Origin of the sequence: Rothia sp. HMSC068E02 (assembly GCF_001813565.1) — a bacterium.
GTDB lineage: Bacteria > Actinomycetota > Actinomycetes > Actinomycetales > Micrococcaceae > Rothia.
The window spans coordinates 4,813-62,483 of sequence record NZ_KV812866.1 but is presented as its reverse complement, the minus strand read 5'-3'; the positions used below and the strand labels follow the sequence as shown (position 1 = coordinate 62,483).

Genomic DNA, 57,671 nt, shown 5'->3' with positions numbered 1-57,671 from the left:
ACGCTTAAGTATCCTACCCCGAACCTAGATCTTCGAGGTAAGAACACAACCTAGGCTAATTAAGCCTTGGGAGCCGAGGTGTCCTCGGGCAGGTTGTTCTTAGCAATCTCAACCAGTGCGTTGAAGGCAGCGGGCTCGTTAACAGCCAGCTCAGCCAGCATACGGCGGTCAACCTCAACACCAGCAGCCTTCAGGCCCTGGATGAAGCGGTTGTAGGTCAGGCCCTGTGCGCGGGAAGCAGCGTTGATACGCTGAATCCACAGGCGACGGAAGTCACCCTTCTTCTTACGACGGTGGTCGTAGCTGTAAACCAGCGAGTGAGTGACCTGCTCCTTAGCCTTACGGTACAGGCGAGAACGCTGACCGCGGTAGCCGGATGCACGATCGAGAATAGTACGGCGCTTCTTGTGCGCGTTAACCGCGCGCTTCACACGTGCCACGTGTGTCTCCTTCGTCTTATGTCCTGAACAGCTCACATATCACGCTGAACAGGAGCGAGTCTTTAATCAGTGCGCACCACTATCGGTGCGCCAGGTGCAGAGAGTAAGCGTTGCTTACTTACCCAGCATCTTCTTGACAACCTTTGCCTGGCCGCCGGTAACGATCTGGTCAGAAGCCAGACGACGGGTCAGACGAGAGGACTTGTGCTCCAGGTAGTGGCGACGGTTCGCCTGCTGGCGCTTAACCTTGCCGCTACCGGTGAGCTTGAAGCGCTTCTTAGCACCAGAGTGGGTCTTCTGCTTCGGCATAGCTGCCGTTCTCCTTACATTCATCCCCCGCCACAACGGCGGGGGAGCTTAGTGGGGTTGAGCGATACACGCATCAGCCCCAAGGACCAAAGGTGAGGCACCCCCAACGAGGTGCCTCGGAACCGGCACCGGGTGAACCCGCAACACCCACCCAACGGTGGAGGCGCGTGCCCATCCTAAAGTGACGACCCGGTTCCCTACTCGGCGGAAGCCTGTGCCTTCAACTCGGCAGGCATAGCGTCTGCCAGAGAATTAGTTACGGGCTTCGCCTTGGTCGTGTCAATACGCTCGCGACCCTTGCGACCGCCGGCGCCCTGCTCACGGCGAGCCTCTGCCTTACCGCGAAGCGGAGCCAGAACCATCACCATGTTGCGGCCATCCTGACGGGGGCGAGACTCGACGGTGCTCACCTCAGCCAGCTCAGCCGCCAGACGCTCCAGCAGACGCACACCCATCTCGGGGCGCTGCTGCTCACGACCACGGAACTGAATCATTGCCTTGACCTTGTCACCACCGGAAAGGAAACGACGAGCGTGTCCAACCTTGGTTTCGTAGTCGTGGGTATCAATCTTCAGGCGGAAACGGATCTCCTTCAGAACGGCATTAGCCTGCTTCTTGCGGGATTCACGAGCCTTGATTGCGGCTTCGTACTTGTACTTACCGTAATCCATGAGCTTGCACACGGGCGGCTTCGCGTTCGGGGCAACCTCGACCAGGTCGAGTTCGGCGTCCTCAGCCAGACGCAGAGCGTCCTTCAGAGGGACAACGCCTACCTGCTCGCCACCGGGACCGACAAGACGGACCTCGGGAACGCGGATACGATCGTTAATGCGTGGTTCGCTAATGACTAGCTCCTGTGCTCTGTGGGTTTCCCCGTGAATACTATCCGTTGCGGGCACTAAAAAAGCCCCCGCAGTTACACAAGCGGAGGCACAAACCAGCGTACGCCGAAAGTAGCGTACGAACCCGTTCACCTCAAAACTCGCAAACTAACGCCTGCGGCGGTCAACCGGGTGGGAGGCATGCTCCACTTGCAAACTGCCTACAACCATACCGCAGAATCCCCGATAGACGCAAGGAAATAGACGCAAAACACCATAAAAATTGCGGGGACTCCCCCAGAAAGTCCACAGAAGCGCCCACTCTTAAGGACGCATTTACCGAAACAAACGAAATATGAGATTCTAGGACTATGAGCACTGAAAACACGAGTTTCCGCTTCACCGCGGAAGAAGAAACCCCCGTACACGGCCACACCGAACTCACCGAAGAGCAGGTCGAAGCCGTCAACGAACAGCTGCGCGACATCGCAGACGTACCCGCCATCGAAATCATCAGCTCCGCAGCCATCCACATGATGAGCGCCGCAGCCGTCAAGTGCGGCCTCGCAGCCGAAGAAAACGCCGACGACCTCAAGGACCTCGACGAAGCACGCAAGCTCATCACCGCACTGGCAGGCCTCGTCACCGCCGCAGCACCCGAAATCGGCTCCCAGCACGCAGCACCCCTGCGCGACGGCCTGCGCACCCTGCAGCTCGCATTCCGCGAAGCATCCCCCTTCCCGGACGAACCCGGCAAGGGCCCCGGCGAAAAGCTCACCGGCCCGGTGTACTAAACCAACTGGTGTACTAAGCCAGGACGTGCGCTAAACCAGCAGGCCTACTAAGCCATATCTGGTGTATGCCATCACGAAGCCCCGCATCCCTCGTATTGAGGAAGACGGGGCTTCGTCACATATAAAGCCTGTGCGGATAAGAAATCTACGCGGGCTAAAGCAGAGCGGTAGCTTTAGCGGGAGCCAGCGACCTCAAGAGCCTGTTCAAAACTAAAGTTACCCACATACAGCGCCTTGCCAAGCACCACGCCCTCCAAACCATAAGGCACCATAGAACGCAGCTTCACAAGATCAGCCAGCGACGCCACACCACCGGACGCCACCACCCGACAGGCAGTCTGAGCCAGCACCTCATCCAGCAGCTCCGCACCCGGGCCCGCCAGAGAACCGTCCTTACTCACATCCGTGACGATATAGCGGCGCACACCCGCGCTCTCCAGCCACGCCAGCGCCTCCGCCAAATCAGGCCCCGACCAATCGGTACCGCGAGCCACCGTCACCCAGCCCCGCTCGGGGTTATAACGGGCATCGAGGCCAAGAGCCAGAAGATCAGAATCGGCATAATGAGCCAGAACACCTTCAAGCCAGGAAGAATCCGCCAGAGCCGCACTAGTCACGTTCACGCGGTCCGGATTCAGGCTCAGGGCGCGCTCCAGACTCTCAGCATTACGCACACCGCCACTGACCTGAACACGAACCGGAGCGGAGCCGGTCATCCAGGCATTCTCGGCGCGGACAGCGGCAACCACCTCAGCCAGAACCTCAGTATTCGTGCCACGACCAAACGCCAAATCAAGGTCAACCAGGTGAATCCAGCGAGCACCAGCCTTCACCCAGGTCAGAGCCGCCTCAACGGGGTCGAGGCGCTGCTCACCACCGGACAGGGTGCCACCCACCGGGCGCACCGCGTAGCCTTCAGAAATATCAACGGCGGGCAGAAGTTCAAGAACGGGTGCAGACATTAGTTACCTCCCGCAGCAGTAGCGGAGTCACCAGAAGACAGGCGACCGGTCGCCGCCAGGGATGCAACCCAGCGGCGCATAAACTCCGCACCCAGCTCACCAGATCCCACCGGGCAGAACTGCACCGCCGTCAGCGGACCGTTCTCAACCGCCGCGATATAGGCGGGCTCGGTGACAGTCCACGTCACCGCCGGAGGGGCAATATATTCAATGCTCTGATCAAAAGCCCACTCAAAAACGCCGTGCTCAGATTTGAAGTGAGCCTCACCCTCAAGATCCTTGAGCAACGTACTATCGGAGGAAGAACGCAGGGCAGAAGCACCGGGCGCCAGGTCTCGGGCAGAAAGCTCCACGCTCTCACCGGGCCACTCCCCCATGCACTGCACCTGAACCTGCCCCATCTGCGGATGCTCCACCGTCACCGAGTCGAAGAGGCAGCTCAACGCCGCACCGGCAACCAGCACCGGACGACCGCCAGCAACACGGCGACCAATCACGCGCTCAGCGTCCTTAGCTTTCAGGTCTTCGTACGCCTCGAGAGAGCTCACACCGCCGGTCACCACCATGCCGTCAGCTTCACGCAACTGGTCGGGCACAGCGGTCACGATAACGTCCGCCCCCGCATCCTGAAGAAGCTTCACCAGAGGACCACGAGTTCCGGGTTCCCCCAAAACGGCAACCACGGGACGAGCGGGCTGAGTGGTCTGTACAGATTCAGTTTCGACGGGTGTGGTTGCAGCGGGTGTGGGTTCAGCGGGAACAGGCATCGGTGCGCTCCTATTTCATAGGCTCAAGAATTCGACTCAAGCGCTCAGCTTGAGAGATAGCGGGTTCGGAGTCAAGACATCAACCTCATGCAGAAGCCAACCACGTACGTGTCCATGCTTAGCGCTGAGTCTGAGGAATTTCCAGACGCTGACCGGCATCAACAGAGGTGCTGGTCAACGAGTTCAACTCCATAATACGAACCACAGTATCACGGGTGTCACCCTGCGGATCCACCGCCTGAGCAATATCCCACAGGGTCTCGCCATGCTTGACCACAACGACGGTTCGAGTCACCGAAGCGTTCTCCACAGAAGCAGAAGCCGCCGGGCCAAAGAAGCTAATAGCACCGAGCACAATCAGCGCCGCCAAAGTCAGCAGAGGCAGCCCCTTCAGGAAACCGCGCACAGTACCAAGACGACGAATAGAAGCGGGAACCGCGCGCAGAAACTCGCCGCCCTTAGCCAGAAGAACACTCTTCACGCTAGGGGTCTGCGCATCAGAAGCAGTCTGCGCGCCAGAAGCTACAGAGCGAACCGGTGCCTGAATAGAGCCAGCAGGGGCAGAAGCGGCGGGAACACGAGTAGGCTGACCCACCTGAGCGGGGCGAGGCGCATGAGCCGCACGAGAAGAGCGAACAGACTGCGAAGACGCAGGCACACGAGAACGCCCCTGCATGGTGCGGGCCGACACGGTGCTGGCGGACGCAGTGCGGGCGGGGTGAAGTACCACCAAACCTGCCGGAAGGTGTGCAGAAGTGCCACGAGAAGCAATAGGTGCTGCAGTAGTCATTGTGGTTCCTTTCTCTCAGCTCGCCCCGGGGTTGCCCCGCGGGTCTAGCAATGCCGAGCGATACCCGCTCGGAGGTCCTAGTTGAGTGATAACTATGGAGTGGTGATTGTTAGGCGATAACTATTGGGTAGCTAGTCCCTAGTTAGGTCAGAGCGTCGGATGCACCGGGCTGCGCTGGGTCGCACTGGGTGACCCCGGAACCCCATCCCCTGCGCTCTCTCTTCGCCAGATGCTCCCTAGAGCATCCAAGGTAGATCATGCGAAGAGAGAGGCAGAGGATTCGAATACATTCGAACACCCATTCACTCTCCTCTCCCGAAAGACTCCGGGTTGAATCTTCGAATATTTTTCGAACATTCACCCGTAAATCCTGAATTCCAGGAGAGATTCAAGAGTATATACGAACTCTTGTTCTAAAGTCTAGCAGAGATGTACTAAAAATTTCTTCGAGTTTCGAAGAAAAAATCTAGAATATTTGTTTGAGTTTTTCGGTGTAGTGTTCTACACTGGTGTCAAGAGACGTTCCACACGCTCCTGATGAGTCCTACTCACAGCAGGTTTCTGTACCCGTTACAGCTTGGTTCTGTATCTAAATGCAGGTGCTGCTGACTGAGTTTTATAGGGCGGAGGCGCATACTCGTTGCCCGCGTATCGCTCCGGCACGGATAGAATTCCTCCACCCCCTGACGAGATAAGACCAATTTCAGCAGAACCAAAAAATTTTTAGGACACCATCGGAAAACGTGTGAAGCACCCATCCGTGCCCCGACCGGACTGTGTCTCAAACAGACTGCAGAGACCGGAATACAGAAATCGGGGCACAGACCGAAGGAAAAGAAATGGCAACAGCACCCCGTCCGGCGCTGACCGCGCGCCAGCAGAAGATTCTTGACGCGATCCGCACCGAGATTGAACAAAAGGGTTACCCGCCGTCCATGCGCCAGATTGGTGACATGGTGGGTCTTGCGTCCCTGTCTTCGGTCACTCACCAGCTCGGCCGTCTCGAGACCATGGGCTACATTCGCCGCGACCCCAAGCTCCCCCGCGCCATTGAGGTGCTGGATGAGAACGGCGTCGGCATCCACGGTAGCGCTTCCTCTTCCCTGCCCGAGCTGCCGAACTTCGAAGTCGGCGATGAGGACCTCGTACCCGTTCCCCTGGTTGGACGAATTGCAGCGGGCGGCCCCATTACCGCCGAGCAGTCCGTGGAGGATGTGCTTGCCCTGCCCCGCCAGCTGGTCGGTAACGGCAAGCTTTTCATGCTCAAGGTCAAGGGCGATTCCATGATTGACGCCGCAATCTGCGACGGCGACTGGGTGGTTGTCCGCGAGCAGCACACCGCAGACAACGGCGATATCGTTGCTGCTCTGCTCGACGATGAAGCAACCGTAAAGGTGTTCCGTCAGGTTGACGGCCACACCTGGCTCATGCCGCGCAACTCCAACTACGAGCCGATTATGGGTGACCGCGCAACCGTCATGGGTAAGGTCGTCTCCGTGCTGCGTAGTCTCTAGAAAACCACAGCCTCTAGAAGATGCAGTCTCTGAAAGACGCGGGCTCTAAACAGCCACAGCATCTCAAAGAAGCTGTTTTAAACAACACAGCCTCTAAAAGACATAGCTACGAGGCTTTTAGCTCTCTATAGAAATCACCCCGGTGATACGTAAACGTTCACGTATCACCGGGGTGATTTCTATATGTCTAAATTTATATGCCCAAAACGGGGCGGCGGCGCGGCAAGGAATGGATCTCGCCCGAGCTAACGCTCAATACTCGCCGAAAGACGAGCCAGCGCACCAATCACGGCTGCCTTATTCTGCGTCGACCACATCGGCGGCATCGCCTTCATCAAGAAACCGCCGTAACGTTTAGTCGCCACACGAGAATCCAGTACAGCCACCACGCCGCGGTCAGACACCGAACGAATCAGGCGGCCCGCGCCCTGCGCCATACGAATCGCCGCATGGTGAGCAGAAACCGCCATAAAGCCGTTACCGCGGTGACGGTTCACCGCCTCCGTACGAGCCTGCGCAATCGGGTCGTCCGGGCGGGGGAACGGAATGCGGTCCATCACCACCAGGCGGCAAGAGTCACCCGGAACATCCACGCCCTGCCATAGGCTCATCGTTCCGAACAGGCATGAGTCAACGTCCTCGCTGAACTCCTCCACCAGAGCCTTGAGCGAAGACTCACCCTGCAGAAGAATGTTCAGGTCGCTATGCTCACGCATGTACTCGGCGGCACGCTCAGCGGCACGCTTCGAGGAGAACAGGCCCAGGGCGCCGCCCTCCGACGCCTCGCACAGCTCACGCAGACGCTCCAGCTGACCCTCGTGCACACCAAATCCCGGAGGCTTCAAATCTCCGGCAACGTACATGATGCCCTGCTTGCGGTAGTCGAAAGGTGAACCCACATCGATACTCGTCCAGCGCGGCGCACCCTCCCCTTGCAGTCCCAGGGCAGCGGCTGCAACATCAAAAGAGTCACCCACCGTCAGGGTCGCACTCGTCAAAATCACGGTGCGGTCAGCGAACAGGCCGTCACGCAACTGCAGGCCAACGCTCAACGGAGCGATATTCAGGGTCGCCGGGTCGGTATCGGAAGCAGCCACGTAGCGGCCGTTCTCCCAACCACCCTGACGAGAAATCCACAGAACGTCCTGCTCGCCCGAAGCCTCCAGAATGCGGCTGCTCATATCGTGCACCTCAGAGACACGCGAGCGCGCCATCTGCAGGCCGGCGTCAACGTCCTGACCGTCCGGTTTGGTATCGGACAGGGCGGTGCGGGCGGCATCATTTACCGCAGAAATAGCGGTCAAAAGGCGACCGTCCAGGCCCTTCAGAAGGCCCTCGGCAAGACCCTCGAAAGCGGTCTCCAGGGTGCCAGCAGCCATTTCCAGCGCGCCGGAATCAGCCTTCGAATGCTTCTTCACGCTACGTGCCGCACGGCGAACCATCGCAACCGTCAAAGAACCAGACACGGCACCGGTCACACGGTCCACCAGTTCATGAGCCTCATCAATAATGACCGTCTCATGTTCGGGCAGAACCTTCATGCCTTCAAAAGCGTTAATCGCCAGCAGGGCGTGGTTCGTGATGACAATGTCAGCCTCAGCGGCACGGCTACGCGCCATCTCGCTAAAGCACTCTTCCACCAGCGGGCAGCGGCGACCCAGACACTCGGCGGCGCTGACCGATACCTGAGCCCAGGCGCGGTCAGAGACGCCGGGCTTCAGCTCGTCGCGGTCGCCGGTCTCAGTGCGGTCGGCCCACTCGCGCAGGCGCACCACTTCCTCACCCACGCGGGAGGTCGAAGAAGGCATGTCAAAGAGAGCATCCGGCTCGTCTTCCGGGTAGCCGCCCTCCAGCTTGTGCAGGCAGAGGTAGTTATTGCGGCCCTTGAGCAGAGCCACCTGCGCCTGCGATTCAGGGCGCGGCTCCAGCGCTTGTAGAAGACGCGGAATATCGCGGTTCACGATCTGCGCCTGCAGGGCAAGAGTCGCCGTCGCAACAACAATCGGCTGGTCCGACTCCCCCACCCGCGCCAGGGCAGGAACCAGGTAGCCCAGAGACTTACCGGTACCGGTACCCGCCTGGACCAGCAGGTGACGCTGCAGTTCAAGAGCCTGCGCCACATGCGCCACCATGGTGCGCTGACCGGCACGGTTCTGACCGCCAGTGGCGGCAACCGCCTCGTCCAGCAGGGTCAGGGCATCCTTCGCACCGGGCAGGGTCTCAAGCTCCTGCCCGGTGAATCGGGTGCCGTCGGTCGCCGATCCGGGTACAGTTCCCGGGGTGTTTTTGGGCGCGTTGATGCTCTCGGTCACGCTCATCCGCCTCTAGAGAGCCTCGGGGGTAGAGGACTGTTCGGATTCAGAAGCGGTCGCTTCAGCCAGGGCGTGTGCCTCCGCAAGTTCCTCTTCCAGAACCTCCAGCAGGTCGCCCTCCAGCACATACTCGGACAGTTCGGAGGCGACATCCTCACGGACCAGAGCCACCACGAAGGTGCCGTCCGATACGAAATCGGTGCTCTTAATTTCGGCATCCCACTCGTGCAGGCGCGAAATAATCTCACCGTGCGAGTACGGAATCAGCAGCTTCACCTCAATGGAGGGGCGCGGAATGGTGTCCGCAATCTTCTGCTTCAGCTCCTCAATACCCTCACCGGTACGCGCCGAAACAATCACGTGCTCCGGCTCGCGCTGACGCATACGCTCCAGCACGAACGGGTCGGCGGCATCCGCCTTATTCAGCACAATGATCTCGGGGATATGGCGGGCGTCGACCTCCGCGATGACCTCGCGGACAGCACGAATCTGACCCTCCGGGTCCGGGTGCGAAGCATCCACCACGTGCAGGATGACGTCAGCGTCAGCGACCTCTTCCAGGGTGGAGCGGAACGCCTCGACCAGCTGGGTCGGCAGCGAACGCACGAACCCCACCGTGTCAGAAAGGGTGTAGCCGATACCGTCCGGGGTCTGAGCCTTACGGACGGTCGGATCCAGGGTCGCAAACAGGGCGTTCTCCACGAGCACGCCCGCGTCGGTCAGACGGTTCAGCAGGGAGGACTTACCCGCGTTCGTGTACCCGGCAATAGCAACCGAAGGCACACGGTTACGGCGACGGTTCAGACGCTTCGTCTCACGCGCCGGCGCCATCGCAGCAATCTCACGCTTAAGCTTCGCCATGCGAGCGCGCAGGCGGCGGCGGTCCATCTCAATCTTGGTTTCACCGGGACCACGCGAACCGATACCCTCACCGGCTGCGGCACGGCCACCCGCCTGGCGGGACAGGGACGCACCCCAACCACGCAGACGCGGCAGCATGTACTCCAGCTGAGCCAGCTCAACCTGCGCCTTACCCTCGCGAGACTTAGCGTGCTGAGCGAAAATGTCGAGAATCAGGGCGGTGCGGTCAATGACCTTGACCTTCACGATGTCTTCGAGGGCACGACGCTGCGAGGGAGCCAGTTCGGAGTCGACAATGACGGTATCGGCACCGGTCGCCTCGACAATGTCCTTGAGCTCCAGTGCCTTACCGGAGCCGAGGAAGGTGCCGGGGTCCGGCTTGAGGCGGCGCTGAACCAGGCCGTCCAGAACCTCGGAACCTGCGGTTTCAGCCAGCGCTGCGAGCTCACGCAGGGAGTTCTCTGCGTCCTCGACGGTGCCCTCGGTCCACAGGCCGGCAAGCACCACGCGCTCGAGGCGCAGCTGGCGGTACTCGACCTCGGTGACGTCTTCAAGTTCGGTGGAGAGGTTCGCGATACGGCGCAGTGCGCGGCGCTCAGCGAGGTCTTCCTGGTCACCGTCATATTCGGAATGCTCGCGCTGAACGTCAGAAATTTCACGCGCGCGAGTATCCAGCACACGGCGGCTATTGTTGCCGTGAGTGCTGGAGGAGTTATCGCTGTGGTGCGCGGTACCGGCGGCGTCATAAGTAGTGACGGAGGCGGCGGCCTGGGATCGGCCCAGAACGCGGTCTACGGTGCGGCGCAGCTGCTCATCGCTGGGCAGCTTTTCGGTATCAGATACGGGGGTGTTCTTAGAATTCATACGACTCTAATTCTACCGCCGTTGCCCGCATCAGGTAGGGGGTTCGGTCGCCTGTGCGCTCAGGGCGTGTAAGCTGTTGACCCGCCCCGTGCATTCTCTGCCCGTGTGCGGCGGGTTCTTGCCCTACCGGTACACTGGATAGCATGAGCGAGCAGCATTATTTCTCTGAAACCCCCGAGACCGAATTCAAGCCCCGCCCGGTGCAGGTGGAGCTTGCCGGCCGCAAGGTCACCGTCACCACAGCTAACGGCATTTTCAGCCCCTCCGGCATTGATAAGGGCACCGCTATTTTGCTGCAGGAAGCACCCGACCCGCAGGGTACACGCATGCTCGACATCGGCTGCGGTTGGGGCCCCATCACCCTGACTTTGGCGATGCTCGCCCCGCAGGCGCAGGTGCACGCGGTGGACGTGAACTCCCGCTCCATCAGCCTGACCGAACGCAACGCTGCCGCTCTCGGCCTGTCAAACGTCACCGTGGGAACCCCCGACTCTGTTGACCCCGAACTGCGTTTCGATACAATCTGGTCGAACCCGCCGATTCGCGTGGGTAAGGAGGTTCTGCACGAGATCCTGCTGACCTGGCTGCCGCGCCTGGCGCCCGGCGGTGACGCCTACCTGGTGGTTCAGAAGAACCTCGGCTCCGATTCACTACAGAAGTGGATGGACGCGCAGCTTGAGGAGCTGCACCCCGGCGAGTTTGAGGTGTCCCGCTATGCGACGTCGAAGGGTTTCCGTATTCTGCAGGTGCACCGCTACGAAGACTAAAACCCCCTGACGCTGACCGCTAGGGGACGTAAAAGCGGCGGGTGTTTTCTGAACGTGTTATCAGAAAACATCCGCCGCTTTTCTCTATAAAATCTCTGTTCTAAAACAGCACGTTATCGCAGTACGACGATCGCAACCATCTGCGCCGGACCAGCCAGAACAACATGCTCCAGGTCATCCGGACCCAGCACGAAAGTCACCGCAAGGGTACCGCCGGGCACATGCACCAGCCACTCATCCGGTGCTTCCTCGCCGCCCCAGAAACGGGTCGCCGCAGCCGCCGCACACGCACCGGTACCGCAGGAGAGGGTCTCACCCACGCCGCGTTCGTGCACGCGCATGCGGATAGCGCCCACCTGCGCGCCGCTCTCAACATCCAGGTCAACCGGCACCACAAACTCAACGTTCGTGCCGTTGACCGGGGCGGGGTTCACCTGCGGCAGGCTGTGTAGGTCCAGGCCGTCCAGCTTACCGTCGGAGCCGAGCATCACCACGGTGTGCGGGTTACCCATCGAAATGGACAGGCCAGCACGCGGAGTCTTCAGGCCGCGAGCAGATACCAGGCAGTCCTCGCCACCCTCGCGGGCAGCCTCACCGTGAATGAAGCTCCACGGACCCATATCAATCGCGTAGCCCTCTTCGGTGCGCGCCACAGTCTTCACGCCGGCACGGGTACCGATCTTGACGGTCTCGCCCACCTCAAGCTCAATCAGGCCCTCAGTGCGCAGGTACTCCACGAACGCGCGCACACCGTTGCCGCACATTTCAGCGATAGAGCCGTCACCGTTGCGGTAGTCCATGAACCAGACAGCGTCCGGGTGCTCTTCGAGCAGCTTCTGACCCGCGCGGGAGGCGGTGCTGCGGGCAGCACGAATGAAGCCGTCCGCGCCAATTCCGAAGTGTCGGTCGCAGGCGCGGGCTACCAGCTCGGGGGTGAGGGCAATTTCTGCGTTCTCGTCCGTCAGAAAGATGAAGTCGTTACCGGTGCCGTGACCCTTGGTGAGGGTCAGGCCTGCCAGCTCGCCCCAGGTGGAAGGGTTCTCGCTCATATGCTGTCCTTAAGGTTGGTGACCTGTCCGTTTATGATTTTACCGCGCCGACCGACTCGACGAGGTATCGGTTCGGCGACGGCTCGTTATTGTGGCTTATCGGGTGCTTTCGCAGATGATGGCTTCCGCCTCATCGGCAAGGGTGGGTGAGAGCGCATCCAGCCAGTGCACACGCGGGTCCGCACGGAACCAGGTCAGCTGGCGGCGCGCAAACTGGCGGGTCGCAATGGTCGTATCCTCAATCGCCTGCTCCACGCTATAGTCTTCATCTTCAAGTACGCGAGCAAACTGCGCGTAACCAATCGCGCGGGAGGCGGTCTTACCCTCCTGCAAACCCTGCTCGTTCAGGGTGCGCACCTCGTCCAGCAGGCCGCGCTCGTGCATCAGCTCCACGCGGCGGTGCAGACGCTCGTGCAGCAGGGCACGATCCATATCCAGACCAATCTGAATACTCTCGGTCACGTACTCGCGCACCGGCATGAACGCCGAGAACGGGCGACCCGTCACCTCGAACACCTCCAGGGCGCGAATGATGCGGCGCTCATCCTTCACACGCGCAGCCGACTCCGGGTCGACCTCCGCCAGGCGGGCATGCAAAACACCAATACCCTCGGTACGTGCCTGCTCCTCCAGGCGCTCGCGCACCCGCGCATCCGTGCCGGGGAACTCCAACTTATCCAGGGCGGCACGCACATACAGGCCGGAACCACCCACCAGAATCGGGTAGCGGCCACGGCCACGAATCTGCTCAATCAGCTCACGGCTACGCTCCTGAAACTCCGCCACGGACGCCTCATCCCGCACATCCATAATGTCCAGCAGGTGGTGCGGAACGCCGCGCATCTCCTCCGCAGTAACCTTCGCGGTACCAATATCCATGCCATGGTAGAACTGCATAGAATCAGCGTTAATGCACTCACCGTTCAGGCGCAGAGCCAGCTCAATGGCGAGCGCGCTCTTACCGGTGCCGGTCGGGCCCACAATAGCGATAACGGGCAGAGTTTCGGAGATAGTCATGCGCCCCATTCTACCGGTTCCCTCACCCCCACTCGCGGTGAGGATGAGGGCCCGAAGAACAGGGCGCATGATTCGAATCTAGGTTTTAGGGGCGCAGACCGATGGTCGGCATGCCCAGACCCACCGGCGCACCGGGCACCTGGGTGGTGCCGGTACCGCAGGAATCAGCCTGGGAGCGGTCCCACGCGTCGCCGGCGCGGGTGCGGCGCAGGTGGTACTGCTCGGCGGTCGGGTCAGAAATCAGGTGGAAGGAACCAGCCTCGGTAATCGGCACGGTGACCATGTCGCCGGGGCGGGGAGTCTCGCAGCCCTCGGGCACGGAGAAGTGCACGAGGCGCTGGTCCGGGCCGCGGCCCGAGAGGCGGTGAGTCTGGTCAGCCTTACGACCGGCCTCCGCAACGACCATCAGCTCAACGGTCTTGCCGAGCTGCTTGCGGTTCTCTTCACCGGCGATGCGGTCCTGCAGGGCAATCAGACGCTCGTAGCGTTCCTGCACGACCTCCTTCGGGATCTGGTTCTCCATGGTCGCCGCCGGGGTGCCGGGGCGGATCGAATACTGGAAGGTGAACGCGGAGGAGAAACGAGCCTGCTCCACAACCTTCAGGGTGTCCTGGAAGTCCTCTTCAGTCTCGCCGGGGAAGCCCACAATGATGTCGGTGGTAATCACGGCGTTCGGGATGCGCTCGCGCACCTTGTCCAGAATGTTCAGGAACTTCTTGGAACGGTAGGAGCGGCGCATATCCTTGAGCACCTTATCGGAGCCGGACTGCAGCGGCATGTGCAGTACGGGCATGACGTTCGGGGTCTCCGCCATCGCGTCAATCACGTCATCGGTGAACATTGCCGGGTGCGGGGAGGTGAAGCGTACACGCTCCAGGCCCTCAATCTCGCCGCAGGCACGCAGCAGCTTGGAGAATGCCTGGCGGTCGCCGAACTCCACACCGTAGGAGTTCACGTTCTGGCCCAGCAGGGTCACCTCGATAGCGCCGTCATCGACCAGCGCCTGAACCTCAGCGAGAATGTCGCCGGGGCGGCGGTCTTTCTCCTTACCGCGCAGAGACGGCACAATGCAGAAGGTGCAGGTGTTGTTACAGCCAACCGAGATGGACACCCAGCCGGAGTACACGTGGTCGCGCTTAGTCGGCAGGGTGGAGGGGAAAACTTCGAGGGATTCGAGCAGTTCTGCCTGCGCCTCGTGGTTGTGGCGGGCACGCTCCAGCAGAGCCGGCAGGGAGCCAATATTGTGGGTACCGAACACGACGTCAACCCAGGGCGCCTTCTCAATGATGGCGTCCTGGTCCTTCTGCGCCAGGCAGCCGCCCACGGCGATCTGCATACCCTTGTGGGCGCGCTTGACCGGTGCCAGCTGGCCGAGGTTGCCGTACAGGCGGTTGGAAGCGTTTTCGCGGACCGCGCAGGTGTTGAAAACCACCAGGTCGGGCTGGGTGCCTTCCTCAGCGCGAACGTAGCCGCTAGCCTCCAGCAGGCCGGACATTCGTTCGGAGTCGTGCACGTTCATCTGGCAGCCGAAAGTGCGCACTTCGTAGGTGCGGGGGCTGGTTTCGGGGGTCTGGGCGGAATCGCTGAGGGTCGAAGTCATGCCCTATAGGGTATCCGATGGGGGATAATGGCTCTATGCAGGTTTCCCTTAGTAGCAACTTTCCGGCTCTGTCACCGAACGATTCTTCCGCCCCCACCCCTGACGGGGAGCGTCTGAACACCCTCATTGAGGAGGCGATTGCCGCCTACTCCCCCGTGCCGCCTCAAGCGAGCGCTGATTCTGCCTCGATGCGTCAGACCCTGATGCAGCTGCTCAGCTGGGCGCATTCTTTGGAGCAGGTGGCGGCCCGCACGGTTGAGCGCGTGCAGATTCTGGGTACCGGCATGCGTTCCGTTGTGGTGCGTGTAGCGTATGAGCCTGCAGCCGAGTCTGCGGAGTTTTTGCCGACCTCGATTATTGTGAAGCGTTACCGCCGCAAGGATTCGACGGTGAACGCGGGCGGTTTCGGGTACCTGCGCGAGCGCTACGGTCTGGAGGCGCTGAACCAGCAGGTTCCGGGTCTGTTCCCACAGCTCTACGGCGCGGATCCTGAGCTGCGTGTGCTGGCTCTGGAGGATGTGAGCGCCGGAACCGTGGAGGGCGAGCAGTATTCGGTCGCGCACGCCCTGCTGGAGGGCACCGAGCAGCAGGCGCTGGATGCGCTGAACTACTACATTGAGGCGTACCGTTCCCTTGCCGCCAGCGGCATTATGGGCGAGGCGGTGGAGGATTACCGCCTGAACCTGGCGCGCGCCGACCGCAAGGCACAGTTCCCGGGCGCTATTGCCTCGCCGGGTTTGGCCGAGCGCGGTTTGAAGAAGCTGTACGGTGTGGCTGATGAGGCGCGCACCCCCGAGCACGATACTGACAGCCCGGCTTCCAGCTCTGCCGCGCATGAGGACGCCCCCGTTCTTCCCGCCGCGGTTGAGGAGCTGTCCTTCCGATTCCGCCGCGTCCTGCAGCCCTTCTTCACCAAGCGCCCGCCGGTACCCGAGCAGTTCAAGCTCAACCGTGGACGTGTCTATATGCTCTCGTCGGGCGATTTTTCGCCGCAGAACGTGCTGATTGGTTCGGCGGACGGCGCGCAGGTGCGCATGGTCGATGCGGAAGGCACCTGCCTGCACCACCGCGGCTTCCCCTTCGTTGAGGCGATGCTGGGCTTCCCCTCCTCGCCGGAGTACCCGCGCTACCGAGTGGACCGCAAGAAGGCGCTACCGGCGCTGTACTCTGCACTCTTTGAGGACGCCCCGCTGGATGAGCACCTGGCGGAGGACCTTGCCGTGTGCGCGGCAGTGACCGTGTGCGCCCTGCTGGAGCTCTACTCTTCCTCGGCGCGTTCTAACTTGTTGCCGCGTATCCGCCGCGAAGGTGCGCAGCTGATGCGCCTGCTCCTGGAAATCGCCGGCTCTCAGGATTCAACCCTCGCCGAGTTCGCGGACCGTCTGGGAGCCGTCGATTAGGCAGCGAATATAGCCTTCGACAAGGCGGTTTGCACAGCTCAAAAGAATAAAGGGTGGGCTCGCTACAGAGTATTTCTGTGGCGGGCTCACCCTTTGTTGTGCCTATTTTATGGTCACCCCAGCATGGGTCTATCTGTGCGTGCGGACCGTCTTTATTCGCCCTCTACCAGAGCTCGTCCTCTGCACCGTAGGCGGCGAGTTCCTCACGAATCACCGACATCGACACCGAGGAGGAGTACCCGCGCCGAGCCAGCATCCCCAGCAGTCGGCGGGTCACCCTATCCTTTTCGGCACGGTCGCTCAGATCCATGCCGGGGCGCAGCTTCTTACGCACCAGCTCGGCGGCGTCCTCACGTTCCTGCTCGTCGGTGCGCTGAGCCAGTGCATTCTCCGCCTCTTCACCGCGCACCCCGCGTTCAGCGAGCTCACGGCGCAGCGCGGCGCGGGAGAGCTTCTTGGTGCGGCTCTTCTGCGCCACAAAGCTTTGGGCGTATTCGGCATCGTCAATGAGTTTTGCAGCCTCGAACTTATCGAGCAGCGGCTCAATAAGCTCCGCGTCAAAGCCTTCTGCCTGCAGCTTCTTACGCAGCTGACCTCGGGTTTTTGCCGAGTACGCCAGTTGGTTGTACACGATGGTTTTAGCGCGTGTGTAGGGGTCTGTTTCTTCCGCGGATCGGGCGGCACGCACCTTCTGCTTCCAGGAGGTCACAGCGCCTTCCGCCTGTGAGGAAGCATATACCATCTGAGTACTGCCCGGTTGGGAACCCCGAGCTCGAGAACCGCTCTTTGGAGAACCGACCGAAGCGACACGGCGCTTTCCGGTACCGACGCCCTGCGCCTCTTCCTCAGCGATACCGTGGATGAGTGCTTCTTCGGCGGGGGTTAGTTCTTCGTTCAAGCTACTTCCCTCCCTGAATAGGTTGCTCCCCGAGCCGCGGCCCATGGGACTCTTGCGGGTTTCCTCATCGTCACTGCGAGCCCCGAAGGCGGGCGCGTAGGGCGAACGACTCCGCATTTTCTCTTCCTGAGCCGCACTCATGCGACGGAACCCACGCTTGTAGTCGGTACTCTTGGAGGCACGCGAAGACTTGCGTTTCTTCTGTTTATCCCGCTGAGCGGCTTGCCTCTCGATCTCTTCCTTCTCTTCGGCGGTGAGCCCCGATCCGATGGAAGCGGCACCGGCTCGACTCATACGGCCAGCCGCCATGGGGCGCGGCTCGGCACCGCCGGGAGTAAAGGCACGAACAGGCGCTTCGTCAATGGAGACGGCGGGCAGGTTCGGGTCAACGAGCAGGCTACGGCGCGGCGGCTCACTACCTTCTTCGGAACTGCCATCTTCAAAGCTGGCGGGCGCAGCTTGCAGGGGTAGCTCGGGTACGCGGAACTCACCCGCGTAGTCGCCTCCGTTATCGCGGGCGATGCTTTCTTCAACAAAGCCGTGCGCGGCGGGGTGCCAGTCCGGGAACTCCTCAGCGGCTACCGAATCCGTGGCCCTGTTCCGTGCCCACTTTTTGGGTGCGTTTTCTGTGGCCGTGGGCTTCTTCTTAGGCGCAGGATTTTCAGCCTGCCGCGCTTTCGGCTTGGATTTTTGGGGTGCGGTTTCTTGGCCCCCACGCTGCTCCGCTATCGCTTCTGCGGGTGCTGCTTCTGCGGGTGCCACTTCGTCCGAGGGGACCCAATATTCCCCTGCATACTCGGGCTCTGCCGGATACGGAGGTTCGTCCTCATAAGGAGGCTCCTCAGGGTACGGGGGCTCATCCTGATACGGGGGCTCTTCAGCAGCAGGAAGCGTAACAACAGGAGGTGCCTCCCATGTGAGGGTGGGCTCCGCCAGGGCGGCGGGCGCCTCAAAATTGAGCGCCTCAAAGCCGCCTACCTCAACAGGCGGGGTTGCCGGTTCAAAGGAAATAGCGGTCTCAAAGGGAACAGGCGCAGAGAATGCAGAGTCTTGGAGGGCTGAACCATCCAGAGCCGAGAAACCGAAGTGCGGTTCGGTCGCGTCCAGCGCCGCAAAACCGGCGTCACCGTCACGCGCGCTGTTTTGCTCGTGCTCTTCATGACCGTTCTGTTCCGTCATGCTCAGTTCCTCCTCTCCCCTGTATTGGATCGCCTGATGACGGGTCGCTTGATGACCCGTGCGCCGGGCTATACGGCGCTCCCCCATTGTAACGAGGCGCTGTCCCAGCACCCGCTGGCGCTCCATATAAAGCGCTCCCGTTAACGACAGATTGCCGTGCACCGTGCGGAATGCACAGCACACGGCAATCAGTCGTGGCGTTAGCAAGAAGCTACGCGGGCCGGTTTAGAACTCCTCAGCCAGCTCGTCCAGCGGGTCGTTACCCTCAGACTCAGCAGCTGCCTGCTCGTCAGCTTCTTCCTCAATGATGCCCAGCTTCACCAGAACCTTGTACTGCAGTTCCTCGGTGAGCTCGGGGTTGTCCTTGAGCAGCTTACGAACGTTCTCGCGGCCCTGGCCCAGCTGCTCACCGTCGTAGGTGAACCATGCGCCGGACTTCTTGACGATGTCGTTCTCCACCGCCAGGTCCAGGATGCCACCCTCAACGGAGATACCCTCACCGTAGAGGATGTCGAACTCAGCCTGCTTGAAGGGCGGAGCCATCTTGTTCTTCACAATCTTGGCGCGGGTGCGGTTACCGATCGGGTTAGCGCCGTCCTTGAGGGTCTCAATGCGGCGGATGTCGATACGGACCGAAGCGTAGAACTTCAGCGCCTTACCACCGGTGGTGGTTTCGGGAGAGCCGAAGAAGACACCAATCTTCTCACGCAGCTGGTTGATGAAGATTGCGGTGGTGCCGGTTGCGGAGAGGCGACCGGTAATCTTACGCAGAGCCTGGCTCATGAGGCGAGCCTGCAGACCCACGTGGGAGTCACCCATGTCGCCTTCAATTTCGGCGCGGGGTACCAGTGCTGCAACGGAGTCGACAACCACGATATCAACGGCACCGGAACCAACCAGCATGTCCATGATTTCCAGTGCCTGCTCGCCGGTGTCGGGCTGAGAGACCAGCAGCTGGTCGATGTCCACGCCCAGCTTAGCCGCGTAAATCGGGTCCAGTGCGTGCTCGGCGTCGATGAACGCTGCCACGCCGCCTGCCTTCTGAACGTTCGCTACAGCGTGCAGTGCAACGGTGGTCTTACCGGAGGACTCGGGACCGTAAATCTCGATGACGCGGCCGCGGGGCAGACCACCAATACCCAGAGCGGCATCCAGAGCGATAGCGCCGGTGGAGATAACCTCGGTCTTGGTGATTTCCTTATCACCCAGGCGCATGACTGCACCCTTGCCGTAGTTCTTGTCGATCTGTGCCATCACGGCTTCAAGTGCCTTGGCGCGACCCTCTTCGGGAACGCGAGCTACGCTCTGAGACTTGGTGTTCTTAGCCACGGTAGTACCTCGTTCTTTGTGTTGTCAGTGGTTGACGGGAGTAATGTTTCTTCGGAATCGGTGGGACTCGTAATCGAGACCTTGAAGGTTTTGGCCTACCGGTTCCTTCTGAGACTACTCTAGGGTCACAGCCTGACAGGATAAGGCCATTTTTTAAAATCTGTGGAAAACTTTGAAGATTTTTCCGAAAAATTCCTGATGTGGAAAAGTCTAGCATGAGTCGAACAAAATTACGACCCGGTTTCGAATAAATCGGATAGGGTTTCGGCATATATTTTCGAAAAACCCCGGATTCTCGGCTAATTATTCGAAAATACCTCCCGCACAGGCGCCAGCACTCGAACAAACGCTAGGGAACAGACGGTGGGCACCGCCCATACGCTAGAACACGCCAGGCTCACTACCTAGCGCAGCGGTTCCTTATCCGGACCCAGGCGGCGCTCCTGCGGAATCTCCTGCTCATCACAGATCGCCAGCCACACATCCCTCGGGTTAACGCCCTGGTCCAGCGCCTCCGCAGCGGTCACATGACCCAGCGAGCCCAGCACCAGGTCCCGCGCAAGTACCGGAGCATACCCGGCACCGAACTCATACTCCATGCACGCCCAAAATTCGCTCAGCTTCACAAGCGCTCCTTCCGCTTCACCGCTAGTTTGCTTCATAATTCGTCACATCGCTCGGTAATAAACCGAGAATAAGCGATGCCGCACACCCACCTTACGGGGATGCACGGCATCGCTTCACGTTTAGTGCGGCATGTGCCGCCTCGCGTTACTTCGAGAGAATGTAGTAATCGCTCTTGTACTGCTCAGACATCTCAGCCGGAACAGTATCCGGGATCTGAACGCCCTCGAGAACCGCCATACGGTCGGCAACCTCACGCAGCATCTGGGACATCGGAATGTCCAGAGCCTGGCAAATCCATGCCAGCAGTTCGGAGGAAGCTTCCTTCTGACCGCGCTCAACTTCGCTCAGGTAACCGAGGGAAACACGGGCACGCTGGGAAACCTCACGCAGGGTGCGGCCCTGACGCTGGCGAACGTCGCGAAGGACCTCACCGATTGCCTGTCGCAGGGGAACAACCTTGGCTTCCTCAACGACCGGGGCGGCCTGTCGGGGGGTCTCCTCGATTTCCTTCCACTTAGTAATGCCATTAATCGATACGCGCTGCTTAGCCATGAGCTTCTATATCACTTTCCTGAGTAGGTATTCCCGACGCGCGGGACTGTACAGAGTTAAGCCTAACTGATTTTTGAGGCATGAGCTAGGAGCCTCGCCATTTTCGTCCTCTTCTTATGGCTTGTATCTATTCAAACAGGCGAACCTATGCCTTTATTCCCTCGGAGCTGAAAGAACCCTGTGAATATATTTGAACCGTAAAATTTTTTCTCAGGTAGGCGCTGCACAGACGACTACACAGCCGTTCCAGGCGCCGCACAGCCCGGCACGCTACGCCAGCTCGTCCTTCAGAACCCCACCGGCGCCGCCGCGCACCGCACGCGCCAGCAAAGCAATCGCATCCGCGCTCGCCGCCGCACGAATCTGCGCCCGGTCCCCCGAATAGTGCCGCTCAAACACCTCAGAACCGGACGGGGAACACACACCAATATAGACCGTACCCACCGGCTGACCATCCGCAGAATCAGGACCGGCAACACCCGTGGTCGACACCGCATAATCGGCACCGCACACACGCGCCGCACCGACCGCCATCTGCACCGCCACCGCAGGATGCACCGCTCCCTCACGTGCCAGCAGCTGAGCGTCCACGCCCAGCACCTGAGACTTCACCTCGTAGGCGTACGAAATCACGCCGCCGCGGTAATACGCGGATGCGCCCGGCACCGTACAAATCGCACCGCCCACATCCCCGCCGGTCAGCGACTCAGCCGTCGCCACCTGCACCGGCCCCTCCTGGGCGGCGCGCAACTGCACCGCATCACGTAGCAGCAGCGCCGCCGCCTCCGGGGTGCCGGAGAAAACCTCAGCGGAGGAAAGCTCAAGGGACAGAGCGTCTTCAAGTACGAGGGGAACCATCATTCTCTCCTTTCAGCGGCGCACCGCCGCCCAAAACCTCACGCGGCACGCAACGCACCGCAGGTACAGCGAAGGGGAGCAGCACATGCCACTCCCCTCGCCTCTACTTACCGCCGCTCTGGGAGGCCTGAGCCTGCAACCAGTTACGACGCAAAATATACGCATCACGCACATACACCAAGCCGGTCCACACGGTAATCGCGGTGACCGCGCCCATCAGAACCCAACCCGGAAGCAGCCAGCCAATACCCAGCTGGCCCAGCGGCAGAAGCATCAGCACCAGCGCCACCGTCTGCAGAACGGTCTTAATCTTGCCGCCCTTACTAGCGGCCATCACACCGTACTTAATGACGAACAGACGCATGATCGTAATGCCCCACTCGCGCAGCAGAATCACAATCGTGACCCACCACCACAGCTCGCCCAGCGCCGACAGCACAATGAACGCCGCGCCAGTGAGGAACTTATCGGCAATCGGGTCAGCAATCTTACCGAAGCTCGTAATCAGGTTACGCGAGCGCGCCAGGTAGCCATCCGCCCAGTCCGTGAGCATAGCAAGAATAAAAATAATCCACGCCAGCCAGCGGTGCGTCGGATCAGCGGCACCAAAAGTACCGCCCGCAACCAGGGCAACAATGAAGAAAGGAACCGCAATAATACGCAGAACCGTCAACACATTCGGCACATTCCAGTTCGAAGGCTTCGCTGTGCTGACCGCACCGGCGGGTGCGGAATTGCGAGCTTCACTCATAACGGCTCCTTACGGGTAGATGGCTTTCGACGGTGAGAGACCGCGTACGCACCGACACCTAAACGTATCGGGGATACGCAAACACCCCGTACCGTCCATTATACGTGTGCCGTAGCAGACATCACAGGGATGATACGGGGTGCATGTCGCACGCTCACTCAGCTGAGTGGACTCAGCCGAATGGATAGGGCGCTGAGGGGCTAGCGGCCGGTCAGCTGCCAGGCGTCCTCCGAGCCCTCATCATCGGGCTCATCGAAATAGTCGGTGACCGGCTCGCCCGGGTCCACGGCATTCGCGTAAGGGTCAGCAGCCGGAGGCTCCTCACCGCGAATACGCGCCAGGGTCGCCTGCAAGTCATCCGGGCGGATGAGCACCTCACGTGCCTTCGAGCCCTCCGAGGGGCCCACCACGCCCTGCGACTCCAGCAGGTCCATGATGCGGCCAGCCTTCGCGAAGCCCATGCGTAGCTTACGCTGCAGCATCGAGGTCGAACCGAACTGGGTCGTAATCACAATCTCCGCCGCCTGCAGCAGATCGTCGAGGTCATCGCCGATTTCCTCATCAATCTGTTTCTTCGCGGCAGAGACCATCACGTCCTCACGGTAGATGGTCGGCGCCTGCTTCTTCACGTGCTCAACCACGGCGTGAATCTCAGACTCAGACACCCACGCACCCTGAACACGCATCGGCTTCGAAGCACCCATCGGCAGGAAGAGCGCATCACCCTGACCGATCAGCTTCTCCGCGCCGGGCTGATCCAGCACCACGCGAGAGTCAGTGACCGAGGAGGTCGCAAACGCCATACGAGACGGAACGTTCGCCTTAATCAGACCGGTCACCACATCCACCGACGGACGCTGGGTCGCCAGCACCAGGTGAATACCCGCCGCACGCGCCAGCTGCGTAATACGAACAATCGCCTCTTCCACGTCACGCGGGGCGACCATCATCAGGTCGGCGAGCTCGTCAACAATCACCAGCAGGTACGGGTACTCGTGCACCGTGCGCTTGCTACCGGGATCGGGCTGAACTTTACCCTCACGCACCGCCTTGTTGAAGTCGTCCACGTGCTTGTAGCCGTAGTGGGCGAGGTCGTCGTAGCGGGCATCCATCTCACGAACCACCCACTGAAGAGCCTCAGCAGCCTTCTTCGGGTTCGTAATGATGGGCGTAATCAGGTGCGGAATACCCTCATAGGCAGTCAGCTCCACACGCTTCGGGTCAACCATCACCAGGCGCACTTGGTCCGGGGTTGCACGCATCAGAATCGAGGTAATCATCGAGTTCACGAACGAGGACTTACCGGCACCGGTCGCACCGGCGACCAGCATATGCGGCATCTTCGCGAGGTTCGCCAGCACGAAGCCGCCCTCAACGTCCTTACCCACACCCATGACCATCGGGTGCTGGTTCGCGTGAGCCTGCGGGGAACGCAACACGTCGCCCAGGGCCACGGTCTCGCGGTCCGTATTCGGAATCTCAATACCGATTGCGGACTTACCCGGAATCGGGGACAGAATACGAACATCCGGGCTCGCCACAGCGTACGCAATGTTCTTGCTCAGCGCGGTCACGCGCTCCACCTTCGTGGCGGGACCCAGCTCAATCTCGTAGCGGGTCACGGTCGGGCCGCGCGAGAAGCCGGTGACCTGCGCATCCACCTTGAACTGCTCCAGCACGTTCGTCAAAGCTTCAACCACGTGCTCGTTGACTTCGGAGGATTCCTTAGCGGGCGGGCCAGAAACCAGCATCTCCTCAGAAGGCAGCACGTACGCGCCGCGGGAGGACTGCACAACCTGCTCGCCGCGCGCCCGCTCGGTGGTCGCCACCTGAGTATTGTTCTGCAGCGGGCGGGATGCGCCAGCCTCGGGCGCTCGCGAAGCCGCGGGAGCCGCGTTCTTCGGGTGAGCACCCGGCGAGTGCATGCGGGTCGGAATCGGAGGCTGAGCCGCGGGTGCGGCAGGAGCCTGGGACGCGGAAGCCGAGGCGGCAGACTGCGCAGGGTTCACCACCTGGTGCGGCTTAGTCTGCGGTGCAGCTTCCTCAGAAGCGCCGAAGCCGTCATATGCCTCAACATCAAAGAGAGGCTCCTCGCCAGGAATACGGTTCACGCGGCCGTTCGCCACAGCGGCGCGCTGCACCTGATCCAGGCGGGCTGCGGGCGCATCCGACGCCTCAACGTCGAAGAGGTCAGGGCTGCTCGAATAAGCACCGTTCTGTGCAGAAGTACCCTGGGCGGACGTACCCTGCGCGGCCGGTGCCTGGTTGAGGCGACCGGGCAGACGGGACAGACGGTTCGGCTTAGCCGCCGGGCGCGTCTGCTGAGCGGATCCCTGCGCAGAATCCTGTGCAGAGTCCGCCGGCTGTACCGGCATCTGCGTGGTCTCCGGGTGAGTCTCATCCACCACGGCACTCACGAATGCTTCATCACCGGCGTACTCGTCCAGGGAAGAATCGGTCGAGGCAGCGGGAGCAATGCCCAACCAACCGCGCAGACGAGAGAACAGGCCGCCAGACTTCGGAGCCGTACGCGCCGGCTTCTCATCCTCGTACAGGTAGCTACGGTCGTGCTCCTCAGCGTTCAGATCCACGGTCTGAGTCGCATCCGAAGGGCTATCCTTCGCGGAGGTTCGAGTCGTGCCGTTAGGCTTCTCACCCAGAGCCAGACCGACCAGGTGCAAAGTACGCGGCACCACCTGACGAATCGGGGTATTCGTCAGAACCATCAGACCGGCAATACCCAGTAGCAGGTGAATCAGAATCTCAACGAACGCAATACCGCCGCTCACACGCACAATGGGGGTGCCCAGCAGCACGCCAGCCACACCACCACCAGCCCAGACGGCGTCAAAACCATCCGCGAAGGTCGGGTGACCCGCATGGCGAGCAAAGAACAGGGAGGTCGCCACCAGGATGATGAAGGAGCCCAACGCCACGCGGTTATTACGTTTAATCAGGTCGGGTCCACGGAAAACGCACCACGCCATGATGAGGCAGAGCACCGGGACCAGCAGGGCGCCCTGACCGAAAATACCGCCCAGCATGGTGTGCCAGGCGTCCAGGGGCGCACGCAACAAACCGAGGGAGGTGTGGGCACGCCAGTTGTACCACTCCACTCCGGCGCTAATCAGGCCGAACAGCAGGATGGTGAGCGCGCCGCCGTCACGGCGGTCTTCGGGCGCAAGGTCGGTGCGCACCGCGCCGATGGAGCGGAAGAGCCCACCGATAGCGTGAGCGATGCTCAGCCAGACGGAGGAGATAGCACCCGCTACAGGGTTCGCCGCGTTGGCACCGCGCTGGGCACCGCCTCGGGAGGTGGTGCGCTTGCGGGTGGTCTTCTTAGTGTTTGCTTTAGTAGAGGTCGTGTTACGACCCTTCGTGGTCCGTGGAGCCATACCTTTTAGGGTATCAACCTTCCCGTTAATGTACCGATTCTTTCGTTATCAGTGAGCTAAAAAGTGTGCCCCGCACTGTGTCTGTGAGGGCATTGATAGGGCGCTGATGAGGCGCTTCTCCCCTGCTATGTTCGCTTTCGCGCAGCTTTCGCGCAGCTTTCACCCATCCGTTCGGCAGATACACAGCAGGCGGGGCCGACACAACGTATCGACCCCGCCTTTTCGCTGTTTACGGGCAGCTAGCCTCGCGCAGAGTGTTAGTTCTTCGCGGCCTTCGAGGTGTTCTCAACAACCACGGGAACAATCATGGGCTTGCGGCGCAGACGGCGAGAAATCCAGGCACCGATGGTGCGGCGCACAATCTGCTGTAGTTGCTGCACGGTGTGTACCTTCTCGGGTGCGCGGTGCAGAGCATCCTCCAGAGCGGCGGTAATCTTCGGAACAATCTCGTCAAAGACCGAGTCGTCCTCAGCGATACCGCGAGCGTGAATATCCGGGCCGGTCACCACGCGCTTAGTTGCGCGGTCAATGACGGTCACGATGGACACGAAGCCCTCTTCACCCAGGATGCGGCGGTCCTTCAGGTCGCTCTCGGTGACCTCACCGACGGAGCGGCCGTCAACGTACAGGTACTCGCAGGTAACCTCGCCCACCACGGACGCCACGCCATCGCGCAGATCCACAACGGTGCCGGACTCGCAGAGCAGCACGTTCTTCTTCGGAACGCCGGTCTCCATCGCCAGGTCACCGCTGGCAATCAGGTGGCGAACCTCGCCGTGAACCGGCATAACGTTCTTCGGCTTGAGAATGTTGTAGCAGTAAAGCAGCTCACCCGCGGCAGCGTGACCGGAAACGTGAACCTTCGCGTTGCCCTTGTGCACCACGTTAGCGCCCAGCTTCATGAGGGCGTTAATGATGCGGAAGACGCTGGTCTCGTTACCGGGAATCAGCGAGGAGGCGAGCACCACGGTGTCGCCGGGCTCAATCTGAATCTTGTGGTCACCGTTCGCCATGCGCGACAGTGCCGCCATCGGCTCGCCCTGCGAACCGGTGCACATCATCACGATCTGGTCGGGGCGGTAGTCGTCAACCTTCTTCAGGTCCACCAGCACGTTAGCGGGAACCTTCAGGTAGCCCAGCTTCTCAGCAATGGTCATGTTACGCACCATGGAGCGGCCCACGAGCACGACCTTGCGGCCACGCTCAGCGGCTGCGTCCAGCACCTGCTGCACGCGGTGAACGTGCGAGGAGAAGGAAGCCACAATGATGCGGCCGCTTGCGTCACGGAAAACGTTCGACAGCACCGGACCGATGTGCTTCTCGGTCGGGGTGAAGCCGGGAACCTCAGCGTTGGTGGAGTCCGGCAGGAACAGGTCCACGCCCTCCTCGCCCAGGCGAGCAAAGTGGCGCAGGTCGGTCAGGCGACCATCCAGCGGCAGCTGGTCCATCTTGAAGTCACCGGTGTGCAGAACCTTGCCGGCCTTGGTGCGGATGTAGACAGCCAGCGCATCCGGAATCGAGTGGTTCACAGCAACGAACTCACACTCGAACGGACCGAAACGCTCCACCTGGTGCTCCTTCACCGCGAGGGTGTAGGGCTTGATGCGGTGCTCGGCGAGCTTCGCCTCAACCAGTGCCAGGGTCAGTTCGGAACCGACCAGGGGGATGTCGGGGCGGCGGCGTAGCAGGTAGGGAACCGCGCCGATGTGGTCCTCGTGGCCGTGGGTCAGCACCATGGCAACCACGTCGTCCAGACGGTCGACAATGTAGCTGAAGTCGGGCAGGATCAGATCCACGCCGGGCTGGGACTCTTCGGGGAAGAGCACGCCGCAGTCAACAATCAGCAGCTTGCCGTTAATTTCGTACACGGTCATATTACGACCGACTTCGCCCAGGCCGCCCAGGGGCACCACGCGCAGGGTGTCCTTCTTCAGGCGGGGAGGGAGGGGAAGATTCGCTTCAAAGACGCTCATCGTGTGTCTCCTCTTTCTTCTATGTTTTCTTGTGATGTCTGTGATTCGTAGGCGACGCTTCGTACCGCAAGCGCTCCCGCCGGTTCGGCTCTCATGTGCCGAGGCGGAGGTGCTGCCGGTGCGTCCAAATCACCGAAAGTATTTAAAAGTATTGGGGGCGTACTGCGCGGGTGCCTCTGCCTAAGTTACGTCCCTGTCTGAGTGGGGGCCGAATCATTGGGCGGTAAACCGTGGCAATACGCCAGAGCGGACCCCTCACCTAGTGTTAGGTGTGGAGTCCGCATCCGTTGGCTACAACATGCGCCCCAAAAGTGGGGTGTGACGGTAGCCGAAGTCCTCTATATATACGCGCTCTACACGATAAGTTGTGCAGGTTCTGCGTCAAAGTTTAGGAGTTCTTGAGGGTGTGAGCGATGCTCGAGGAGAGCAGGTCAGCTCGCATAGCCTGAGCAACCTCCGGTTCGGAGAGTACGTGCGGCAAGCGAACGACGGGCTCATCCAGCACACCCTGCCAGGAAAGGATTTCCTTGGCAGCAACGCAACCGGGGGCACGACCCATGGTTGCTCGGACAATCGGAGTCAGTTCCAGGTGAAGACGCTGAGCCTCCACCAGGTCCTGTGCAACGACAGCATCAATCAGGGCACGGAAGAGTGCAGGTGCCACGTGTGCGGTCACCGAAACGAGGCCGACGGCGCCCATTGCCATCCAGGGAAGGGTCAGTCCGTCGTCGCCGCTGTAGTAGTGCAGGTCGGTGGTTGCCATGACCTCGGTTGCGGCACCGAAGTCTGCCTTGGCGTCTTTCACCGCTACAATACTATCAATTTCTGCAAGGCGACGGTAGGTTTCGGGTGCGATGGGGATGCCCGCACGACCCGGAATATCGTACAGCATGACGGGGGTCTCAGTTGCTTGAGCAACGGTCGCAAAATGGGCGTAGACACCCGGCTGAGTCGGCTTGTTGTAGTAGGGGGTCACGACCAGCAGGCCGTCCACACCAATCTTTTCGGCGCGATGCGCCAGCTCAATAGTGTGCGCGGTGTCATTCGAACCAACACCGGCAATAATCTTCGCGCGAGAGCCGACGGTGTCCTTCACAATCTGGAAGACGCGCTCGTTCTCGTCATCGGTCATGGTGGAGTATTCACCGGTGGTACCGCAGACCACCAGGCCGTCGTGGCCGTTCTCCACAAGGTAGTTCGCCAGGTCTGCAACCTGCTTTTCATCAACGGAGCCGTCCTTCGCGAAGGGGGTCACCATTGCGGTCAGGAGGCGACCGAAGACAGGTTCAACAAAAGTACCGGGGTTCGAAAGGTTCTCAGACATATGTCCAGAGTACGCCCGAAATGCAGATTTTTCCGTTAGAACGCATAAGTTTTCATGCGTGTTCTACTATTCGGACTCTTTCAAACCCGCGGTACTTCCACGAGAGCCTATGAAACCGGGCACATAGCCTCGGCGTTATCAGTCTCATACCGAAAATAAATGTGGCATTGACTAGGGATCGCAGGGTCAGAGCCTAACGCATGCCCTTCGCCTGACCGCCCGAACGCAACGCCCACGCGTTACGCATCGCCGCACGGGCACGCTTGCGCTCGCCGCCCGCATCGTACATGCATGCCAGGTTGAACCAAGCCTTCCAGCTATTCGGCTCCTGCTCCACCGCCGCCGCGAAGCTCTCAAACTCCACCGCCGCAGCCTCACGGTCCACACGACCCGCCGGGGTGCGAGGCAGGGTATCCTCCGCAAGCTCACCCGAAGCAGCCAGCTCCTGAGCCATACGCTGAATACGAGCGCCGAAAAGCACCTCACGCACCAGCGCCCACGCACCCAGAATCGGCAGCAAAATCATACCCGCGCCAAGCACAATGCCAGCCACCGAACCGGAGGTGAGCATCACGAACCCCTGCTGCGCAATATGCGCCAGGTACAGGGTCAGCAGCGCGCAAGTCAGTGCCGCGAAGGTCTTACCCCAGCCGCCGGCATCCACCGTCACAAAGACGGCACTAAAAATCAGCACGCCCAGGATAGAGGCACGCGCCGCCAGAGGCAGCGGCAGAATCAGCACGGTCAGCACCATCAGCACGCAGGCGCAGACAGTCCACAAACGTAGCGAAGTCCACCAGGGGCTACGAGCCTCGGAAGATACCGGCGAGGTGTCGGGTGAAGTCTGTTCAGACAATATTCTCTCCTAGGACAAATCCATGTAGGCGTCCAAGCCCACGCTCAAACCCGGATGCGCCGCCACCTCACGCACACCCAACAGCACGCCGGGCATGAAGGAGACACGGTCAAAGGAATCGTGACGAATCACGAGCTGCTGACCGGGGTCACCCAGCAGAATCTCCTGATGCGCCACCATGCCGCGCAGACGCACCGCGTGCACGTGAATATCGTCAATCACGGCGCCGCGCGAACCCAAAGGGTCGGAGGTGGTGGCGTCCGGGCTTGCACCCACGCCAGCCTCCGCGCGGGCGGCGGCAACCTTGCGGGCGGTGTGCACGGCGGTGCCGGAGGGGGCATCCACCTTGTTCTGGTGGTGAATCTCGATGATTTCTACCGACTCGAAGTAGCGTGCCGCCTTCGCCGCGAACTCGGTTGCCAGGATCGAACCAATCGCAAAGTTCGGGGCGATGAGCACACCCACCTCGGGGTGCTCCGCCAGCAGCTCGCGCAGGGAGTCAAGACGCTCGGGGGTCCAGCCGGTCGTACCCACCACAGCGTGCATGCCGTGCTCCACCGCAAAGCGCACATTCGCCTCGCTGGATTCGGGAACGGTCAGGTCAATCACGATCTCGGCACCAGCATCGACCAGCTCCTGCAGGTCGTCGCCGCGGCCCAGTGCCGCCACCAGGTCCATATCAGCGGAGGTGTTGACGGCGCGCACCGCCTCGGAACCCATACGCCCCGCGGCACCGAGTACCGCTACCTTCCAGATTTTTTCGTCAACCTCGTGGGCCATCTTCTCTCCTCCGTAGCTTTTGTGCACCCCGACTATGGGGCAGACGCTGTGACGTACAGCCTCTATTATCCCCCGTGTGGGCGCGGTGCACGCCATCGCACACGCTGGGTGAGATACCCCGCGGAACCTCAGCGGTCTAAAAAGCGAAGTAATCTAACCGTCATACAAGCCGTTTAATACGCTATCTAAAGTTAGCAACCATATAATTAGGAAGTATTTCTATAATTTCCATCCTACGGAGTGCTTTGACAGTATGAAGTCCCTCTTTACCTCCTCCGTGCGTCCAGATGAGGCTAACCGGCGTTATATTCTGCCGGGTCTGGACGGTCTGCGAGCAATCGCTGTGCTCCTCGTGATGGTGTACCATTTCTGGCCCACCGTACTACCCGGCGGCATGATCGGCGTGGATATTTTCTTCGTCATCTCCGGTTTCCTGATTACCTCCCTGCTTCTGCGTGAAGGTGCTCTCACCGGCAAAATTGCCCTGGGCAACTTCTGGATTCGCCGTGCCCGCCGACTACTTCCCGCCATTACCCTGCTGATTCTGGTCATGGGACCGGTCAGCCTGCTCATTGGCGGCGATATTCAGGTGAACCTCGGCCGACAGCTCGCCGGTGCGGCGACCTTCTCGTCCAACTGGATTTCCATTTTTGCCGGTAATGACTACTTCGCGCAGACCTCCCCGGAGCTCTTCACGAACTTCTGGTCCCTGGCGGTGGAAGAACAGTTCTACGTGGTGTGGCCGCTGCTGATTGTTGCGGCTGGTCTGTTGCTGCGCCGCCGCTGGCGTCGTTTTAGCGTGGTCATGGTGCTGGGTATTATTGCGTCGCTGAGCACCGCCACCGCTCTTCTGATGTCTGGCGCACCCATTAGCCGCGTCTACTACGGTACCGACACGCACCTGTACGGCCTGCTGCTCGGCGCCCTGCTGGCGTTCGCGCGCCCCTGGTCGCTGTACCCGCCGCTGCAGCAGTCCGTGCTGTACCGTGTGGCTCAGCCCTTCGGCCTGGTCGCGTTCGCCCGCGTCATGATTAGCTGGCTGTCCCTGTTCGCGCTGATTCCCTACGCAATTCTGGTTCCCGAGTCGGCACCCGGCGCGATTCCCTGGGGTCTGTTCGGCGCCTCCCTGCTGGCGCTGGGCGTGATTCAGGGTATGCTGCCCGACATGCTCGCTGGTGCCTCCGAGATGCTGCGCCGCCTGCTGAACTTCGCGCCCCTGCGCTGGGTGGGCGAACGTTCCTACGGCCTGTACCTGTGGCACTGGCCGCTCGCCGTGGTCATGCACTACCTGATGGGTGCGGACCGCTCCCCGCTGGTAAATGTGGGCGTTTTGGTGGCGACCTTCGCGATTGCGGAGATGTCGTACCGCTGGGTTGAGACCCCGATTCGCCGCTACGGTTTCCGCGGTAGCGCTAACCGTGTGGTGGCGGCTTTCCAGTCTTCACGCACTAGGCTCCTGCCGGTTTCGGTGGCTCTTGCCGTTGTTGTGGCTGCTGCTTCGACCGGCCTGGCGGTGCACACCGCTCCGGCGATGACTACCGCCCAGCAGTCCGTTGAGGACGGCAAGCGTGCCGCCGCTGAACGCCTGAAGGCTCGTCAGGAGGCGCAGGCTGCGAGCGCATCGGCAAGCCCGAGCGCTGCGGGCAAGGACGCGAAGGCTTCGGCAAGCCCCTCGGCTTCTAAGGCTGCTACAGGTTCGGTGGATTCTTCGAAGGTGACCATTGTGGGTGACTCCATTGTGGTGGCTGTGTCCCCCGAGCTGTACGACAAGATGCCCGAGGCATCTATCGATGCGGCTGAGGGACGAACCATTGCTAAGGCCCTGCCGATTATTAAGTCTATGGGTTCCAACGGCCAGATCCGTAAGACCTTCGTGCTGTCGGTGACCGCGAACTCGACCATTCTGGATGGTCAGCTCGACGAGGTTCTGGCGGCTATGCCCGCCGATTCTAAGCTGGTGCTGGTCACCGGTTACGGCCCGCGCAACCTGACCTGGATTGACTACTCGAACGGTAAGATTCGTGAGTTTGCGGCTCAGCATTCTGATCGTGTGATCATTGCGGATTGGAACTCTACGATCCGCCAGGCTCTGCAGACTCAGAGTGGTCTGCTGGCCTCTGACGGTGTTCACCCTGAGGTTGCTGGTCAGGAGCTCTACGCCCAGGTGCTGATGGAAGCTATTGCCAAGGCACAGAAGTAGTAGCTCTCAGCGGTAGCTTTTTCGGTTCTGCCGCTCATGCTGAGCGTCAAGAGCATGGGCGGCAGAACACTCGGAAGCACTTCTTGGAAGTATCTCTTCGTAGATACCGATGCACACAAAATGCCCGTTCCCTCCCCCGCTTTGGTGGGGTGTGGGAACGGGCATTCTATGCCTTACCAGCGTTGTACGTTAGGGATGTTCAGGGGTTAGCGCACGATGGTGGTAATCATCTGCTGCTGCCCCAGGTACGCCGCCAGGTCGCGAACCTCCTCCAGGGAGACCGCGCGAATCTTCTCCAGCAGCTCATCGGTGCTGGTGAACAGTCCAGAGTCCAGCTCGGCGCGACCCAGACGGGACATGCGCGATCCCGAGTCCTCGCTACCGAGCACGGTGGAACCAGCCAGCTGGCCGCGGACCTTCGTCAGCTCCTCCTCGGTAATACCGGCGGTGGCGAGCTTATCGAACTCGTAGCCCATAACCTCGCGCACCTGCTCGGTCTTAGCGGGCAGGCAGCCCGCGTACATGCCGAAGTAGCCGGCATCCGAGTACGCACCGGAGAACGCGAACGTGCTGTAGGCGAGGCCTCGCTTCTCACGAATCTCCTGGAACAGGCGCGAGGACATGCCCGCACCGAATGCGCTGGTCAGCACGCTCATCGCGTAGCGGCGGTCGTCACCGGCGATAATGCTCGGGCAACCCATCACAATGTTGGTCTGTTCGAAGCCCTTCTCCACCTCACGCAGCTCACTCAGCGGAACAATGCCGCTGTCGGTGCGTACGCGACGCGGTGCCGGTGCCACGCCCTCCTGCAGGTTCCAGCCGTAGCGGGTCAGCGCCTCCAGCACGAGGCGGACCATGGTGCTATGCTCCAGCGAACCTGCGGCAGAAATGACCAGGCGGTCCGGGGTGTAGTAGCGCTTGTAGTGCTCCCACACGGCGTCACGCGGCACCTCGGTAATCTCCTGCGGGGTACCGCCGATGGGGCGGCCCAGCGGGTTCTCACCCATAAGCTGCTCCACGAAGTTCTCGAAGGCAACGTCGGTCGGGTCGTCCTGGTCCATGGCGATTTCTTCGAGGATCACGCCGCGTTCCTGTTCCAGGTGAGCCGGGTCCAGCAGGGCGTTGGTGACCATGTCGGTGATGACGTCCACCGCCATGGGCGCGTCATCGTCGAGCACGCGCGCGTAGTAGCAGGTGTGCTCCTTAGCGGTCAGGGCGTTAGATTCGCCGCCTACCGCGTCGAAGGAGGATGCAATGTCCAGGGCGGTGCGGGTGCCGGTGCCCTTGAACAGCAGGTGCTCCAGGAAGTGGGTGGAGCCAAGCATGCCGGGGGCCTCGTCGCGGGAGCCGACTCCCACCCAGAAGCCGATGGATACGCCGCGGGTACCGGGCATTTTTTCGGTAATCACGCGTACGCCACCGGGCAGGATGGAGCGGCGCACCTCATTGCCGCCTACACCTTCGTAGATGAGGCGGCCGTGCTCGTAGTTGAGCTCTTCGGCAATCGCCTCAAGCTCGACGGGCAGGGAAATAGACATAGAGAGAAGAACCTTTCAACAGGTACGTCTGAAGGTAAGCATTCCCGCCCCACTACCTGTAGGCAGTCCCACAGTTGGTGGGGCGGGTGAGCATCAAAAGATGCAGGGCAAGCACAGCGAAGGGGCGCCCGGTGCATCCGGCGGGGAATGAACCGCACCGGGTGCGCCGGGCGCCCCTCATCACTTAGCGGGGGTTACGACTACTCGTCGTCGCCACCCTCAACGACCGGTGCCAGCGAGAGCTTGCCGCGGTCATCAATCTTGGTGATTTCCACCTGGACCTTCTGGCCCACGGAGACAACGTCCTCAGCGTCAACAACGCGCTTGCCGCCGTTGAGCTTACGCATCTCGGAGATGTGCAGCAGGCCGTCCTTACCGGGGGTCAGGGAGATGAACGCACCGAAGTCGGTCACCTTCACCACGGTACCCAGGTAGCGTTCGCCAACCTCGGGAACCTGCGGGTTAGCGATAGCGTTCACTGCCGAACGTGCTGCCTCTGCGGAGGGGCCGTCAGCTGCGCCGATGTATACGGTGCCGTCGTCCTCAATGGAGATGTCTGCGCCGGTGTCTTCCTGAATCTGGTTGATCATCTTACCCTTGGGGCCGATGACCTCACCGATCTTGGCGACCGGGATCTTCACGGAGATAATGCGCGGTGCGAACTCGCTCATCTCATCCGGTGCGTCAATCGCGCTGACGAGCACCTCGAGGATGTGCAGGCGAGCCTCACGTGCCTGGGTCAGTGCGCCAGCGAGCACGGATGCGGGGATGCCGTCGAGCTTGGTGTCCAGCTGGATAGCGGTCACGAACTCGGAGGTACCTGCAACCTTGAAGTCCATATCGCCCAGTGCGTCTTCCGCACCGAGGATGTCGGTCAGGGCTGCGTAGCGGGTCTCGCCGTCAACCTCGTCAGAGACCAGGCCCATTGCGATACCTGCAACGGGTGCGCGCAGCGGCACACCGGCGTTCAGCAGGGACAGGGTCGATGCACAGACCGAGCCCATGGAGGTCGAGCCGTTGGAGCCCAGAGCCTCAGAGACCTGACGGATTGCGTAGGGGAACTCTTCGCGGGAGGGCAGCACCGGGGTGATTGCGCGCTCTGCGAGTGCACCGTGGCCGATTTCGCGGCGCTTGGGCGAACCCACGCGGCCGGTCTCACCGGTGGAGTACGGCGGGAAGTTGTAGTGGTGGATGTAGCGCTTGGACTTGAGCGGGTGCAGGGAGTCCAGCTGCTGCTCCATCTTGAGCATGTTCAGGGTGGTGATACCCATGATCTGGGTCTCGCCACGCTCGAAGAGGGAGGAGCCGTGCACGCGGGGCAGGATTTCAACCTCAGCGGTGAGCTGGCGGATGTCGGTCAGGCCGCGGCCGTCAATACGGACCTGCTCGGTGAGGATGCGCTGGCGCACGATGTGCTTGGTCAGGGCGGCGAATGCCACGTCAACCTCGTCGGCGCGCTCTTCGAATTCCTTACCCTCGCCGGTCAGGGCCTCCTTGAGGTCTTCCTTCAGCTCAGCTGCTGCTGCTTCGCGCTCCTGCTTACCAGCGATGGAGTACACCTCGACCAGGCGGTCTGCGGCGAATTCCTTCACGGCTGCGTCCACGTCCTCGCCGTGGCCGCCGAAGAAGGGCAACTCAAGAGCGGGCTTGCCGGCGCGGGAGGCCAGGTCAGCCTGGGCCTTGCACAGGGCGGCGATGAAGGGCTTAGCGGCTTCCAGACCCTGGGCGACGACCTCTTCGGTGGGGGCGGTCTGGCCGTCTTCCTTGATGAGCTTCCAGGAGTTGTCGGTGGCCTCAGCCTCGACCATCATGATGGCGACGTCTTCGGTACCGTCAGCCTTGGTGACGATACGACCGGCAACAGCCATGTCGAACACGGCGTTTTCCAGCTGGGAGTACTTGGGGAAGCAGACCCACTGGCCGTCAATCAGTGCCATGCGCACGCCACCGATGGGGCCGCTGAAGGGCGCGCCGGAGAGCGTGGTCGATGCCGAAGCCGCGTTGATCGCGAAGGTGTTGTAGATTTCGTCCGGGTTGTAGGTCAGGACGGTCACGACGACCTGCACCTCGTTGCGGATGCCCTTGGTGAAGGCGGGGCGCAGCGGGCGGTCAATCAGGCGGGCTGCCAGAATGGCCTCGGTGCTGGGGCGGCCTTCGCGGCGGAAGTAGGATGCCGGGATCTTGCCGGCTGCGTACATGCGCTCTTCCACGTCCACGGTCAGCGGGAAGAAGTCGAAGCCCTCGCGGGGAGACTTGCCGACCACGGTTGCGGAGAGCAGGGTGGTCTCGTCATCGATGGTGACGAGCACCGAGCCGTTAGCCTGCTTGGCGAGACGGCCGGTTTCAAAGCGCACGTGGCGCTTACCGTGAATGCCGTTGTCGATTTCAACTTCAGCAAACTTGATTTCGGGACCTTCCACGGTTCCTTCTTTCTTCTTGGTAGGCCGTACGGCGCACGAGTCGGCCTTCGATAGGAAACCACGGCACCGCTCCCCTACATATGCCGATTTTTATCAGCAAGGTTGTGGGGTGGTGTTGTTCCGTAATTCGCTACCGAGGACCGCGGCGTGTGTGCCGGCACGGCCTTCTGTTCTTTCTTTCAGGTGAGGCGGCATCTTCTAACGCAGCTTTGGAATCTAGCCAAACATCTAGCTAGGAATTTAGCCAGCGGAAGATGCGCCCCTCAACGCGGCAGTACGGACGCGCTGGCGCTACCCGCCTCCGTGATGGAGGGTTGGTAGTGCTGACAGCACGTCCGCACACACCGCCTAAAGGCGATTAATCACCACAAAAGCGTCAAGACGCTCCTGTTTTATCGGCGCAGGCCCAGGCGCTCGATCAGCGAACGGTAACGCTCGATGTCGACGCTCTTCAGGTAGCCGAGCATGTTGCGGCGACGACCAACGAGGATCATCAGGCCACGACGGGAGTGGTGATCGTGCTTGTGGAACTTCAGGTGCTCGGTCAGGTCGGCGATACGACGAGACAGAACTGCAATCTGAACCTCGGGCGAACCGGTGTCGCCCTCGTGGGTTGCGTATTCCTTGATGATTGCCTGCTTGACAGCGGGATCCAGTGCCACTTTTAACTCCTAGAGTTAGTACCGCATACGTCCCGTACGGACGGTTGCCGCCGGGTGGTGGGCTTACGCCCTGTAATACACGTCGTCTGCTGCGGACTGCAGACGCGTTCTTCCCATTCTACGCTACCGGGACGCGTTCGCGGAAGGGCACGCAAAAGCCCGGCGGCAGGTAGCTCATCACACTACCGGCCGGCGGGCTTTCGAGGCGAACGTTCACACGGGCGCTACCCGGCAGCCGCTACCGCCGGGTGTCCTGTGGCTTGAGTGCCTACGCCGCGGCGCGAGCGCGGACCACCACGAGGCGGTAGTAGCCCAGCAGGAACAGGCACCAGATTGCGCCCATCACCAGCGCCAGCTGGGTGTCGGCGAAGCAGCCGAAGAGCACCACGATAAAGATCATGAACGCCAACGCCAGGTAGCTCAGCCACAGGGGCTGGCGTACCGGCTGCGCCTCGGTATCGGCGCCGCTGCGCTTGAAGGCAATGTGCGCCAGCAGAATCATGACCCATACGAATACGGTCGCGAAGGTTGCCAGGGAGGCGACCACCTCGAACGCGTTCTCGAAGAGCACGTTCACGATCACACCGACCGCCATAACCAGCACCATGATGAGGGTGGTCATCCAGGGCGCACCGTTCTTCGTAACCTTCGCAAAGGAAGCCGGCGCCAGGTTCTGCTTCGCCAGGCCGTACATCATGCGGCCGGCACCGTACACGTCCGCGTTCAGCGCAGAGATGGCGGCGGTAATGATGACCACGTTCAGAATCGAAGCAGCCGCCGGAATGCCCAGGCCCTCAAAGATCTGCACGAACGGCGAGTTCGCCTTCGTCACCGAGTACCAGGGGTATAGGGACATGATGACCGACAGGGTCAGAATGTAGAAGATGAGGATGCGGAACGGCACCGTGCGAATCGCCTTGGGAATCGAGGTGCGCGGGTCCTTCGCCTCACCGGCGGCAATACCGATGTTCTCGATACCGCCGAAGGCAAACATCACCACGGTAAAGCAGGCGAGGAAGCCGGTAAATCCGTTCGCGAAGAAGCCGCCTTCAAGAGCCCAGAGGTTCGTGACGGAGGGCGTCACGGAATCGTGCGCCTGCACGCCCACGAAGAGCAGAATCACGCCGCCAACGATCATGGCGATAATGGCGCTGACCTTCACGAGGGTGAACCAGAATTCGGTTTCACCGAACGCCTTGACCTTCGCCAGGTTAATGGCGAGCAGAATCAGCAGAACCGAGACGATCCAGATCCAGGAGGGGCTGTTCGGGAACCAGAACTTCATGTACACGGCAAAGGCGGTGACGTCCGCGATGGCGACCAGCGCCATTTCCAGGGCGTAGGTCCAGCCAGTCACAAAACCCGCCCAGCGTCCAAGGTAGCGGGTGGCGTATTCGGAGAACGCTCCGGAGACCGGGTGCGCCAGGGCGAGTTCGCCCATTGCGCGCATTACCATGAACACTGCAGCGCCACCAATAACGTAGGCAAGCAGCACGGAGGGGCCCGCCAGCTGAATGGCGGATGCAGAGCCGTAGAACAGGCCGGTGCCGATGGCGGAGCCGAGGGCGATGAACATGATGTGACGCAGGGAGAGTCCACGCGCTAGCTGCGGGCTCTCGGAGGTAGCCTCAGCTACGCCCTGCTGTACCGGGGATAAGTCCGGAGTGGTATTCATCTTCTTCTTTTCCTTTACCTCGTGGGGTGTACCCGCCGGTGGCGGGGAAACTTATCGGGCGGTGCCGCAGCTTAGCAGGTGGCTGAGAGCGGTACCGGTTGATTCACTCCCCATCGAGTGATGGGGCGATGCGCAGAAGGTGTTGCCTTCGCGCGTCGCCCCGTCGCATCCCCACCCAACCGGTACGGTGGGAGGGAACGCAAAAGACGGCGGGAAGGCAACGTTGCCTTTCCGCCGTCTTTTCGTCAAAGACTACTTCTGTCGCTTACGTCCAATGACGATAGAGCACAGAGCGGTTGCAGCAGTCACGGTGTAGACTGCAGGCCACGCGCCAAGCTTCTTGGCGAGCGGATGAGCGGCGCCGAACGCGCCGAGGTAGACAGCGGTGAGGAAGGTGGCACGGCCTGCGCCAGCCTTACGCTTCCAATTCTTGTAAGCCACGGCACCGCACAGTGCCAGGACAGCGCCACCGAGCGGGCGGATGCCGGTGCTAGATGCAACCTTGTAGCCACCGAGCAGACCGGTGACGGAGGCGAGAGTCGGGCAGAACTTCACGACGTACTCCTCTGTGAGATCGGACAGTTTCCTCATTCATAGTACTCCACGACACACAGAATGTATATTCACCGCGGTTAATATTTCTGCGTTTCTTACGGACCGGGTACATCAGGTGCCTAATCAGAAAAAGACTGGGGTACAAAAACCAGTACAAAAAGACCGGCACAAAAGGACCGGGGCGCAAAAATACCGGGACGCAAACCCGTCAGGTTCACGCCCCGGCACTTGCCGCATGCGAGCTCACATCGTGCCGCATGCTCTGGATCGTTAGTTCTAGAGCTTTAGAGAGCCAGCTCCAGCGCCTCCAGCTGCGCCTCGGTCCACAGCTCAGCGGCCAGCTGCAGCGCGTAACGAGCCGAACGAGGAGCCACCACGTCCACGGAGAGGTGGAAGTCCTGGTCAGCCTCCGGGCCGCACAGATCAGACACGCAACGCACTCCGATAAACGGAATCTCGTAGTTGTGGCAGACCTGCGCAATAGCGGTGGTCTCCATATCGGTGCTGATGGCGCCCTCGAACGCCTCGCGGGTGTCCTTCACGTTGTGGGCGGTTACGAAGGAGTTACCCGCCAGCATCTGGCCGCGGCGCACCTCCCACACGCTCTCAGCCTGCTCACGCACCGGCTCAAGTGCGGCGAGCGCATGCTCCAGAGCATCCTGCCACTCGTCCGCCTGGCCGTCGTAGCTTTCGGGCATGCCCGGAACCTGGCCGCGCGCGTAACCGAAGGCGGTCGCGTCGGCGTCAGTGTAGGTGTAGTTCTCGCCAATCAGCACGTCGCCCACGTTAATGCCGCGAGCCAAACCGCCGGCGGTACCTGCGCTAATGACGCCCAGGCAGTTCGAGGAGTAGCTGATCGCCTCGGTGACGGCGCTCGCCGCGTTCACCAGACCGATCTTGGAGCGAACCAGCAGCAGCGGAACCTGGTCCTCACCCACCTGCAGGTAACGCGGATGGAATACCGCCGCCCCCTCGGTGAAGGACGGCTGCAGCTCCTCGGTCACCTTCAGGAAAGGTGCGAGTTCCTCATCCATTGCCACCTGAATAATGATGGCGTTGGACATGCCGTCCATCAGCTCAAACATGCTGTTGAACGCCTCAGCCGGGTCGAAAGCGTTCGGGTCAAAGTCCACCGGGTTGAAGGCGGATGCGAAAGCGTCAGGGATCTGTGCGCTCATTACGCCATCACCTGAGCCCACTCATCGCGTGCCGCGAGGAACTCGCGAGCCGCAGCCTGCGCGCCTTCGAGGGTGTGGTTGGCACCCCAACCGCACTGCACCTCGTTCGCTGCCGGAACCTCGGTCGCGTTGAGGATATCGTTGAGGGTTGCTTCCAGGATGGGGAAGAACTCCTCGGGCTCCAGGCCCAGGGTCAGCGCGTAGAAACCGGTCTGGCAGCCCATCGGGGAGAAGTCAATCAGACGGTCGGTGTGGTTGCGCATGTGCTCGGCGCTCAGGTGCTCGATGGAGTGCACAGTCGGCATTTCCAGGTGCGCGGTGTTCGGCTGAGTGAAGCGGATATCGTACTTGATGAGGGTGTCGCCACCGGGCAGAACCTTGCGGTCCGCGATACGCACGTAGGGTGCCGCCACGGCGCGGTGGTCGAGGTTGAAGGATTCGACGTTCATTTTTTCCATGACTCTATCTTCTCTTAAAACGGGGACGACTAAAACAGGGGTGCCTCACGGGAGGCGCAGGACGTCAAGGCGTGCAGCGCAGAACGTCAAGGCGTGCGGGGCACGAGGTTTCGTCGGAAGGCGCGGGCGGTCAGGTGCGAAGAAGGTGCCCGCTTTTGCGCATCCGGTCGGGTACGCAAAGGCCCCGCGGCAGATCCGAAAATCTGCCGTCGGGGCTTCAAAGCCGTTAAAGGCAAAAGCTATGAGCGCAGGCTGTTGCTCTAGAGATGAGGATGCTTCACTTCCGCCTGCACCGGGCACTCCGGCGGGCAGTAGTTCTTCGCGTCCTCAGCCAGCACCTCGCGGGTCTGCACCACATCATCGTTAATCTGCTCAATCAGCGCCTCAACACCGGTGTACGCCACCATGGGACGCAGACGCTTCACGAACTCAATCAGCACACGCTGACCGTACAGGTTGAAATCCTCCACGCGCTCTTCCGGGCGGTCAATCACGTGCGCCTCAACCTGGCGGTGCTCAATACCGTCAAAGGTCGGGTTCGTACCCACCGAAATAGCGGAGGGGTGACGGTTACCGGATTCGTCCACGAGCCAGCCGGCGTACACACCGTCGGCGGGAATCAGGCCTCGCGCCTCAAGCTCAAGGTTCGCGGTCGGGAAGCCCAACTCGCGGCCGCGAGCCAGACCGTGTACGACCTCACCAGCCATCATGTGGTGGCGACCCAGCAGCTCGGTTGCGGCGGGCATATCGCCCTCCAGCAGCAGCTGGCGGATGCGGGTCGAGGAGCAGCGGGTGTTCTCATCCACCATCAGGTCCTCAACGACAACCACCTCAAACCCGTACTTCTCCCCCAGCTCACGCATGGTGTTCAGGTCGCCGGAGTTGTTCTTACCAAAGCGCACGTCGTCACCGATGACCACGAAACGCGCGTTCAGCGCATCCACGAAGGTGGACTTCACGAACTCCTCGGGGGTCTGCGCAGCAAACTCCAGGTTGTAGTTCAGCAGCAGGTAGTCGTTCAGACCCAGCAGGCACATGAAGTAGCGTCGCGAACCCTGACCCATAATGTCGTGGTGGGCCGCCTCGGGACGGTGCACCTGCATCGGGTGCGGGTCAAAAGAGACCGCGATAGAGCTCAAACCGTGCTCTTCAGCAAGGGAGACCACGCGCGAAATCACGCGGGCATGTCCACGGTGCACGCCGTCAAAATTGCCGATGGTCACGACCGAGGGGCCGTAGCCGGCGGGGACCTCGCTCAAAGCGGTGTAGAGGGTCACGGGCTCTCCTGAAAAAGATAAATGTACCTAACCATCCTAGACCACAGGCGGCAGGATGCAGAATTCAAAACGGGAATCAACAGGGAATGGAACGGTGCCCCTCGCAGGCGGTGCTCTCTCCCCTACCTTTGCGGATGCGGCGGGGTATCTGGCACGCAACTGTGCAGCCTCCGCACCTGGAAAATCCATGCGCAGCACCCGCCCAGAAGAAAGCCCGGGTAGGCACCCCACCGTGCGGCAGGAACCTTCCCGGGCGTTACGACTACTTACGAGCCTGGTTACGAGAAGCCTTCAGCATCTCCTCGCGAATCTTATTGGACTTGTTAATCCAGCCGTACCACACCAGCAGGCACGGAGGAATCACAAGCTCAGTCACCATCAGCACGATCAGCGACCAGTGCGGGGTGCCGAAGAACGCCCACGACAGGATACGACCCACGCCGCCCAAGAAAACCACCAGGCAGGAGAACACGAGCATGTTCACCCACTTGAACTTCAGGGCAATGAACACGAAGGACAGGCCCACACCCACATAGGCTGCCGCGAAGAACACGTAGTTCGACTGCACCGAGGCGTTCGCAAAGTCCTGAGGCGCATCCGGAATGACGCGGACACCGCCCAGAACCTGCCACACACCGTACGCAATCATGAACAGACCGTACAGCGCCACCGCCGCGCGGAACGCCGCACGGTTCTGAGGCTTAGCCGCCTCCTCAAGGCTCTTGGGGCGGGCAAACGCCTCGCGGGTTGCCTTCTTCTCAGCCTTCTTATCGGCCTTCTGCGACGCCTTATCGCCGGACGCCGGTGCGGCTACGCGAACACCCTCGGGTGCCTTCGTCGCAGAAATAGGCTCAGCGTTCTTAGCACCGGCAGCCTTCGCGGCACCGCTCTGAGTAGCAGCCCCGGTTACGGTAGCTTCAGCCTGTGCAGACTCCACTCGGGGTACCGGCGCGGTACGAGGCTCACTCGCCTTCTTAGCAGAGCTCTGGTTCTCGCTCATCTTCTCTCCTTCAGCAGGGCCGGGCGGCACCCGCACGAGTAGTCATGTGTGTTCAGGGGTTGTATATACGTTAGCGCATTGAATGAATAGGGGGCACCTTCAACAGGGCGCTGAATCAGATAGATTTGGGCAAACCAGGTTTGGGCAGGCGCAAACACCGAACCTTCTTCGCCTATCATAAGCCTTCAACGCCTAGTTGAAGGAACGATTCGCCTCAAAAACCAGCACCGGGGCGGCCAGCACCTTCCCGCGCTGCTTCTTATTCTCCAACAGGGCTACCAGGGTACCGTCCGGGGCGAAGCCCGCCACAATACCCTCAACGCTGGCATGCTGCACCGCGCCGGACTCATCCGCGCTCGCGTGCACGGAACGCTTCACCACGGAACCGTCACCGCTGGGGCTAATACGGCGCCCGTAGGAAATATCGCTCGCCTCCGCGGCGGAGAGCTCACGCGCACCAAAGATGCGGCGTGCCGCCTCCTCCAGGGGAAGTAGCGGCAAATCTTCCAGCTTTGCTGACTCTTCACGGCGCTGCTTCAACTGCGCCAAATCGGCGGCATCCTCAAGCACCACCGCGCCCACACGGGTACGGCGAAGAGCCGTCAGGTGGCCACCGGTGCCCAGAATCTTGCCCAAATCACGCGCCAGGGCACGAATATAGGTGCCCGAAGAGCACGAAACCGTCACCTTGCAGTCAATCACGGGAACCGAGGTTGCCGCGTGTTCGCCCTCATTCTCGGGGTCCTCAATCACGTACTCGGCAAAACCAGGGTTGATGGAATGTACCGTGAACTCGCTAATCGTCACCGGACGCGCCGCCAACTCAACCTGCTCACCGCTACGCACACGCGCATACGAACGAACACCGTTGATCTTAATAGCGGACACCGCAGAAGGAACCTGCAGAATATCGCCGCTCAGCTGCGCCACAGCCTCCAGGATGCGCGCACGCATCTGCTCAGCGTCCAGACCGGTCAGCGCCTCGACGGCATCAGGATGCGCGGCGGTGTGCTCACCCTCGGCATCCTCAGTCAGCGTCTCAATGCCCAGGCGAATCGTCGCGTCATAGGTTTTATCCTGACCGACCAGGTAGGTCAGCAGCTTCGTTGCCTTATTGATGCCCAAAATCAGCACGCCGGTCGCGGCGGGATCCAGTGTACCGGCGTGACCGACCCGCCGGGTGCCAGCAATACGACGCATCTGAGAGACTGCGTCGTGGCTACTCATCCCGGCGGGCTTATCAATGACCATCAGGCCGGACGGGCCCTGAGGTTGCTTCTTCGCCACTTAGGCGTCCTCACCCTCGGCAGGCTCATCCTTCTTGTAGGGGTCAGCCTCACCAGCGTACTCGGCACCCTCAGCTGCAGCAGCCAGGGCGGCGTCGCGCTCGCGAGTCTCACGCAGAAGCGCCTCAATGTGGAAGGCGTTCTCGGGAACCTCGTCAGCGACGAAAGTCAGGGTGGGGGTCAGGCGGGCTGTGATGTTCTTACCCACCTCGGCGCGCAGAATACCCTTAGCGGATTCCAGCGCCTTCTTGGTGTTTGCGGCGTCCTCTTCGGAGCCGAACACGGTGTAGTACAGGGTTGCGTGCTGCAGGTCGTTGGTCACGCGGGCATCGGTAATGGTCACAAAACCGAGGCGGGGATCCTTAACACGACGCTCCAGCGCCTTCGCCACAATTACCTTGATGCGGTCGGCAAGTCGTGCCGCGCGGGCTGCATCAGCCATGTGTTTCTCCTTGAAATATCGTGGCGCCTTCCGAGAACACTCGGGGTGTTACGGAGGCGTTCCAGGTAATGCGGAAGCGCCCGCCCCGCCAGCATCCGCCCCGCAGGCTCTAAGTTTTAGAAGCCTGCGGGTGCGGGAACACTAGCGGGTGACGGGCGCATCAGCGTGTGAGTCTTAGACACGCGGCTTTTCGCGCATCTCCCAAGTCTCGATAATGTCGCCTTCCTTGATGTCGTTGAAGGAGCCGAGGCCAATACCACACTCGAAACCTTCGCGAACCTCGGTAGCGTCGTCCTTGAAACGACGCAGCGACTCGATGGTGAGGTTGTCTGCCACCACGGAACCGTCGCGCACCAGGCGTGCCTTGGCGTTGCGCTTGATGATGCCGTTCTTGACGATTGAACCTGCGATGTTGCCCCACTTGGAGGAGCGGAAGACCTCACGGATCTCTGCGGAGCCGAGCTCCACTTCCTCGTACTCGGGCTTGAGCATACCCTTGACGGCCTGCTCAATTTCCTCAATCGCACGGTAGATGACCGAGTAGAACTTCATCTCGACGCCTTCGCGGTCGGCAAGTTCTGCAACGCGCTCTGCCGGGCGGACGTTGAAGCCGATGATGACCGCGTTGTCCACGGTAGCCAGGTTCACGTCGTTCTGGGTAATAGCACCCACACCGCGGTGGATGACGCGCAGCTGAACCTCGTCGCCACCGGCGTCGATCTTCATCAGGGACTCTTCCAGTGCTTCCACAGCACCGGAGACGTCACCCTTAATAATCAGGTTCAGGGTGTCCATCTTGCCCTCAGCCACAGCGGCGTCGAAGGACTCGAGGGTCACGCGCTTACGACGCTTAGCCAGCTGAGCGTTACGATCAGCAGCCTCACGCTTCTCAGCAATCTGACGAGCGGTACGCTCTTCCTCGGTGGAGAGGAAGGTGTCGCCTGCACGAGGAACGGTGGACAGACCCAGCACCTGAACGGGGCGGGACGGGCCAGCTTCCTTCACAGCCTGACCGTTCTCATCGAACATTGCACGAACGCGACCGTGAGCAACACCGGCAACGATAGCGTCACCGACGTGCAGGGTACCGGACTGAACCAGGACGGTGGAAACCGCACCGCGGCCCTTGTCCAGGTTTGCTTCAATAGCAACGCCGCGCGCTTCCTTGTTCGGGTTAGCGGTCAGTTCGAGCACGTCAGCGGTCAGGGTGACAGCCTCAAGCAGCTCGTCGATGTTGGTGCCGTTGCGAGCGGAGACGTCCACGAACATGGTGTCGCCACCGTACTCTTCGGGGATCAGACCGTACTCGGTGAGCTGACCACGGATCTTGTCCGGGGACGCGCCTTCCTTATCGATCTTGTTCACAGCAACCACGATCGGCACGTTAGCTGCCTGTGCGTGGTTCAGTGCTTCAACGGTCTGGGGCATAACGCCGTCATCAGCTGCGACCACGAGGATTGCCACGTCGGTGACCTTCGCACCACGGGCACGCATAGCGGTGAACGCCTCGTGACCGGGGGTATCGATGAAGGTAATCGCGCGGTCTTCACCCTCAACGGTGGTGTGGACCTGGTATGCACCAATGTGCTGGGTAATGCCGCCGGCTTCACCCTCAATGACGTTGGTGTTACGGATAGCGTCCAGCAGGCGGGTCTTACCGTGGTCAACGTGACCCATGACGGTAACAACCGGGGGACGAACCTCCAGAACGTCCTCGCCCTCAGCTTCTGCTTCGGCTTCGAGGTTGATGTCGAAGGACTCGAGCAGCTCGCGCTCCTCATCCTCCGGGGAAACGATCTTGATGACGTAGCCCAGTTCGGCACCCAGCAGCTCGAAGGTCTCCTCGTCCAGGGACTGAGTCTGGGTAGCCATCTCACCCAGGTGGAAGAGAACCGTAATCAGCGATGCCGGGTTTGCGCCAATCTTCTCAGCGAAGTCCATGATGGACGCGCCACGGCGCAGACGAATCTCGGTCGAGCCGTCGCCGCGAGGAACAACCACGCCACCGGGTGCCGGTGCGTTCAGCTGCTCCTGCTCATGGCGGCGAGCTGCCTTGGACTTGCGGCCCTTACGCTTGGAGCCACCGCGACCGAATGCACCCTGTGCATTACCGCGACCGCCGGGGCCGGGACGACCCGGACCGCGGTTGAAGCCGCCGGAACCGCCGCCGCGACGTGCGCCGCCGCCGTTACCGCCGCCGTTGTTGGAACCGGACGCGCCGCCACCAACGTTGGAAACCTTGGGCATCATCGAGGGGTTCGGGCGTGCGCCGCCGCCACCAGCCGGACGGGGTGCACCGGGACGTGCGCCAGCTGCCGGACGGGGGCCACCGTTACCACCGGGACGTGCGCCACCTGCGGGGCGGGGACCGCCGTTACCGCCGGGGCGTGCGCCACCGTTGCCACCGGGACGACCGTTACGTGCCGGACGGGGACCGCCGGAACGCTGGGAGTCGCCGCCGCCACGCTTCATACCCTGCTGGGATGCGAAGGGGTTGTTACCGGGGCGAGGACCGGGCTTGGGGCCGGGCTTCGGAGCGGCAGGCTTGGGTGCTGCCGGCTTCGGTGCAGCCTCGGGGCGTGCCATGCCCTGCTGGGATGCGAAGGGGTTGTTACCCGGGCGGGGGCCGCCGGGCTTGGGTGCTGCTGCCGGCTTTGCGGCGGGCTTAGCTGCTGCAGGCTTGGGAGCTGCGCTCTCAGCTGCGACAGGCTTAGCTGCAGGCTTAGGTGCCGGCTTAGCGGCAGGCTTTGCCGCTGCGGGCTTGGGGGCTGCCGCAGGCTTAGCGGCGGGCTTTGCTGCTGCGGGCTTGGGTGCCGGCTTAGCGGCAGGCTTAGCTGCCGACTCCGCGGGTGCTGCCTTTGCGGCAGGCTTAGCGGCTGCGGCGGGGAATTCCGCGCGCAGCTTCTTCAGAACCATGGGGTTCAGGGTGGAAGAGGAGCTCTTAACGAACTCGCCCATATCCTTAAGCTTGGCAATAACTTCCTTGGAAGGTACGCCTACTTCTTTAGCAAACTCGTGTACTCGAGGCTGAGCCAAATTTTCTCCATTCCCGGTCCGCACCGGGAATGGTGCGGACACTAATGTTTACGGGGTGCACGCCCGAAGGCGCGCCAATTCGTGAAATTGCCGGTGGGTGAGCACGAAAGGGTACTCATTTCGCGGCACTCATTAGATATCCATCAGTTTTCTGACTCGCTTTCAGATAAGAAGTCGTCAAACTCGTTGACTTACAGAGGGCATATACCCGAAAAGCGTCTATGAGGGGGTCGAGTCCGCAATAACGGCTCGAATCTGCTCACAGCACGCCTGCAGCTGGGCTGCAGGGACCGCTTTTTTGAAGGCGCGCGCCAGACCGTTCTTTTTCTGCAGAGCGGCTACGCACTTTTCGCTCGGATGGATCCAAGCGCCTCGTCCGGGCATAGTTCCCGCCGTATCGGGCTGATAGGGCGGGGTGTCCGCCTGCTCGGTAGCAGACGTGACGGGTGTGCGGGCGATGCGCAGCAGGTTGCGCTGTTCATCGCGGGCACGGCATCCGATGCAGGTGCGGACCGGTCCTTCAAACGCTTCGGAGGTTGCGGTGAGGTCGTGATTGCTCATGGTCCTCTCCCCTCTCTAGCGTGTGTAGAACCGCGTTCGCAGTACATTCGTGATGCTCTATCCGGTGCGCGTGAGGGCACGATAAAGCGCCCGGTTACGCACCGGCACATCTTAATAGTGTATCCCGTTTTTAAGAATCATGGGCAAAACTGTGACGCAGGCGCAAGAACACCGGGCACGTTGCTGCCCGATCTCTTGCGCCTGCATCAAAAGGATATGCCGCGGGATACGCCCCTCACCGGGGCTAATGCTTATTCAGCGTCCTGTGCGGACTCTTCTGCTGCTTCTTCAATTGCCTTCTCAGCGGAAGCTTCTTCAGCCAGGCTACGAGCCACGCGAGCTGCAACCTCTTCCTCGGCACGAACCTGAGCGTACTTGGACTCGGAGAGAATATCGATACGCCAGCCGGTCAGCTTCGCTGCCAGACGCGCATTCTGACCCTCACGGCCGATAGCCAGGGACAGCTGGTCATCCGGAACCACGGCACGAGCGGAATACTCACGCGGGTTCGCGATAATGACCTCGGTGACCTTCGCCGGGGACAGTGCCGCAGCGATGAAGGTTGCCGGATCGGTCGAGTAGTCGACAATGTCAATCTTCTCGTCGTTCAGCTCGGCAGCAACCGCACGCACGCGGGCACCCATATCGCCGATGCACGCACCCTTAGCGTTAATGGTCGGGTTCTTCGCGGACACAGCAATCTTGGAGCGGTGACCAGCTTCACGTGCGATGGAGTTAATGGAAACCAGGCCCTCAGAGATTTCGGGAACCTCGTGCTCGAACAGGCGCAGAACCAGGTTCGGGTGCGAACGAGAAACCACAATCGAGGGGCCCTTGGGGCCGCGGCGAGCCTCAACCAGGTAGGCGCGCAGGCGGGAGCCGTGCGGGTACTTCTCGCCCGGAACCTGCTCATTGCTGGGCAGAACAGCTTCAACGGTGCCCAGGTCAACCTGAACCATACGCGGGTTGTTGCCCTGCTGAATCACGCCGGACACCAGGGTGCCCTCACGGTCCTTGAACTCACCCAGAACGGATGCGTCCTCAGCGTCACGCAGACGCTGCGAAAGCACCTGACGGACGGTTGCGGCAGCGATACGGCCAAAGTTGTTCGGGGTATCGTCGAACTCGTCAATCTTCTGGTTGTCCTCATCAAGCTCAGGAGCCAGAATGACGAACTCGCCGGTGGTGTGGTCGATGACGGCACGAGAACCCTTAATGGCGCCGGGCTGCTTCATGTACGCGAGCAGCAGGGCGTTCTCAACCAGGGTGAAGAGCTCCTCCATGACGAGAGAGCGCTGCTTCGCCAATGCGCGCAGTGCGCCCAGGTCAATAGTTTTAATATCCTCCACGCTTTTCAGCCTTTCCCAGTTAGCACGGCGCCGGGACGCTCAATGCGCCCCGGCTCCCGAACGGTATATACCTGACACGGAACACCCCGTGCCTGAAGCTTTAATAACTCTATTCTACCGGCTCAGCGGGCGAATTGAAGTCAATCTCGACGTGAGCAGAAGCAATATTTTCCCACGGAAGCAAGCTCGGCTCGTGGTACGACTCCTTCTGGCCCTTCTTCGTGTTCTTCTTACGAGCCAGCACCGGACCCTCATCCTGCACCTCGTGCAGACGCGCCAGGTACTCGGTGCCGTCGGGTGCGGTGACCGCAATCAGGCGGGTACGGGCACGCTCCCAGTGGCGGCGCTCAGTCAGGGCGCGGGTAGCACCGGGCGAGGACACCTCCAGCTCGTAGGGGAAGAACTCGTCGTTTTCATCCGCACGGTCCAGGGCGCTCGAAATCGCACCGGAAATCTCCGCGAGGGAATCCAGCGACAGCGAATCGGTACGCTCAGCGGTGTAGTCCACCGTAATCTTCACGGTACGGTTCGCCGCCGGGCCCGAAATCTTCAGGCCCTCCAGCACCAGCGAGAACTCGGAGATAACCGGGGCAATCGCCTCGGCAACCTCTTCCTCACGGATCGCGCGGGTACCCACGCGCACCGGTGCCTCCACCACGGGCTCGCTATCAGCGCGAGTGCGGGGAGCGTTCACACCATTCGCCACGCGGGATGCGGCACGGCGAGCGCGCGCATTCGGGGCGCTCTTCTTAGAGCCAGAACGCTTCGGCTTATATGCCATAGTTCTCTTCTTTCATTCTTCCGCCGCTACCCTGCCCCACCTCCGGGGAGGCGGGGCAGGTGGCGACGGTTTTACGTCTTAGCGGGCTAGTGGCGTGCCTTAGGCGCCGCGCACCTCAGCGATGACCTCAGCCACCGCGTTCTCGACGGACACCTCGCGAGCCTCACCGCTGCGGCGGTCCTTCAGCTCCAGCACGCCGTCCTTGAAGCCGCGACCAATCACCAGGATGGTGGGCACGCCCAGCAGCTCGGCGTCGCCGAACTTCACGCCGGGGCTGGTCTTCGGGCGGTCGTCCAGCATGACCTGCAGGCCGGCGGATTCCAGAGATGCGCTGAGCTTTTCAGCGTACTCGTGGGATGCTGCGTCCTTGCCGGTGATGACGATGTGCACGTCTGCCGGTGCCAGGTTACGCGGCCAAATCAGGCCCTTCTCGTCGTGGTTGCCCTCGGCGATAGCAGCCAGTGCGCGGGTCACACCCACACCGTAGGAGCCCATGGTCACGGTCTGCAACTTGCCGTTCTGATCCAGGACCTTCAGGCCCAGTGCCTCAGCGTACTTGCGACCCAGGGCGAAGATGTGGCCCATCTCGATACCGCGGGCTGCCACCAGTTCGCCGGAGCCGTCCGGTGCCGGGTCGCCTTCGCGCACCTCACACGCTTCGATGACGCCGTCGGCGGTGAAGTCGCGGCCGAAGACCAGGTTCGCCACGTGCTTGCCCTCTTCGTTTGCGCCGGTCACCCAGCGGGTACCGCGCACCACGCGGGGGTCAACGAAGAAGGGAATGCCGGTTGCGGAAGCTACCGCATCCTCGTCCTCGGTGTGCGCACCGAACAGGGGCGCGTCCAGGCTCAGGCCGGGGCCAATGTAGCCCTTGACCAGCTGCGGGTATGCCTTCAGGTCCTCTTCGCTGGCTGCCTCAACCTCAACCTCGCCACCGATGCCCAGCAGGGCGCCGATGTTGACCTCAACGCGGCCCAGGTCCACGGCACGGTCGCCGGGAACGCCCACGGCGAAGACCTTACGCTCACCGGAGGGGGTGATGACGGTGCCCAGGAAGCACTTGAGGGTCTGCGAAGCTTCCAGGGTGCCGTCGATAAGCTCGGAGTGCAGTTCGTTCATGCGCTCGACGAGAGTCTCGATGGTCGCAGAGTCGGGGGTGTCCACGACGATTGCCGCCGGGGTTTCCTCGGTGATTTCGATTTCCTCGGGAACCACGGTGGTGACGGCCTCAACGTTTGCCGCGTAGCCGCCCGCGGAACGCACGAAGGTGTCCTCACCGATAGGGGTCGGGTGCAGGAACTCTTCACTGCGGGAGCCGCCCATCGCGCCGGACTGCGCGGTCACAATGACAATCTCCAGGCCCAGGCGCTCGAAAATGCGCTGGTAGGCGGCACGGTGCGCCATGTACGCCTCGTTCAGGCCCTCATCGTCAATGTTGAAGGAGTAGGAGTCCTTCATGACGAACTCGCGGCCACGCAGCAGACCCGCGCGGGGGCGCGCCTCATCGCGGTACTTGGTCTGAATCTGGTACAGGTAAACCGGCAAATCCTTGTAGGAGGAGTACAGGTCCTTGACCAGCAGGGTGAACATTTCCTCGTGGGTGGGTGCCAGCAGCATGTCTGCACCCTTGCGGTCCTTGAGGCGGAAGAGGTTATCGCCGTACTCGTCCCAGCGGTTGGTTGCTTCGTAGGGCTCGCGGGGCAGCAGTGCGGGGAAGTGAACTTCCTGCGCACCAATGGCGTCCATCTCTTCGCGGATGATGTTCTCGACCTTGCGCAGTACCTTCAGGCCCAGGGGCAGCCAGGTGTACACGCCGGGGGCTGCGCGGCGGATGTAACCGGCGCGGACCAGCAGCTTGTGGCTGGCGACCTCAGCGTCTACGGGGTCCTCGCGCAGAGTGCGCACGAAGAGGTTGGAAAGGCGAAGTACCACGATTCTCCTTGAAAGGTCGATAGGTTTAGGTAGGGTGCCCGAGGCTCACCGGGTGAGCCGTGAAAAAGGCACAGCCGTCTTTAATTTTATAGCGTTTTAAGGTTCGGCGTGTTTAGCGCTCAAAAATGATGGTCGAGAACTGCCCAATCTGCTCCCAACCAGTCCCCCGGTACATGGCAAGAGCACGGGCGTTGTAGTCGTTCACGTACAGGCTCAAATGCGGGTAGTAGCGCTGCAGAATCTGCGCGGCGGCGGCAAAGAACGGCTTAGCCAGACCGTAGCCGCGGTAGTCCGGATGCAGCCACACGCCCTGCACCTGCGCGGCGTCCAGGTTCACGATGCCCGCATCCGCCTTGAAGATAACCCGCCCATTCACGTCGGTGACAATGGCGCTGCGCTGGCCGGCTATGAGCGTGCGCAGGCGCGCCGCATAGCCGTCACCGTAGCGAGCAATCGGGTCGAAGCCGACCTCCTCGGTGAACATGGCGGCCGCGGCGGGCAGAAGCTCCCCCAGGTCCGCGGAGGTGGCAAGGCGCGCATACCCGGCAGCCTCACCGCTGAATTGGACAGCACCGGCGGGGGCTTCGGCAGGTTTGAAGAGCGCGGGCAGGTGAGCCGGCAGCTCAGGAAGCTCCACAGCGTAGAAGCGGGTGAGGTCCTTCTCCGGCGGCAGATACAGCAGCGGCTGATTGGGACGCTCCGACAGAACCCGCGCACGGTGATCGCAACCGTCACCCAGGCTCGGCTGCAGCATCTGCAGTAGCGGGCTCTTACCGCCGCGAGTCTGCTCGCACAGCTCCTGCATGCGCGTCCACAGGGGCATCACGAAGGCGCTCTCACCGAACATGGAATCCAGACGAGAACCCACCTGCAGTAGCAGCTGAGCCAGCGCGTCACGATGCGCGAGCGCCGTAGCATCCAAGGTGGGGGCGTCCAGGGTGGGGGCATCAGAGGCTTCTACATGTTCGGCAACATCATGTTCAATTGCGGCACCGCACAGCCGCACCGGCACCACATTCGAACCCAACAGCAGCACACAGCACAACTGCCCATCGCGCTCACAACCCACAAAACCCTGATAGTAGTGCAGCGGAATACGCGGGGACCTCACCGGAAGAGGGCACGCCAAATAATGCTCAATGGAGTACAGATTCGGGACCGGGTCACTGAACAGAACCTCCTCCAGCTCATCGCACCACCGAGCATCCAGAGCAAAAACGTGTTCCTTCACGCAATCAGGCATAGGGGAAGAATCCATCGACGAAACAGCAGCAGACGAAACAGCAGCACGCCGGGCACGATTAGCCTTACGGCGGCGAGAAAAAAGAGTGAACATGACCTGTTGAGTGATAGAGAATGAGCGACAAAAATAAGTGAAAACACGGGGGTACGCACCCCCGAAAAAGCAACCGGATCCTGCGGCCACACCCGGCAGCGGCAAGCACCAAGCCTGCCACCACCATAACCGGACATAACCGGAAAAGCGCGGAGGCGCCCTCACCAGGGCGCCTCCGCGCACAAAAGCTAACTAGCTCACCGAAACAGCCGGGGAACCCTCGGGAACATACTCGCCCGAAGCCTCCATCTCAGCAGCAATACGGGTCGCCTCTTCAATCAGAGTCTCAACAATCTGATCCTCAGGCACAGTCTTAATGACCTCACCCTTCACGAAAATCTGGCCCTTACCGTTACCGGACGCCACACCCAGGTCAGCCTCACGAGCCTCACCCGGACCGTTCACCACGCAACCCATCACGGCAACACGCAGCGGAACCTTCATGTGCTCCAGGCCCTTAGTCACGTTCTCAGCAAGCTCCCACACGTTCACCTGCGCACGACCACACGACGGGCAAGACACGATATCCAGCTTGCGGGGGCGAAGGTTCAGCGACTCCAGGATCTTGGTGCCCACCTTCACCTCCTCAACCGGAGGAGCAGACAGCGACACGCGAATAGTATCGCCAATACCCTGAGACAGCAGAGTACCGAACGCCACCGAGCTCTTAATAGTGCCCTGGAACGCCGGACCAGCCTCAGTCACACCCAGATGCAGGGGCCAGTCACCGCGCTCAGCCAGCTGACGGTACGCCTCCACCATCACCACAGGGTCATTATGCTTCACAGAAATCTTGAAATCACGGAAACCGTGCTCCTCAAAGAGCGAAGCCTCCCACACAGCAGACTCAACCAGAGCCTCCGGAGTAGCCTTACCGTACTTCTCCAACAGACGCTTATCCAGCGAACCAGCATTCACACCAATACGCAGAGAAACGCCGTGGTCCGAAGCCATCTGAGCGATTTCCTTCACCTGGTCATCGAACTTACGGATATTACCCGGGTTCACACGCACAGCACCGCAACCAGCCTGAATAGCCGCATACACGTACTTCGGCTGGAAGTGAATATCAGCAATCACCGGAATACGGGACTGCTTCGCAATAATGGGCAGAGCCTCCGCATCCTTATCAGTCGGGCACGCCACACGCACAATATCGCAACCGGCAGCGGTCAACTCAGCAATCTGCTGCAGAGTCGCACCAATGTCGTGGGTCTTAGTGGTCGTCATCGACTGCACCGAAATCGGAGATTCAGAACCAACACCGACAGAACCCACCTTAAACTGGCGAGTCTTACGACGCGGGGACAGAACCGCGGGAGCGGGCTTCGGCATACCAAGGCTGACCGACAAGGTTTTCCTCCATACATGGGTTATGAAGGACGTACGACGCATCCTTCGTTCAACTTTTTATTGTGCCACTGACGCGAAAGAAACCACTAATACGGGTACCCTTACCGCGTGCAACAACACACTAAAACAGGGTGATGGGCTTAACAATATCCGCCACAATCAGAATGACAGACATCACAATGAACGCGCCAGCCACCACATACGTCAACGGCAACAACTTCACCGGATCAAACGGACCCGGATCCTTACGCCCAGTCAAACGCGCAAAGAAACGACGCACACCCTCCCAGAGGGCACCCAACACGTGGCCACCATCCAGAGGCAGAAGCGGAATCAGATTAAACGCAAAAAGCATCAAATTCATATTCGCCACCAGCGAGACCAACATCGCAGCCTTCGCCTTCACATCAATACGGTCAGTAGCCGTCACCTCACCAGCAATACGACTCACACCAACCACAGACACCGGCGACTCAACACTACGCTCACCACCAGTCACCAAAGTCACCGTCAACTCCCACACACGCTGCGGCAACGACAACATCGACGAACCCACGCGCGAGAGCGTATCGCCCACCATCGCAGGCACCTCAGTAATAGAACCCGGCACCAACTCACTCGACGGCGAAACACCCACAAAACCGCCACGAGTCGTCGCAATCGAACCGTCCGCAGCACGCGCATACTGGCCCTTACCATCAGAAACCGGGCGGATCATCTCAACCGGAGTCACCGACAAATCCAGACGCTGACCATTACGCTCCACCGTCAAAGTGCTCGGATGAGAACCCGCCGCACGAATCGCCGAAGACACAGCCTCCCACGAACCCGTCGACGCACCATTCACAGCAACCACACGGTCACCCACCTGCACACCAGCAGCCTTTGCAGGCGACGGAGTGGACTTATCCGTACACTCGCCATAGCTAATCGAATCATGAGTGACATTCACGCTCGGCACGCACTCAGACACCGCCGACACCTTATTCGTCACCTGCGCCGTACCAAAACCACAAATCAGCACGGCAGTACACACCACACCAATCAGCAGGTTCATGGCCGGGCCACCCAGCATAATCACCATGCGCTTGAGCACCGGCAACTTATAGAACAGGCGGTCCTCATCGCCGGGCTTCAGGCGCTCAGCATCCGCCGCACGAGCCTCCTCAGCCAAGGACGCAAACGGGCTGGTACTGCCCGAATGGCCCTCCTCATGGTTCTCCTTCACCTCAGCAGGGCTCGGCGGGTACATACCAATCATCGAAATGTAGCCGCCCAACGGGATCGCCTTGAAACCGTACTCAGTCTCGCCGCGGCGGAAAGAGAACACGGTCTTACCGAAGCCAATCATGTACTGCGGAACGCGCACATTGAACAGCTTCGCGGGCACCAGATGCCCCACCTCGTGCAGGGCAATCGAGACGGCAATAGCGATTGCCATGAGGATAATGCCCACAGCGTACAGCAGGATTTCCACGCTTTTTCTCGTTTCGGTTCGGGGATACGAAGCTTCTAGGATACTCGCTTAGCCTGTGAAGGCGCCCTCCCCCGCCTCATATGACTATGCAGGACGGTGTGGGTGGGTACGCTATACCCTTCCTCCGGTGAGGTGCGGGCATGTGGAGGGGTGGTGTTCGTCCTCGTTCCTACAGGGGCACCCGCCCTCGCTTCGCTTCGGGCACCCTGATGTCACGTTCGGACGACACCGCCCCTCCACACGCACGCTAGGCTACCCGAGGTGGCGCGCCGTGTTTTCCGGATGCGCCCTCAGGGTGTCACACGGACGCTCTCCGAAGCGGAGCGAGGAGAGGGCGGAGCGTCCGGGTGACGGGTGCCCCTGCGT

Annotated in this window: 46 protein-coding genes; 5 read left to right on the top strand and 41 right to left on the bottom strand. The window is 61.1% G+C overall.

Annotation, left to right across the window (positions count from 1 at the left end; genetic code table 11):
* Nucleotides 1–59 precede the first annotated feature (59 nt).
* The 3 genes from rplT to infC all read right to left on the bottom strand — a co-directional run bounded on the left by rplT (nucleotide 60) and on the right by infC (nucleotide 1,648).
* The gene (gene rplT / locus HMPREF2919_RS00730) at nucleotides 60–440 is read right to left on the bottom strand and encodes a 50S ribosomal protein L20 (protein WP_005507127.1); all 381 of its coding nucleotides are present in this window, start codon (nucleotides 438–440) and stop codon (nucleotides 60–62) included.
* Between the two features lie 114 nt (nucleotides 441–554).
* Nucleotides 555–749: a 50S ribosomal protein L35 gene (gene rpmI, locus HMPREF2919_RS00725; protein ID WP_004006287.1), complete on the bottom strand. Its 195-nt coding sequence runs from the start codon at nucleotides 747–749 to the stop codon at nucleotides 555–557.
* Between the two features lie 197 nt (nucleotides 750–946).
* Nucleotides 947–1,648: a translation initiation factor IF-3 gene (gene infC, locus HMPREF2919_RS00720; RefSeq protein ID WP_005507875.1), complete on the bottom strand. Its 702-nt coding sequence runs from the start codon at nucleotides 1,646–1,648 to the stop codon at nucleotides 947–949.
* Between the two features lie 293 nt (nucleotides 1,649–1,941).
* Between infC and HMPREF2919_RS00715 the strand changes: the two genes are divergently transcribed.
* Nucleotides 1,942–2,364: a DUF1844 domain-containing protein gene (locus HMPREF2919_RS00715; protein ID WP_070594146.1), complete on the top strand. Its 423-nt coding sequence runs from the start codon at nucleotides 1,942–1,944 to the stop codon at nucleotides 2,362–2,364.
* A 173-nt stretch (nucleotides 2,365–2,537) separates the two neighbouring features.
* On the opposite strand, the gene HMPREF2919_RS00710 is transcribed toward HMPREF2919_RS00715, so the two are convergent.
* The 3 genes from HMPREF2919_RS00710 to HMPREF2919_RS08980 form a co-directional block, all read right to left on the bottom strand.
* Nucleotides 2,538–3,326 carry a HisA/HisF-related TIM barrel protein gene (locus HMPREF2919_RS00710; RefSeq protein WP_049350157.1) on the bottom strand — a complete coding sequence of 263 codons (789 nt, stop codon included), beginning with the start codon at nucleotides 3,324–3,326 and terminating at the stop codon, nucleotides 2,538–2,540.
* Complete coding sequence (locus HMPREF2919_RS00705) at nucleotides 3,326–4,093, bottom strand: type 1 glutamine amidotransferase family protein (protein ID WP_080977156.1); 768 nt, start codon at nucleotides 4,091–4,093, stop codon at nucleotides 3,326–3,328. Before HMPREF2919_RS00705 ends, HMPREF2919_RS00710 begins: the two co-directional genes overlap by 1 nt.
* A 118-nt stretch (nucleotides 4,094–4,211) precedes the next feature.
* Nucleotides 4,212–4,883, bottom strand: a complete 672-nt coding sequence (locus HMPREF2919_RS08980; protein WP_049350156.1) for a LysM peptidoglycan-binding domain-containing protein — start codon at nucleotides 4,881–4,883, stop codon at nucleotides 4,212–4,214.
* Between the two features lie 839 nt (nucleotides 4,884–5,722).
* Between HMPREF2919_RS08980 and lexA the strand changes: the two genes are divergently transcribed.
* On the top strand, nucleotides 5,723–6,397 hold the full coding sequence (gene lexA / locus HMPREF2919_RS00695) for a transcriptional repressor LexA (RefSeq protein ID WP_005507121.1): 675 nt from the start codon (nucleotides 5,723–5,725) through the stop codon (nucleotides 6,395–6,397).
* 245 nt (nucleotides 6,398–6,642) lie between these two features.
* Here lexA and HMPREF2919_RS00690 read toward each other — a convergent pair whose 3' ends face one another.
* Both HMPREF2919_RS00690 and hflX read right to left on the bottom strand, forming a co-directional pair.
* Nucleotides 6,643–8,715 (bottom strand): ATP-dependent DNA helicase, encoded by a 2,073-nt coding sequence (locus tag HMPREF2919_RS00690; protein WP_070665718.1) that lies wholly within the window; start codon nucleotides 8,713–8,715, stop codon nucleotides 6,643–6,645.
* 6 nt (nucleotides 8,716–8,721) lie between these two features.
* Nucleotides 8,722–10,434: a GTPase HflX gene (gene hflX, locus HMPREF2919_RS00685; RefSeq protein ID WP_070665715.1), complete on the bottom strand. Its 1,713-nt coding sequence runs from the start codon at nucleotides 10,432–10,434 to the stop codon at nucleotides 8,722–8,724.
* 143 nt (nucleotides 10,435–10,577) lie between these two features.
* Between hflX and HMPREF2919_RS00680 the strand changes: the two genes are divergently transcribed.
* Nucleotides 10,578–11,201 (top strand): class I SAM-dependent methyltransferase, encoded by a 624-nt coding sequence (locus HMPREF2919_RS00680; protein ID WP_070665714.1) that lies wholly within the window; start codon nucleotides 10,578–10,580, stop codon nucleotides 11,199–11,201.
* A 113-nt stretch (nucleotides 11,202–11,314) separates the two neighbouring features.
* Here the strand turns inward: HMPREF2919_RS00680 and dapF are convergent, their stop codons facing one another.
* The 3 genes from dapF to miaB all read right to left on the bottom strand — a co-directional run bounded on the left by dapF (nucleotide 11,315) and on the right by miaB (nucleotide 14,867).
* Nucleotides 11,315–12,250: a diaminopimelate epimerase gene (gene dapF / locus HMPREF2919_RS00675; RefSeq protein WP_070665711.1), complete on the bottom strand. Its 936-nt coding sequence runs from the start codon at nucleotides 12,248–12,250 to the stop codon at nucleotides 11,315–11,317.
* Between the two features lie 96 nt (nucleotides 12,251–12,346).
* Complete coding sequence (gene miaA / locus HMPREF2919_RS00670) at nucleotides 12,347–13,267, bottom strand: tRNA (adenosine(37)-N6)-dimethylallyltransferase MiaA (RefSeq protein ID WP_070634971.1); 921 nt, start codon at nucleotides 13,265–13,267, stop codon at nucleotides 12,347–12,349.
* 85 nt (nucleotides 13,268–13,352) lie between these two features.
* On the bottom strand, nucleotides 13,353–14,867 hold the full coding sequence (miaB, locus tag HMPREF2919_RS00665; protein WP_070665708.1) for a tRNA (N6-isopentenyl adenosine(37)-C2)-methylthiotransferase MiaB: 1,515 nt from the start codon (nucleotides 14,865–14,867) through the stop codon (nucleotides 13,353–13,355).
* 35 nt (nucleotides 14,868–14,902) lie between these two features.
* On the opposite strand from miaB, the gene HMPREF2919_RS00660 reads away from it, so the two are divergent.
* Nucleotides 14,903–16,267 carry a hemin ABC transporter substrate-binding protein gene (locus HMPREF2919_RS00660; RefSeq protein ID WP_070665733.1) on the top strand — a complete coding sequence of 455 codons (1,365 nt, stop codon included), beginning with the start codon at nucleotides 14,903–14,905 and terminating at the stop codon, nucleotides 16,265–16,267.
* 163 nt (nucleotides 16,268–16,430) lie between these two features.
* Here the strand turns inward: HMPREF2919_RS00660 and HMPREF2919_RS00655 are convergent, their stop codons facing one another.
* The 11 genes from HMPREF2919_RS00655 to dapB all read right to left on the bottom strand — a co-directional run bounded on the left by HMPREF2919_RS00655 (nucleotide 16,431) and on the right by dapB (nucleotide 30,789).
* Nucleotides 16,431–18,344 carry a regulatory protein RecX gene (locus tag HMPREF2919_RS00655; RefSeq protein ID WP_070665705.1) on the bottom strand — a complete coding sequence of 638 codons (1,914 nt, stop codon included), beginning with the start codon at nucleotides 18,342–18,344 and terminating at the stop codon, nucleotides 16,431–16,433.
* Between the two features lie 225 nt (nucleotides 18,345–18,569).
* The gene (gene recA / locus HMPREF2919_RS00650; RefSeq protein WP_005507111.1) at nucleotides 18,570–19,673 is read right to left on the bottom strand and encodes a recombinase RecA; all 1,104 of its coding nucleotides are present in this window, start codon (nucleotides 19,671–19,673) and stop codon (nucleotides 18,570–18,572) included.
* 404 nt (nucleotides 19,674–20,077) lie between these two features.
* Nucleotides 20,078–20,299 carry a DUF3046 domain-containing protein gene (locus tag HMPREF2919_RS00645; RefSeq protein WP_049351797.1) on the bottom strand — a complete coding sequence of 74 codons (222 nt, stop codon included), beginning with the start codon at nucleotides 20,297–20,299 and terminating at the stop codon, nucleotides 20,078–20,080.
* A 145-nt stretch (nucleotides 20,300–20,444) separates the two neighbouring features.
* Nucleotides 20,445–20,852, bottom strand: a complete 408-nt coding sequence (locus HMPREF2919_RS00640; protein ID WP_012903910.1) for a helix-turn-helix domain-containing protein — start codon at nucleotides 20,850–20,852, stop codon at nucleotides 20,445–20,447.
* Between the two features lie 270 nt (nucleotides 20,853–21,122).
* Nucleotides 21,123–21,713 carry a CinA family protein gene (locus HMPREF2919_RS00635; RefSeq protein WP_070665701.1) on the bottom strand — a complete coding sequence of 197 codons (591 nt, stop codon included), beginning with the start codon at nucleotides 21,711–21,713 and terminating at the stop codon, nucleotides 21,123–21,125.
* 100 nt (nucleotides 21,714–21,813) lie between these two features.
* Complete coding sequence (pgsA, locus tag HMPREF2919_RS00630) at nucleotides 21,814–22,461, bottom strand: CDP-diacylglycerol--glycerol-3-phosphate 3-phosphatidyltransferase (RefSeq protein WP_070665698.1); 648 nt, start codon at nucleotides 22,459–22,461, stop codon at nucleotides 21,814–21,816.
* A gap of 200 nt (nucleotides 22,462–22,661) precedes the next feature.
* On the bottom strand, nucleotides 22,662–25,856 hold the full coding sequence (locus tag HMPREF2919_RS00625; protein WP_070665696.1) for an FtsK/SpoIIIE family DNA translocase: 3,195 nt from the start codon (nucleotides 25,854–25,856) through the stop codon (nucleotides 22,662–22,664).
* Nucleotides 25,857–26,113: 257 nt separating this feature from the next.
* Entirely contained in the window at nucleotides 26,114–27,829 is a 1,716-nt protein-coding gene (locus tag HMPREF2919_RS00620; RefSeq protein ID WP_070665693.1) for a ribonuclease J, read from the bottom strand.
* Nucleotides 27,830–28,217: 388 nt separating this feature from the next.
* Nucleotides 28,218–29,153 (bottom strand): 4-hydroxy-tetrahydrodipicolinate synthase, encoded by a 936-nt coding sequence (gene dapA / locus HMPREF2919_RS00615; RefSeq protein WP_070600699.1) that lies wholly within the window; start codon nucleotides 29,151–29,153, stop codon nucleotides 28,218–28,220.
* A 193-nt stretch (nucleotides 29,154–29,346) separates the two neighbouring features.
* Complete coding sequence (locus HMPREF2919_RS00610) at nucleotides 29,347–30,009, bottom strand: tetratricopeptide repeat protein (RefSeq protein WP_070665690.1); 663 nt, start codon at nucleotides 30,007–30,009, stop codon at nucleotides 29,347–29,349.
* Nucleotides 30,010–30,018: 9 nt separating this feature from the next.
* Nucleotides 30,019–30,789, bottom strand: coding sequence for a 4-hydroxy-tetrahydrodipicolinate reductase (gene dapB, locus HMPREF2919_RS00605; RefSeq protein WP_070665687.1), 771 nt, complete (start codon nucleotides 30,787–30,789; stop codon nucleotides 30,019–30,021).
* 253 nt (nucleotides 30,790–31,042) lie between these two features.
* Here dapB and HMPREF2919_RS00600 point away from each other — a divergent pair, with 253 nt between their 5' ends.
* Nucleotides 31,043–32,989, top strand: a complete 1,947-nt coding sequence (locus tag HMPREF2919_RS00600) for an acyltransferase family protein (protein WP_070665684.1) — start codon at nucleotides 31,043–31,045, stop codon at nucleotides 32,987–32,989.
* 206 nt (nucleotides 32,990–33,195) lie between these two features.
* Here HMPREF2919_RS00600 and HMPREF2919_RS00595 read toward each other — a convergent pair whose 3' ends face one another.
* From HMPREF2919_RS00595 to HMPREF2919_RS00505, 19 genes are all read right to left on the bottom strand, one after another.
* Nucleotides 33,196–34,527: a M16 family metallopeptidase gene (locus HMPREF2919_RS00595; RefSeq protein WP_005507100.1), complete on the bottom strand. Its 1,332-nt coding sequence runs from the start codon at nucleotides 34,525–34,527 to the stop codon at nucleotides 33,196–33,198.
* A gap of 200 nt (nucleotides 34,528–34,727) precedes the next feature.
* Nucleotides 34,728–36,947 carry a polyribonucleotide nucleotidyltransferase gene (locus tag HMPREF2919_RS00590; RefSeq protein WP_070665682.1) on the bottom strand — a complete coding sequence of 740 codons (2,220 nt, stop codon included), beginning with the start codon at nucleotides 36,945–36,947 and terminating at the stop codon, nucleotides 34,728–34,730.
* A gap of 392 nt (nucleotides 36,948–37,339) precedes the next feature.
* Entirely contained in the window at nucleotides 37,340–37,609 is a 270-nt protein-coding gene (gene rpsO / locus HMPREF2919_RS00585; RefSeq protein WP_005507098.1) for a 30S ribosomal protein S15, read from the bottom strand.
* Nucleotides 37,610–37,877: 268 nt separating this feature from the next.
* On the bottom strand, nucleotides 37,878–39,284 hold the full coding sequence (locus HMPREF2919_RS00580) for an amino acid permease (RefSeq protein WP_070665679.1): 1,407 nt from the start codon (nucleotides 39,282–39,284) through the stop codon (nucleotides 37,878–37,880).
* Between the two features lie 252 nt (nucleotides 39,285–39,536).
* On the bottom strand, nucleotides 39,537–39,875 hold the full coding sequence (locus HMPREF2919_RS00575) for a hypothetical protein (RefSeq protein WP_049341701.1): 339 nt from the start codon (nucleotides 39,873–39,875) through the stop codon (nucleotides 39,537–39,539).
* A gap of 248 nt (nucleotides 39,876–40,123) precedes the next feature.
* Nucleotides 40,124–41,017: a 5'-methylthioadenosine/S-adenosylhomocysteine nucleosidase gene (mtnN, locus tag HMPREF2919_RS00570; protein ID WP_049341700.1), complete on the bottom strand. Its 894-nt coding sequence runs from the start codon at nucleotides 41,015–41,017 to the stop codon at nucleotides 40,124–40,126.
* On the bottom strand, nucleotides 41,017–41,475 hold the full coding sequence (locus tag HMPREF2919_RS00565) for an S-ribosylhomocysteine lyase (protein ID WP_005507094.1): 459 nt from the start codon (nucleotides 41,473–41,475) through the stop codon (nucleotides 41,017–41,019). The genes mtnN and HMPREF2919_RS00565 overlap by 1 nt, the downstream gene beginning before the upstream one ends.
* Nucleotides 41,476–41,735: 260 nt before the next feature.
* Nucleotides 41,736–42,752 (bottom strand): bifunctional riboflavin kinase/FAD synthetase, encoded by a 1,017-nt coding sequence (locus HMPREF2919_RS00560; protein WP_070665676.1) that lies wholly within the window; start codon nucleotides 42,750–42,752, stop codon nucleotides 41,736–41,738.
* 262 nt (nucleotides 42,753–43,014) lie between these two features.
* A complete protein-coding gene (locus tag HMPREF2919_RS00555) occupies nucleotides 43,015–43,752 on the bottom strand; it encodes a DUF4345 domain-containing protein (protein WP_070665673.1) in 738 nt (245 codons plus the stop codon).
* A gap of 192 nt (nucleotides 43,753–43,944) precedes the next feature.
* A complete protein-coding gene (gene truB / locus HMPREF2919_RS00550; protein ID WP_070665671.1) occupies nucleotides 43,945–45,039 on the bottom strand; it encodes a tRNA pseudouridine(55) synthase TruB in 1,095 nt (364 codons plus the stop codon).
* Nucleotides 45,040–45,480, bottom strand: a complete 441-nt coding sequence (gene rbfA / locus HMPREF2919_RS00545) for a 30S ribosome-binding factor RbfA (RefSeq protein WP_005507090.1) — start codon at nucleotides 45,478–45,480, stop codon at nucleotides 45,040–45,042. It lies immediately after the preceding gene.
* A 174-nt stretch (nucleotides 45,481–45,654) separates the two neighbouring features.
* Nucleotides 45,655–48,516 (bottom strand): translation initiation factor IF-2, encoded by a 2,862-nt coding sequence (gene infB, locus HMPREF2919_RS00540; RefSeq protein ID WP_049355113.1) that lies wholly within the window; start codon nucleotides 48,514–48,516, stop codon nucleotides 45,655–45,657.
* A 219-nt stretch (nucleotides 48,517–48,735) separates the two neighbouring features.
* Entirely contained in the window at nucleotides 48,736–49,077 is a 342-nt protein-coding gene (locus tag HMPREF2919_RS00535) for a YlxR family protein (RefSeq protein WP_049341695.1), read from the bottom strand.
* Between the two features lie 251 nt (nucleotides 49,078–49,328).
* On the bottom strand, nucleotides 49,329–50,426 hold the full coding sequence (gene nusA, locus HMPREF2919_RS00530) for a transcription termination factor NusA (protein WP_049328007.1): 1,098 nt from the start codon (nucleotides 50,424–50,426) through the stop codon (nucleotides 49,329–49,331).
* Between the two features lie 109 nt (nucleotides 50,427–50,535).
* A complete protein-coding gene (gene rimP, locus HMPREF2919_RS00525) occupies nucleotides 50,536–51,207 on the bottom strand; it encodes a ribosome maturation factor RimP (protein WP_049356023.1) in 672 nt (223 codons plus the stop codon).
* A gap of 99 nt (nucleotides 51,208–51,306) precedes the next feature.
* Nucleotides 51,307–53,139: a proline--tRNA ligase gene (locus HMPREF2919_RS00520; RefSeq protein WP_070665668.1), complete on the bottom strand. Its 1,833-nt coding sequence runs from the start codon at nucleotides 53,137–53,139 to the stop codon at nucleotides 51,307–51,309.
* Between the two features lie 112 nt (nucleotides 53,140–53,251).
* Nucleotides 53,252–54,475: a GNAT family N-acetyltransferase gene (locus tag HMPREF2919_RS00515; RefSeq protein ID WP_239665106.1), complete on the bottom strand. Its 1,224-nt coding sequence runs from the start codon at nucleotides 54,473–54,475 to the stop codon at nucleotides 53,252–53,254.
* A gap of 192 nt (nucleotides 54,476–54,667) precedes the next feature.
* Nucleotides 54,668–55,810: a flavodoxin-dependent (E)-4-hydroxy-3-methylbut-2-enyl-diphosphate synthase gene (gene ispG, locus HMPREF2919_RS00510; RefSeq protein ID WP_044142245.1), complete on the bottom strand. Its 1,143-nt coding sequence runs from the start codon at nucleotides 55,808–55,810 to the stop codon at nucleotides 54,668–54,670.
* A gap of 139 nt (nucleotides 55,811–55,949) precedes the next feature.
* Nucleotides 55,950–57,305 (bottom strand): M50 family metallopeptidase, encoded by a 1,356-nt coding sequence (locus tag HMPREF2919_RS00505; RefSeq protein ID WP_049341690.1) that lies wholly within the window; start codon nucleotides 57,303–57,305, stop codon nucleotides 55,950–55,952.
* Nucleotides 57,306–57,671 lie beyond the last annotated feature (366 nt).

What these genes read in the sequence shown, in the direction of transcription:
- rpmI (WP_004006287.1), bottom strand. Translation starts at nt 749, where the DNA reads ATGCCGAAGCAGAAGACCCACTCTGGTGCTAAGAAGCGCTTCAAGCTC.
- HMPREF2919_RS00715 (WP_070594146.1), top strand. Translation starts at nt 1,942, where the DNA reads ATGAGCACTGAAAACACGAGTTTCCGCTTCACCGCGGAAGAAGAAACC.
- HMPREF2919_RS00710 (WP_049350157.1), bottom strand. Translation starts at nt 3,326, where the DNA reads ATGTCTGCACCCGTTCTTGAACTTCTGCCCGCCGTTGATATTTCTGAA.
- HMPREF2919_RS00705 (WP_080977156.1), bottom strand. Translation starts at nt 4,093, where the DNA reads ATGCCTGTTCCCGCTGAACCCACACCCGCTGCAACCACACCCGTCGAA.
- HMPREF2919_RS08980 (WP_049350156.1), bottom strand. Translation starts at nt 4,883, where the DNA reads ATGACTACTGCAGCACCTATTGCTTCTCGTGGCACTTCTGCACACCTT.
- lexA (WP_005507121.1), top strand. Translation starts at nt 5,723, where the DNA reads ATGGCAACAGCACCCCGTCCGGCGCTGACCGCGCGCCAGCAGAAGATT.
- HMPREF2919_RS00690 (WP_070665718.1), bottom strand. Translation starts at nt 8,715, where the DNA reads ATGAGCGTGACCGAGAGCATCAACGCGCCCAAAAACACCCCGGGAACT.
- hflX (WP_070665715.1), bottom strand. Translation starts at nt 10,434, where the DNA reads ATGAATTCTAAGAACACCCCCGTATCTGATACCGAAAAGCTGCCCAGC.
- HMPREF2919_RS00680 (WP_070665714.1), top strand. Translation starts at nt 10,578, where the DNA reads ATGAGCGAGCAGCATTATTTCTCTGAAACCCCCGAGACCGAATTCAAG.
- dapF (WP_070665711.1), bottom strand. Translation starts at nt 12,250, where the DNA reads ATGAGCGAGAACCCTTCCACCTGGGGCGAGCTGGCAGGCCTGACCCTC.
- miaA (WP_070634971.1), bottom strand. Translation starts at nt 13,267, where the DNA reads ATGACTATCTCCGAAACTCTGCCCGTTATCGCTATTGTGGGCCCGACC.
- miaB (WP_070665708.1), bottom strand. Translation starts at nt 14,867, where the DNA reads ATGACTTCGACCCTCAGCGATTCCGCCCAGACCCCCGAAACCAGCCCC.
- HMPREF2919_RS00660 (WP_070665733.1), top strand. Translation starts at nt 14,903, where the DNA reads ATGCAGGTTTCCCTTAGTAGCAACTTTCCGGCTCTGTCACCGAACGAT.
- HMPREF2919_RS00655 (WP_070665705.1), bottom strand. Translation starts at nt 18,344, where the DNA reads ATGACGGAACAGAACGGTCATGAAGAGCACGAGCAAAACAGCGCGCGT.
- HMPREF2919_RS00640 (WP_012903910.1), bottom strand. Translation starts at nt 20,852, where the DNA reads ATGGCTAAGCAGCGCGTATCGATTAATGGCATTACTAAGTGGAAGGAA.
- HMPREF2919_RS00635 (WP_070665701.1), bottom strand. Translation starts at nt 21,713, where the DNA reads ATGATGGTTCCCCTCGTACTTGAAGACGCTCTGTCCCTTGAGCTTTCC.
- pgsA (WP_070665698.1), bottom strand. Translation starts at nt 22,461, where the DNA reads ATGAGTGAAGCTCGCAATTCCGCACCCGCCGGTGCGGTCAGCACAGCG.
- HMPREF2919_RS00625 (WP_070665696.1), bottom strand. Translation starts at nt 25,856, where the DNA reads ATGGCTCCACGGACCACGAAGGGTCGTAACACGACCTCTACTAAAGCA.
- HMPREF2919_RS00620 (WP_070665693.1), bottom strand. Translation starts at nt 27,829, where the DNA reads ATGAGCGTCTTTGAAGCGAATCTTCCCCTCCCTCCCCGCCTGAAGAAG.
- dapA (WP_070600699.1), bottom strand. Translation starts at nt 29,153, where the DNA reads ATGTCTGAGAACCTTTCGAACCCCGGTACTTTTGTTGAACCTGTCTTC.
- dapB (WP_070665687.1), bottom strand. Translation starts at nt 30,789, where the DNA reads ATGGCCCACGAGGTTGACGAAAAAATCTGGAAGGTAGCGGTACTCGGT.
- HMPREF2919_RS00600 (WP_070665684.1), top strand. Translation starts at nt 31,043, where the DNA reads ATGAAGTCCCTCTTTACCTCCTCCGTGCGTCCAGATGAGGCTAACCGG.
- HMPREF2919_RS00595 (WP_005507100.1), bottom strand. Translation starts at nt 34,527, where the DNA reads ATGTCTATTTCCCTGCCCGTCGAGCTTGAGGCGATTGCCGAAGAGCTC.
- HMPREF2919_RS00580 (WP_070665679.1), bottom strand. Translation starts at nt 39,284, where the DNA reads ATGAATACCACTCCGGACTTATCCCCGGTACAGCAGGGCGTAGCTGAG.
- HMPREF2919_RS00575 (WP_049341701.1), bottom strand. Translation starts at nt 39,875, where the DNA reads ATGAGGAAACTGTCCGATCTCACAGAGGAGTACGTCGTGAAGTTCTGC.
- mtnN (WP_049341700.1), bottom strand. Translation starts at nt 41,017, where the DNA reads ATGAGCGCACAGATCCCTGACGCTTTCGCATCCGCCTTCAACCCGGTG.
- HMPREF2919_RS00565 (WP_005507094.1), bottom strand. Translation starts at nt 41,475, where the DNA reads ATGGAAAAAATGAACGTCGAATCCTTCAACCTCGACCACCGCGCCGTG.
- HMPREF2919_RS00555 (WP_070665673.1), bottom strand. Translation starts at nt 43,752, where the DNA reads ATGAGCGAGAACCAGAGCTCTGCTAAGAAGGCGAGTGAGCCTCGTACC.
- rbfA (WP_005507090.1), bottom strand. Translation starts at nt 45,480, where the DNA reads ATGGCTGATGCAGCCCGCGCGGCACGACTTGCCGACCGCATCAAGGTA.
- HMPREF2919_RS00535 (WP_049341695.1), bottom strand. Translation starts at nt 49,077, where the DNA reads ATGAGCAATCACGACCTCACCGCAACCTCCGAAGCGTTTGAAGGACCG.
- rimP (WP_049356023.1), bottom strand. Translation starts at nt 51,207, where the DNA reads ATGGCATATAAGCCGAAGCGTTCTGGCTCTAAGAAGAGCGCCCCGAAT.
- HMPREF2919_RS00515 (WP_239665106.1), bottom strand. Translation starts at nt 54,475, where the DNA reads ATGTTCACTCTTTTTTCTCGCCGCCGTAAGGCTAATCGTGCCCGGCGT.
- ispG (WP_044142245.1), bottom strand. Translation starts at nt 55,810, where the DNA reads ATGCCGAAGCCCGCTCCCGCGGTTCTGTCCCCGCGTCGTAAGACTCGC.